The 57671-nt window shown below is 47.3% G+C and carries 54 protein-coding genes (2 of these 54 cut by a window edge); 37 read left to right on the plus strand and 17 right to left on the minus strand.

Features of this window, described 5'->3' with window-relative positions; genetic code table 11:
• Positions 1-148, minus strand: partial view of a metallophosphoesterase family protein gene (locus HQN88_RS26300; protein ID WP_173118125.1) — the 5' end (the start) only. The gene continues 983 nt to the left of window position 1, outside the view; the window shows 148 of its 1131 coding nt (coding positions 1-148); its start codon is at positions 146-148; its stop codon lies beyond the left edge, outside the window.
• A gap of 321 nt (positions 149-469) precedes the next feature.
• Here HQN88_RS26300 and HQN88_RS26305 point away from each other — a divergent pair, with 321 nt between their 5' ends.
• From HQN88_RS26305 to HQN88_RS26315, 3 genes are read left to right on the plus strand one after another with little or no spacing between them, the layout of a single operon-like run.
• Positions 470-829, plus strand: a complete 360-nt coding sequence (locus HQN88_RS26305) for a GntR family transcriptional regulator (protein ID WP_216855838.1) — start codon at positions 470-472, stop codon at positions 827-829.
• The gene (locus HQN88_RS26310) at positions 829-1725 is read left to right on the plus strand and encodes an ABC transporter ATP-binding protein (protein ID WP_173118127.1); all 897 of its coding nucleotides are present in this window, start codon (positions 829-831) and stop codon (positions 1723-1725) included. Before HQN88_RS26305 ends, HQN88_RS26310 begins: the two co-directional genes overlap by 1 nt.
• Positions 1722-2405, plus strand: a complete 684-nt coding sequence (locus HQN88_RS26315; protein ID WP_173118129.1) for a hypothetical protein — start codon at positions 1722-1724, stop codon at positions 2403-2405. Before HQN88_RS26310 ends, HQN88_RS26315 begins: the two co-directional genes overlap by 4 nt.
• 55 nt (positions 2406-2460) lie before the next feature.
• Here HQN88_RS26315 and HQN88_RS26320 read toward each other — a convergent pair whose 3' ends face one another.
• Together HQN88_RS26320 and HQN88_RS26325 are read right to left on the minus strand one after the other, a co-directional pair.
• A complete protein-coding gene (locus HQN88_RS26320; protein WP_246320470.1) occupies positions 2461-2994 on the minus strand; it encodes an SRPBCC family protein in 534 nt (177 codons plus the stop codon).
• A gap of 49 nt (positions 2995-3043) precedes the next feature.
• Positions 3044-3370, minus strand: coding sequence for an ArsR/SmtB family transcription factor (locus tag HQN88_RS26325; RefSeq protein WP_173118131.1), 327 nt, complete (start codon positions 3368-3370; stop codon positions 3044-3046).
• 272 nt (positions 3371-3642) lie between these two features.
• Here HQN88_RS26325 and HQN88_RS26330 point away from each other — a divergent pair, with 272 nt between their 5' ends.
• From HQN88_RS26330 to HQN88_RS26350, 5 genes are all read left to right on the plus strand, one after another.
• A complete protein-coding gene (locus HQN88_RS26330; RefSeq protein WP_173118133.1) occupies positions 3643-4347 on the plus strand; it encodes a 3D domain-containing protein in 705 nt (234 codons plus the stop codon).
• Between the two features lie 224 nt (positions 4348-4571).
• Positions 4572-4868: a LiaF transmembrane domain-containing protein gene (locus tag HQN88_RS26335; RefSeq protein ID WP_057314263.1), complete on the plus strand. Its 297-nt coding sequence runs from the start codon at positions 4572-4574 to the stop codon at positions 4866-4868.
• Between the two features lie 50 nt (positions 4869-4918).
• Positions 4919-5614, plus strand: coding sequence for a PspA/IM30 family protein (locus HQN88_RS26340; protein ID WP_173118135.1), 696 nt, complete (start codon positions 4919-4921; stop codon positions 5612-5614).
• Positions 5583-6065, plus strand: coding sequence for a PspC domain-containing protein (locus HQN88_RS26345; protein ID WP_173118137.1), 483 nt, complete (start codon positions 5583-5585; stop codon positions 6063-6065). The genes HQN88_RS26340 and HQN88_RS26345 overlap by 32 nt, the downstream gene beginning before the upstream one ends.
• A 3-nt stretch (positions 6066-6068) precedes the next feature.
• Positions 6069-6755, plus strand: coding sequence for a PspA/IM30 family protein (locus tag HQN88_RS26350; protein WP_173118139.1), 687 nt, complete (start codon positions 6069-6071; stop codon positions 6753-6755).
• 159 nt (positions 6756-6914) lie between these two features.
• Here the strand turns inward: HQN88_RS26350 and HQN88_RS26355 are convergent, their stop codons facing one another.
• A complete protein-coding gene (locus HQN88_RS26355; protein WP_173118141.1) occupies positions 6915-7124 on the minus strand; it encodes a hypothetical protein in 210 nt (69 codons plus the stop codon).
• Between the two features lie 484 nt (positions 7125-7608).
• On the opposite strand from HQN88_RS26355, the gene HQN88_RS26360 reads away from it, so the two are divergent.
• From HQN88_RS26360 to HQN88_RS26440, 17 genes are all read left to right on the plus strand, one after another.
• Positions 7609-9111, plus strand: a complete 1503-nt coding sequence (locus HQN88_RS26360; protein WP_173118143.1) for a sugar ABC transporter ATP-binding protein — start codon at positions 7609-7611, stop codon at positions 9109-9111.
• 10 nt (positions 9112-9121) lie between these two features.
• On the plus strand, positions 9122-10105 hold the full coding sequence (locus HQN88_RS26365; RefSeq protein WP_173118145.1) for an ABC transporter permease: 984 nt from the start codon (positions 9122-9124) through the stop codon (positions 10103-10105).
• 63 nt (positions 10106-10168) lie between these two features.
• On the plus strand, positions 10169-11176 hold the full coding sequence (locus HQN88_RS26370; RefSeq protein ID WP_173118146.1) for an ABC transporter substrate-binding protein: 1008 nt from the start codon (positions 10169-10171) through the stop codon (positions 11174-11176).
• A 105-nt stretch (positions 11177-11281) separates the two neighbouring features.
• On the plus strand, positions 11282-12904 hold the full coding sequence (locus HQN88_RS26375; RefSeq protein WP_173118148.1) for a response regulator: 1623 nt from the start codon (positions 11282-11284) through the stop codon (positions 12902-12904).
• Positions 12901-14694, plus strand: a complete 1794-nt coding sequence (locus tag HQN88_RS26380) for a cache domain-containing sensor histidine kinase (RefSeq protein WP_173118150.1) — start codon at positions 12901-12903, stop codon at positions 14692-14694. The genes HQN88_RS26375 and HQN88_RS26380 overlap by 4 nt, the downstream gene beginning before the upstream one ends.
• Before the next feature lie 15 nt (positions 14695-14709).
• Positions 14710-15690, plus strand: coding sequence for a substrate-binding domain-containing protein (locus HQN88_RS26385; RefSeq protein ID WP_173118152.1), 981 nt, complete (start codon positions 14710-14712; stop codon positions 15688-15690).
• A gap of 161 nt (positions 15691-15851) precedes the next feature.
• Positions 15852-16841 carry a hypothetical protein gene (locus HQN88_RS26390; RefSeq protein WP_173118026.1) on the plus strand — a complete coding sequence of 330 codons (990 nt, stop codon included), beginning with the start codon at positions 15852-15854 and terminating at the stop codon, positions 16839-16841.
• Positions 16838-17230: a DUF3905 domain-containing protein gene (locus HQN88_RS26395; RefSeq protein ID WP_173118154.1), complete on the plus strand. Its 393-nt coding sequence runs from the start codon at positions 16838-16840 to the stop codon at positions 17228-17230. Before HQN88_RS26390 ends, HQN88_RS26395 begins: the two co-directional genes overlap by 4 nt.
• A gap of 130 nt (positions 17231-17360) precedes the next feature.
• Positions 17361-17798, plus strand: coding sequence for a BrxA/BrxB family bacilliredoxin (locus HQN88_RS26400; RefSeq protein WP_028555397.1), 438 nt, complete (start codon positions 17361-17363; stop codon positions 17796-17798).
• Between the two features lie 419 nt (positions 17799-18217).
• The gene (gene nadE / locus HQN88_RS26405) at positions 18218-19027 is read left to right on the plus strand and encodes an ammonia-dependent NAD(+) synthetase (protein WP_173118165.1); all 810 of its coding nucleotides are present in this window, start codon (positions 18218-18220) and stop codon (positions 19025-19027) included.
• Positions 19028-19212: 185 nt separating this feature from the next.
• Entirely contained in the window at positions 19213-19545 is a 333-nt protein-coding gene (locus HQN88_RS26410) for a BlaI/MecI/CopY family transcriptional regulator (protein ID WP_063795619.1), read from the plus strand.
• 58 nt (positions 19546-19603) lie between these two features.
• A complete protein-coding gene (locus HQN88_RS26415; protein ID WP_246320482.1) occupies positions 19604-21061 on the plus strand; it encodes a M56 family metallopeptidase in 1458 nt (485 codons plus the stop codon).
• A gap of 430 nt (positions 21062-21491) precedes the next feature.
• Entirely contained in the window at positions 21492-22460 is a 969-nt protein-coding gene (locus HQN88_RS26420) for an ABC transporter permease (RefSeq protein WP_173118169.1), read from the plus strand.
• Between the two features lie 36 nt (positions 22461-22496).
• Positions 22497-23384 (plus strand): carbohydrate ABC transporter permease, encoded by an 888-nt coding sequence (locus HQN88_RS26425; RefSeq protein WP_173118172.1) that lies wholly within the window; start codon positions 22497-22499, stop codon positions 23382-23384.
• An 87-nt stretch (positions 23385-23471) separates the two neighbouring features.
• The gene (locus tag HQN88_RS26430; RefSeq protein ID WP_173118174.1) at positions 23472-25175 is read left to right on the plus strand and encodes a type 2 periplasmic-binding domain-containing protein; all 1704 of its coding nucleotides are present in this window, start codon (positions 23472-23474) and stop codon (positions 25173-25175) included.
• Between the two features lie 129 nt (positions 25176-25304).
• Positions 25305-27218 carry a cache domain-containing sensor histidine kinase gene (locus tag HQN88_RS26435; RefSeq protein WP_246320471.1) on the plus strand — a complete coding sequence of 638 codons (1914 nt, stop codon included), beginning with the start codon at positions 25305-25307 and terminating at the stop codon, positions 27216-27218.
• Complete coding sequence (locus tag HQN88_RS26440) at positions 27196-28758, plus strand: response regulator transcription factor (RefSeq protein WP_173118176.1); 1563 nt, start codon at positions 27196-27198, stop codon at positions 28756-28758. Before HQN88_RS26435 ends, HQN88_RS26440 begins: the two co-directional genes overlap by 23 nt.
• 95 nt (positions 28759-28853) lie before the next feature.
• Here the strand turns inward: HQN88_RS26440 and HQN88_RS37380 are convergent, their stop codons facing one another.
• Together HQN88_RS37380 and HQN88_RS26450 are read right to left on the minus strand one after the other, a co-directional pair.
• Positions 28854-29186: a hypothetical protein gene (locus HQN88_RS37380; protein WP_216855834.1), complete on the minus strand. Its 333-nt coding sequence runs from the start codon at positions 29184-29186 to the stop codon at positions 28854-28856.
• A 366-nt stretch (positions 29187-29552) separates the two neighbouring features.
• Positions 29553-30530 carry an aldo/keto reductase gene (locus HQN88_RS26450; protein WP_173118178.1) on the minus strand — a complete coding sequence of 326 codons (978 nt, stop codon included), beginning with the start codon at positions 30528-30530 and terminating at the stop codon, positions 29553-29555.
• Positions 30531-30730: 200 nt separating this feature from the next.
• Here HQN88_RS26450 and acpS point away from each other — a divergent pair, with 200 nt between their 5' ends.
• The 8 genes from acpS (at position 30731) to HQN88_RS26490 (ending at position 45382) form a co-directional block, all read left to right on the plus strand.
• Positions 30731-31117 carry a holo-ACP synthase gene (gene acpS / locus HQN88_RS26455; protein WP_173118180.1) on the plus strand — a complete coding sequence of 129 codons (387 nt, stop codon included), beginning with the start codon at positions 30731-30733 and terminating at the stop codon, positions 31115-31117.
• A 259-nt stretch (positions 31118-31376) separates the two neighbouring features.
• Complete coding sequence (locus HQN88_RS26460) at positions 31377-37079, plus strand: DUF4962 domain-containing protein (protein ID WP_173118182.1); 5703 nt, start codon at positions 31377-31379, stop codon at positions 37077-37079.
• 178 nt (positions 37080-37257) lie between these two features.
• Complete coding sequence (locus tag HQN88_RS26465; RefSeq protein ID WP_173118184.1) at positions 37258-39465, plus strand: helix-turn-helix domain-containing protein; 2208 nt, start codon at positions 37258-37260, stop codon at positions 39463-39465.
• A 274-nt stretch (positions 39466-39739) separates the two neighbouring features.
• Positions 39740-41275, plus strand: coding sequence for an extracellular solute-binding protein (locus tag HQN88_RS26470; RefSeq protein ID WP_173118186.1), 1536 nt, complete (start codon positions 39740-39742; stop codon positions 41273-41275).
• An 87-nt stretch (positions 41276-41362) separates the two neighbouring features.
• Positions 41363-42271: an ABC transporter permease gene (locus HQN88_RS26475; RefSeq protein ID WP_246302860.1), complete on the plus strand. Its 909-nt coding sequence runs from the start codon at positions 41363-41365 to the stop codon at positions 42269-42271.
• 14 nt (positions 42272-42285) lie between these two features.
• A complete protein-coding gene (locus HQN88_RS26480) occupies positions 42286-43152 on the plus strand; it encodes a carbohydrate ABC transporter permease (RefSeq protein WP_173118188.1) in 867 nt (288 codons plus the stop codon).
• A 34-nt stretch (positions 43153-43186) separates the two neighbouring features.
• Positions 43187-44203: a M14 family zinc carboxypeptidase gene (locus tag HQN88_RS26485; protein ID WP_173118190.1), complete on the plus strand. Its 1017-nt coding sequence runs from the start codon at positions 43187-43189 to the stop codon at positions 44201-44203.
• An 87-nt stretch (positions 44204-44290) separates the two neighbouring features.
• Positions 44291-45382, plus strand: coding sequence for a serine hydrolase domain-containing protein (locus tag HQN88_RS26490; RefSeq protein WP_173118192.1), 1092 nt, complete (start codon positions 44291-44293; stop codon positions 45380-45382).
• 8 nt (positions 45383-45390) lie between these two features.
• Here the strand turns inward: HQN88_RS26490 and HQN88_RS26495 are convergent, their stop codons facing one another.
• From HQN88_RS26495 to HQN88_RS26510, 4 genes are read right to left on the minus strand one after another with little or no spacing between them, the layout of a single operon-like run.
• Positions 45391-46167, minus strand: coding sequence for a 3-hydroxybutyrate dehydrogenase (locus HQN88_RS26495; RefSeq protein ID WP_173118268.1), 777 nt, complete (start codon positions 46165-46167; stop codon positions 45391-45393).
• 25 nt (positions 46168-46192) lie between these two features.
• On the minus strand, positions 46193-46864 hold the full coding sequence (locus tag HQN88_RS26500; protein ID WP_173118193.1) for a 3-oxoacid CoA-transferase subunit B: 672 nt from the start codon (positions 46862-46864) through the stop codon (positions 46193-46195).
• An 18-nt stretch (positions 46865-46882) separates the two neighbouring features.
• Positions 46883-47575 carry a CoA transferase subunit A gene (locus HQN88_RS26505; RefSeq protein ID WP_173118195.1) on the minus strand — a complete coding sequence of 231 codons (693 nt, stop codon included), beginning with the start codon at positions 47573-47575 and terminating at the stop codon, positions 46883-46885.
• Between the two features lie 16 nt (positions 47576-47591).
• Complete coding sequence (locus HQN88_RS26510) at positions 47592-48785, minus strand: acetyl-CoA C-acetyltransferase (protein ID WP_173118197.1); 1194 nt, start codon at positions 48783-48785, stop codon at positions 47592-47594.
• Positions 48786-48914: 129 nt separating this feature from the next.
• Here HQN88_RS26510 and HQN88_RS26515 point away from each other — a divergent pair, with 129 nt between their 5' ends.
• Positions 48915-49793: a LysR family transcriptional regulator gene (locus HQN88_RS26515; RefSeq protein ID WP_173118199.1), complete on the plus strand. Its 879-nt coding sequence runs from the start codon at positions 48915-48917 to the stop codon at positions 49791-49793.
• Positions 49794-50227: 434 nt separating this feature from the next.
• Here HQN88_RS26515 and HQN88_RS26520 read toward each other — a convergent pair whose 3' ends face one another.
• Positions 50228-50827, minus strand: a complete 600-nt coding sequence (locus HQN88_RS26520; protein WP_246320472.1) for a hypothetical protein — start codon at positions 50825-50827, stop codon at positions 50228-50230.
• Positions 50828-50926: 99 nt separating this feature from the next.
• On the opposite strand from HQN88_RS26520, the gene mutY reads away from it, so the two are divergent.
• Positions 50927-52051 (plus strand): A/G-specific adenine glycosylase, encoded by a 1125-nt coding sequence (gene mutY, locus HQN88_RS26525; protein ID WP_173118201.1) that lies wholly within the window; start codon positions 50927-50929, stop codon positions 52049-52051.
• An 8-nt stretch (positions 52052-52059) separates the two neighbouring features.
• Here the strand turns inward: mutY and HQN88_RS26530 are convergent, their stop codons facing one another.
• The gene (locus HQN88_RS26530) at positions 52060-52743 is read right to left on the minus strand and encodes a Crp/Fnr family transcriptional regulator (protein WP_173118203.1); all 684 of its coding nucleotides are present in this window, start codon (positions 52741-52743) and stop codon (positions 52060-52062) included.
• A 150-nt stretch (positions 52744-52893) separates the two neighbouring features.
• Here HQN88_RS26530 and HQN88_RS26535 point away from each other — a divergent pair, with 150 nt between their 5' ends.
• Complete coding sequence (locus HQN88_RS26535; RefSeq protein WP_056617522.1) at positions 52894-53238, plus strand: DUF805 domain-containing protein; 345 nt, start codon at positions 52894-52896, stop codon at positions 53236-53238.
• A gap of 137 nt (positions 53239-53375) precedes the next feature.
• Positions 53376-54311, plus strand: a complete 936-nt coding sequence (locus HQN88_RS26540; protein ID WP_173118205.1) for an NPCBM/NEW2 domain-containing protein — start codon at positions 53376-53378, stop codon at positions 54309-54311.
• A gap of 40 nt (positions 54312-54351) precedes the next feature.
• On the opposite strand, the gene HQN88_RS26545 is transcribed toward HQN88_RS26540, so the two are convergent.
• From HQN88_RS26545 to HQN88_RS26565, 5 genes are all read right to left on the minus strand, one after another.
• Positions 54352-54963, minus strand: coding sequence for a superoxide dismutase (locus HQN88_RS26545; RefSeq protein ID WP_028555379.1), 612 nt, complete (start codon positions 54961-54963; stop codon positions 54352-54354).
• 96 nt (positions 54964-55059) lie between these two features.
• Positions 55060-55284: a hypothetical protein gene (locus HQN88_RS26550; protein WP_173118028.1), complete on the minus strand. Its 225-nt coding sequence runs from the start codon at positions 55282-55284 to the stop codon at positions 55060-55062.
• A 70-nt stretch (positions 55285-55354) separates the two neighbouring features.
• On the minus strand, positions 55355-56482 hold the full coding sequence (locus tag HQN88_RS26555) for a Ger(x)C family spore germination protein (protein WP_173118207.1): 1128 nt from the start codon (positions 56480-56482) through the stop codon (positions 55355-55357).
• Positions 56479-57585, minus strand: coding sequence for a GerAB/ArcD/ProY family transporter (locus HQN88_RS26560; RefSeq protein WP_173118209.1), 1107 nt, complete (start codon positions 57583-57585; stop codon positions 56479-56481). The genes HQN88_RS26555 and HQN88_RS26560 overlap by 4 nt, the downstream gene beginning before the upstream one ends.
• On the minus strand, positions 57582-57671 hold the 3' portion of the coding sequence (locus HQN88_RS26565) for a spore germination protein (RefSeq protein WP_246320473.1). 1467 nt of this gene lie beyond the right edge of the window; 90 of the gene's 1557 nt are visible here — the last part of the coding sequence; the start codon falls outside the window, past its right edge — the gene reads right to left on this strand; the stop codon is at positions 57582-57584. The genes HQN88_RS26560 and HQN88_RS26565 overlap by 4 nt, the downstream gene beginning before the upstream one ends.

A 57671-nucleotide genomic window follows, 5' to 3' on the forward strand; every position in this document is an offset into this window, starting at 1 on the left:
GTGGAGCAACTGTTTGCAGCTCATTTTGTGCTAGAACAGGTTGTGAATCCTCATGTGCATTAGTGGTTTGCGGTGACATTTCTACAGGAGCATGCTGTGATGCGCGAGTAGACTTGATGCCTCCCCCAACAGGGTTAATCAACGCCAACCCCAACAAAACCACCAAACTACTCCGTATGATAGATAGAAACATAAGAAACCCTACCTTCCAATAAGTGTGTCGTCATGCGCTTTTTCTTTTCTATGTCTTTAACCAGCTCTTCTTGTATTCAACCATTTCTTGTCCTATTATCTTGGCCTCGCGCGGCTCTCACCTCACGCCCTACTGGTATTCCCCTGCAAAAAAGAATTTATTTAACTACCCAATTTTTGTAATTCGCTTGACTTCAATGTTATTTGGTTGTATGGTTAATTACATGAGTAACTAACCAATGTAGTGACGAAAGCGGTGGTGAGAATTGTGGGATTTATGATGGATGATAGCCGCCCTATTTTTGTACAAATCGCAGAGCAGATTGAGGATGACATAATCGAATCACGCATGCTGGAAGAATCGCAGGTTCCTTCTACGAATCAATTTGCAGCCTTTTATCAGATCAATCCGGCAACGGCAGCGAAGGGTGTTAACCTGCTAGTGGATCAAGGAATTTTATACAAGAAGCGTGGAATTGGCATGTTTGTAGCAGAGGGAGCGAGGGCGAAGCTGATGGAGAAGCGGAAAGAACTCTTTTATGAGCAATATGTCGTGACAATGGTGAGAGAAGCGGAGAAACTCGGCATAACCGTAGAGCAATTGACAGAAATGGTGCGGAGAGGGGAGAAAGCGTAATGACGAACGTTGTTGACGTAAAAGGATTGACGAAGGCGTATGGTAAAGTGACGGCTGTGGACCATGTAAGCTTTACAATTGAACCTAACAAAATTTACGGCCTACTCGGCAGAAATGGCGCAGGCAAAACGACTATCATGCATATGATCTCCGCCCAGCAGTTTGCGACTAGCGGGGAGCTTAAGGTGTTTGGCGAGGAGCCTTTTGAGAATAGCCGGGTGCTCAATCAGATTTGTTTTATTAAAGAGAGCCAGAAATATCCGGATACGTTTCGCATTATAGATGTAATGGCAGTGGCCAAATCGTTATACCCGAACTGGGACGACGCTTATGCCAACTCCTTAATTGAAGATTTCCGGCTTCCGATCAAAAGGAAAATAAAAAAACTGTCCCGAGGCATGCTGTCCTCCGTTGGGATTGTTGTGGGACTCGCAAGCCGCGCGCCATTGACGATTTTCGATGAGCCCTATCTCGGTTTGGATGCAGTTGCGCGAGTACTTTTCTATGATCGATTGCTGGAAGACTACGCAGAGTATCCGCGCACCGTTATCCTTTCCACGCATCTAATTGATGAAGTGAGTCGTATGTTAGAGCATGTGCTCGTGATCGATAACGGGAAATTGATTCTGAATGAAGACGCCGATGCGCTTCGCGGCAGAGCTTGTAAGGTTTCTGGCTTGAAATCAGCGGTTGACGCTTTTACACGTGGGAAAGAAGTGCTGGAACGAACGGCGATTGGTTCTGCTGCAACAGCAACGATTATCGGTGCGCTTTCACTGCAAGATCGCAAATACGCTGAAGAATTAGGACTCGAGTTCGCACCAGTTTCCATTCAGCAGCTCATTGTTCATCTGACACGCACGCAAGTGACGGGAAAGGGGTCTGAGTCCTTATGAATCGAGTCAAGCAAGTTGTAAAGATGCATCTGAGGAACAAGTTCACGTGGTTTTTGGTTCCATGGGCCATCCTGGCCGCTAATTTTCTAATCAATGCAATAATTGCTTCCTCATTAAATGATGGTGAAGTTGTGAATACAGGTGCGATTGCGTCTATCTTTGTCTACACATTTATAGCAGGCACGATTACGCTCAAAGAAACGTTCCCATTCGCCATCGGTCTTAGTATTCGGAGAAAGGATTATTTCTTCGGTACAGCATTGACTGTCCTGTTGGTGAATACGATTTCAGGGATGGCAATAACCATACTTTCGGCCATTGAGCATGCAACGAATGGATGGAATGTGAATTTGCATCTTTTTGAAATTAAGTTTCTAGGCGATCTACCGTTCATCGGTATACTAGGGATTAATATCATCCTGTTAATAAATTTGTACTTCATTGGATTTACCATTTCGAGCTTGCATCGCCGATTTGGCAGCATGTCCATGTACATCTTTTTTACAGCGGCGCTATTGATAGGGACGATTACGTCCTATACGATGACGCATTTCGGGCTATGGGTTGAAGTGGCCCATTGGGTAGCCAATAACTATATGGACTTGTTCTGGTGGATGATCCCGATGGTAGGCGTCTACATGATCATCTCCTATGGATTGCTTCGCAAAGCAGCTGTATAAAGCACAAAAAAAGAGCCTCAGAAGAATCACTTCTGTAGGCTCTTTGCTTATCCTATTAAGCTGTTATATTCGCCAGGTAATCATCCAATTGTTTGAATGTTCCGCCGAATCCTTGCTCCATGGAGCCTTTCATCGAAGCGTAGAATTGAATTTCTTCTTCTGTCGCGTTGATCGGGCCGCCTTTCATGGTGATAATGGTATGACCGTCTTCTTCGGTCATCGTTAATTCAGTTATGATTTCTAATGGGAAAACAGAGCTGAACGGGGCACGAATGATATTCCCATCGCTATCTGCAAACGAAGTGACATAAACCAATTTCGTAGGAGCTTCTACTTCGCGGTAGGAGAATCTTCCGAACATTTCGAAGCCCTCAGGGCTCTTCATTCCATAATGGAATATGCCCCCTGGACGAACGTCCAAAGCTTTCACCGTCAGCTCCATCCCTGTCGGCCCCCACCATGCTGCCAAATGCTCCGGCTGTGTCCATACGCTGTATACAAGCTCAAGCGGTGCTTTCACGATACGCGTAATCTCCAGTTGAACATCAGTACCATTCCCTGTCATTTCAAAAGCATTTTGTTTCATCATTACCACGCCTCCATAGTATAAAATGTGTTATCTTGCGACCGACTATTCATCAGTCGGGCTTCGATTCTTTGGCTTGCAGCACCTGTAAATAGGCTTCCATGCGATCGAATTGTGTTTCCCATAGGCGCCGAAAGGAACCTAGCCAGTTCTCAATGTCCTGAAGGGACTGCGGCCGCAGTTTATAGACCCTTCGATTGGCTATGGGTTGTACATCTACAAGTCCTGCTTCACTAAGTACACGCAGATGCTTGGAAACTTGCGGCTGACTTAAGCCGAGCCGTTGGGCAATCTCCCCTACAGTTAGGGGGCCGTCTCGCAGAAGCTCAACCATGTGCAAGCGATGTGGTTCGGCAAGAGCACTGAATATCGTATTCATGTATTGAATATAACTCCAATGGAATATTCCTGTCAAGGCATATTTGGATGGGGAAATGGTTCAACGGAACTTATCTTTTTGCTTTGGATATCATCCATAGGTTTACTATCGTAAACAGAATAGGGGGGGGAATATACAAGACAACCCTTATGCTTCTCTCTTAATGTGTCTATGGATCTATCATTAATTTCATAGGAAATGTATAGAAAGCTTACTTTTAGCCGAGTCTAGTAGCTATAACTCTATTAACTTTTCTAGGAGGAGCTATAGCTATGAAGTTTCGTAAACTATGTATATCGACCTTATCCTTAATCCTGTTGCTTGGTTTGTGGTTCATGCAATCCAAGGCGTACTCGTATCCGTCGAGCTATGAAGATATGGATATGTCCCCTGTCTATGTGGCCTCTACGAGTGGCAGCCCGGATCCTTCGACTTCAGAAGCTCCGGCCACTGCAGTCGAGCAAGCTGCGACAACATACAAAGTAAGCCGAGGAGACACCCTGTTCAAAATAGCAAAAAGCTTTGAAATCGCTGTCGATGACCTCATTTCTGCGAATTCAATTTCGAATCCGAACCAACTGACGATCGGACAAAGTCTAACCATCCCCCTTGTCGCTGTAGCCTCTGCATCATCTGAGGGACAGCCTAAAATTATCAAAAAAGTCATTAATACAACGTTAACCGCCTATACCGCGGGCTTTGAATCGACAGGCAAAAAAGCCTCTCACCCTACATACGGCATCACGTATAGTGGTATCAAAGCTAAGGAAGGGCGCACGATTGCTGTAGATCCAGCCGTCATCCCCCTAGGATCAACGGTTTTCATCGAAGGCATTGGCATTCGGAAGGCAGAAGATATCGGATCGGCCATTCGCGGCTCTAGAATTGACGTCTTCATGAATGATTTGGGCCAAGCGCAGGAGTTTGGTGTGAAAAAGAACGTGAAGGTGTACGTGTTAGATAGGGAAACCGTGTAAGGTTGAATGCGCTGGATTGAAGGAGTTGCCAATGGGCAGCTCCTTTTTTGTATGGCAGCAGCCTTCAGATAAAGGGGATGCACGTCTATCACAGGTCGTAGACCCACCCCGACTAAGGTCTAGGAGCAAATACCGTCCACGGTCCGTTTTGGAAAGACGCGATTTTACCTAGAATAAAGACATGAAGAAGACGACGACAAACAATGAAAGGCGGTGACGAAACGATGAAAAGAAATACAGGTTTAGCCGCTCTGCTAATCGCATTCGGCGCACTGATTTTATTCAATAAGCTAGGCTTTCACTTAGGAGACTTTATTGGATCGGTGATGGGATATGTGATCCCCCTCATCATGGTTGGACTGGGTTACCTAGGGATTAAGAACGATAAGAAAATAGGATGGGTAATCGCCGGTATCGGTATCATCATTCTAGTAAGTAAGCTGGCGGGTTGGATCATTATCCTTCTGGCAATCGGATTAATCGGATATGGATTTTCCATGTTAAAAGGAAGAACAGCTTAACGTAACCAAATAAAGAATCGAATACAGAGTGTGAAAAAGGTGGAGTGAAGATGAGCCTATTTAGGCGGATGAGAGATATAACCGTGGCAACTTTAAATGAGCATTTGGAGAAGTCGGAAGATCCGGTACGCTTGATTGACCAATACTTAGCAGCCCAGCGTGAGCAGCTTGTACAGTCAGAAAGATTGTATCAGCAATGCGTAAGTCATGCAGCATCACTTCGGCAGCAATATTTAACGGCATTAGAAACGAAAGAAAAGCGCGAGCATCAAGCGCTGCTGGCTTTGAAGGCTGGCGAAGAACATATGGCACGCATCGTGCTGCAAGAGAAATTGCAGGCAGAAGAGAAAAGCGTGCAATACCATGATCTGTATGAGCAGGCGAAGCAGTCCATCCTTGAGCTTGATGAGGAGCTGCAACAACTGAAAGCAGATTACAAAGAAGTCGCAGACAAACGAAGCTACTACTTGGCTCGTATGGAGTCCGCTCGCTTGCAGCAGCGCATGCATGCTCGCAGCAATGTCACACAAGATGGGGCACCGCGGATGTTCGGCCGATTGGAAGAGCGCGTATCCGATATGGAGCTGCACGCCAGAACGCTTCGCGATGTTAGGAAGATGGGTCGCGAAAGCTTCTACAGTGGGGGCAACCCGGCTGTAGATGCGGAAATGGAAGCACTTCGCAATAGACTGAAACAGGAGGGAACACAGGATCATGAACAAACTATACCGCTCACGAAGAGATAAGAAATTAACGGGCCTATGCGGGGGACTTGCAGAAGCCATGAATGTAGATGTCACACTATTACGTTTACTAGTCGTGATCACCACGTTTTTCACCGGAGGCACCGTCATTTTCGTCTACTTTGTAGCGGCGATTGTAATTCCGAAGGAACCAGGGTTTGATCAGCCCCCATTTGATCCCTATGCAAGCTCGTATGGAGGGGGATCATGGAATCATCATAAATCCCATAACCACCATAATCACAATAACCATCATAACCACCATAATCACCGCCAAACACCACAACCGACTAGCAAGTATGCTTCCTATGAAGCGAGCCAGCCAATTAACAACATCGATGAGATGATGAAAGACATTGAGAAGAAAGCTTTGCAAAGAGAAGTAGACGAACTAAGAGCCAAAGTCGCTCGTTTTGAAAAACAAACAATGGATAGTAAAAAAGGAGACGTGTAAACCATGGGTGTATTTACAAGAATGAAAGATATGACGAAAGCTTCAATTCACGAGGTATTAGATAAAATTGAGGATCCAATCGTAATGTTGAACCAATACCTCCGCGATATGGAGCAAGAAATTGCCCAGGCGGAAGTAACGGTTGCTCGCCAAATCGCAAGTGAGCGCAAGCTGAAGCAGCGCCTTGAGGAATCCGTTCGCTTGGTAGCTGACCGCGAAGCGAAAGCATCCGCAGCAATTAAAAACGGCCAAGAAGCGATTGCTCGCCAAGCGGTTGAAGAAAAACTGTACCACGAAGATAAAATTGTTGAGTACACAGATCTACACGCTTCTGCGAAAGCACATGCAGATGAGTTGACACAACAATTGCACGAGATGAAAGATGAATTCTACAAAATGCGCAACAAGCGCAACGAGCTTGTATCCCGTGCACAATTAGCGAAAGCGAAGAAACAAATGGCACAAGTATCCTACAACGGTGTCATCGAGAGCGGCAACGCGTCCCGCGGCTTCCAACGCATGGAAGAGAAGATCATCCAGCTTGAAGTTGAAGCTGAGATCGCTCGTAAGCCGTACGTACCAGCAGGTGGCGTAGGCAGCTATACGCCAATCGACACAACGAAGCAAGCCAAAGTAGACGAGCAGCTGAACCTGCTCAAAGAGAAATTTAACGGTCAAGCTGCTGAGTAGCAACTTGCGTGTGAAGTGCGGAAAGCCCCTCCTGGTGAGGGGCTTTTTTGTATTCGTGAGTGGCAACGCGTAAGCTGCCCAACATGCTGACACTTACATTCATGCTCAACATGGTGCCGATTAGTGGATGAATGGGTCACGAAGAGGAACGTAGATACACTATTTGGCAGAAATCGGCTGTTTCGAACTCGGAAGGGAACGTAGATACACTAATCGTTCGATATTCGGGTATTTAGCCGTTTTTTGAACAAATAAGACACCGACGTTCCCCTTGGATGACCAATTCACTTGTTTAGCAACCGATAGCGCATCCTCGTTCCCTTCAAATTGGAAATGTGTTTCTGGTCGCTGGCACCCCACCCCCAACACACCCCCAACTCCACCTCCACCCCCATCCCCACCCCAACCCGCATCCCATAGTTACGGAACGTGGTTCCCTTATTCGGGTTAAAACTAGCTAAATCAGCCAGATACGGAACGTGAGGGCGCTATTCCTCATTTTTTTCGAAAAATACGGAATTCACGATATTAGAGGAACGACGTTCCGCAAACCTAGCGAATTCGTTGTTTTCGCCGAATTAGCGGAACGACGTTCCGTAACTCCAAGGCATAGCTACTTAAAACCGGTTATCCACACAGAGTACCTCAGCAGCTACATTTTCGTTCCCCGTCCCCCAAGCGCCTATACTTTCTCATCTCCATACCTCACCACCGGCACAAGCACGCCAACCTCAAATCAGAAGATTTTCAACATTTTTGAAGAGATTTATCCACTCTCATTCCAGCTTCTGGCAGGTAGAATGAACTCAATAACGAGGGACATGACGATCTGGGGTACGAGGTGAGATATGCGATGAGTGAAGAAGTTTTGCTTAGGATGGAAGGCATAGAGAAGCATTTTCCTGGGGTGCATGCGCTGCACCAATGCGGACTAACGCTAGCAGCAGGCGAGGTGCATGCGTTAGTCGGTGAGAATGGAGCAGGGAAATCGACGTTGATGAAAATTGCCACGGGTGTGTACCAGAAGGACGAAGGTCGCATCGTGATGAAGGGGAACGAAGTGAGCATCCCCCATACAAGAGCAGCACAGCAGCTAGGCATCTCGATGATTCACCAAGAGCTGAATCTGATGCCAGATTTGACGATAGCGCAAAATATTTTCATTGGGCGCGAGCCGAGACACGGTATCAAGCTATTCGTTGATGAGCGCAAGCTGAACGAGCAAGCGCAGAGGCTCCTCGATCAAATGAATCTACAACTGGATCCACGAACGATGGTGGCCGATTTGACGGTTGCCAAGCAGCAGATGGTGGAGATCGCGAAGGCGTTATCCTTTCAATCCGAGGTGCTGATCATGGATGAGCCAACAGCCGCACTTACGCATGCTGAGATTGAGGAGCTTTTCCGGATCATCAATCAGTTGCGCAGTCGCGGTGTAGGGATTGTCTACATCTCCCACCGAATGGAGGAGCTGAAGCGCATTAGCGACCGCATTACGGTGATGCGTGACGGGCGCTATATTGATACGGTACCAACGGCGACGACGACCATCGATCAAATTATTTCCATGATGGTTGGACGCGAGCTGTACGTCAGCCCGAATCAACTCTCAACTAACACTTCACAGACGAAGGTGCTTGAAGTTTCTAAGTTAAACCGCGGGTCTGCGGTGAAGGACGTGTCCTTCCATCTAGCCAAAGGAGAAATCCTCGGCTTCGCCGGCCTCATGGGAGCGGGGCGCACGGAGGTGGCTAGAGCCATTTTCGGCGCAGATCCCATCGATTCCGGAGACATTCGCATCCACGGCAAACAGGTCAACATCAAAGCGCCGCATGATGCCGTGAAGCACGGTATCGGCTATTTATCCGAAGACCGCAAGCGCTACGGGCTCATGGTGGACATGGATGTGAAAATGAACATCGCACTCGCCTCTTACCGAAAAGCGCGACGACTAGGCTGGATGCAAGATGGCATCATCGGCCAGACCGCGCAGCATTATGTGGAAGCGCTTCAAATCAAAACGCCAACCATTCATCAGCAAGTGAAATTCCTATCTGGCGGTAACCAACAGAAGGTCGTTATCGGCAAATGGCTGCACCGCGACTGCGACATTCTCATTTTCGATGAGCCAACAAGAGGCATTGATGTAGGAGCCAAAACCGAGATCTACAAGCTGCTCGATGAGCTCGCCGCACAGGGGAAATCGATCATCATGATCTCCTCGGAGCTGCCTGAAATATTGCGCATGAGCCATCGCATTATGGTCATGTGCGAAGGACGCATAACCGGAGAACTTACACAGCAGGAAGCCACCCAAGAAGCCATTATGAGATTCGCTACGATGCGGATCAGTTAGGAGGAGTCCCATGTCAACATGGCTTGCACAGAGAAAAATCGTCCCAACCCTGTCCAAACAAAGCGGGGCTGCACAGAAGTTGTTGGCATTCGCCAGCTTGATTATGCTCGTCCTCATCTTTTCGTTATCGTCGAGCAACTTTTTCCAATTCGATAACTTAGTCGCGATCATGCTTTCAACCGCTGTTATTGGGGTTCTAGCCTTGGGCTCTACGTTCGTTATCATTACGTCCGGTATCGACTTGGCTGTAGGAACGGTGATGACCTTCTCAGCCGTGATGGCTGGTGTGATCATTACAACGTGGCAGTTGCCGATGCCGCTCGGCATACTCGGAGGCATTCTCGCCGGCGCAATCTGCGGTCTCATTAGCGGACTCCTCGTAGCCAAAATGAAAATTCCGCCCTTCATCGCGACGCTCGCCATGATGATGGTGACGAAGGGCTTGTCGCTTGTTATTTCTGGTGCGAAACCGATTTATTTTAACGACACACCCGCATTCACCGAAATTTCAATGGGCTCGATCATCACTGGCATTCCGAACGCGATTCTCATTTTCTTCGGAGCCGCGCTTGTAGCCAGCATTATTTTAACCAAAACGATTATTGGTCGTTACAACTTCGCCCTAGGAAGCAACGAAGAGTCCACAAGACTCTCAGGGGTTAATGTCGACTACTGGAAAATCGTGATTTACACACTGACAGGTGTATTTAGTGGGATTGCTGGCATCATGATGGCCTCCCGTCTTAATTCCGCACAGCCCGCACTCGGTTCTGGTTATGAGCTAGAAGCAATTGCAGCCGTTGTTATCGGCGGAACTTCCCTCAGCGGGGGCAAGGGCTCTATCCTTGGAACGGTCATCGGGGCGCTGATCATGAGCGTGTTAACGAATGGACTGCGGATTTTATCCGTGAAGCAAGAGTGGCAGACCGTCATTGTAGGTATCGTGATTGTGTTGGCAGTTTACGCTGATATGATGCGCCGTCGCAAGAAATAACCTTGGTATTTACTCCACAAGGAGTCCTATACAAACCAAATTAGGAATAAGGGGAGATCAACCGTGCAAAAACGGACTAAGAAATGGGCAGTTGCGTCATCGTTAATCTTGCTATCTGCTATCGTTTTGAGTGCATGTGGTTCCACTTCAACGAAAACAGCAACATCCACAGCAGGTACAACGACAGCAGCCGTGAAATCAGATAAGATCTACATTCCTGTCATCTCCAAGGGCTTCCAGCATCAGTTCTGGCAAGCGGTTAAGCAAGGTGCGGAGAAAGCAGCGAAGGAATTCAATGTGGAGATTACATTTGAAGGTCCTGAAACCGAAACACAAGTCGATAAGCAAATTGAAATGCTGCAAGCGGCACTGGGCAAAAAGCCTGCGGCTATCGCATTCGCTGCGCTTGACAGCAAAGCGGCTTCACCGCTGTTAGAGAAAGCGAAAACGAGCAAAATCCCGATTATCGGCTTCGATTCCGGTGTGGATAGCGACATTCCGGTAACGACTGCCGCTACGGATAATAAAGCTGCTGCCTCACTAGCCGCTGATAAAATGGCTGCACTCATCGGTAATGAAGGCGAGATTGCGCTAGTTGTGCATGACCAAACAAGCCGTACGGGTGTTGATCGCCGAGATGGTTTCGTGAACCAAATCAAAGCGAAATACCCGAACATCAAAATCGTAGATACGCAATACAGTGGTGATCCACTGAAAGCAACAGACTTATCCAAAGCGATCATCCAAGCTCACCCGAATATTAAAGGAATCTTCGGTTCTAACGAAGGTGCAGCCATTGGGGTTATTAATGGCATTACAGAAAGTAAAAAAGACGGCAAAATCGTCGTTATCGGCTTCGACTCCGGTAAACAACAAATGGATGCCATTCGCAGCGGTAAAATGGCTGGCGCGATTACGCAGGATCCAATCGGCATCGGTTACTGGTCTGTGAAAGCAGCTGTCCAAGCGATTAAAGGTGAAACGGTTCCGAAAAATATCGATACCGGCTTCCACTGGTATGATAAAACAAACATCGATGCTGCGGATATCAAGCCGCTCCTATATGAGTAAGATCAATGAGGCTAGCCCCTAAGGGCAGCCTCTATTGTCAGTTAATGGGACTGCTGTGTACAATACACATAGTGCCTAATTCGATTTCGCCAGAGGTGAACCCAGATGTACACAATCATCATGATTGATGATGAGGATGAAGTCAGAGAAGGCATCAAGAAGAAAACGAACTGGGAAGCTTGCGGCTTCCAACTTGTTGGCGATTACGATAATGGCCGTGATGCCTATGAAGCGGTTGAGCGGCTGCAGCCAGATGTCGTCATCACCGACATTAATATGCCGTTCATGGACGGACTTCAGCTCACGGAGCGGATTGTCGCCAAGTATCGCACCATCAAAGTCGTTATTGTAACCGGTTACGAGGATTTTGACTATGCAAAGCAAGCGATCAAACTGAAGGTTAAGGACTATTTGTTGAAACCAATCAATAGTGCAGAATTCACAGAATTCCTACAGAAGCTATGTCTCGAGCTGGATGAGGAGCGTAAGCAGCACGAGGACATCACGTTCCTTCGCCGCCAATTCCAAGAGAGTATGCCTTTGCTTCGCGAGCGATTTTTGGAACGATTGGTCACGTCCGGTATGCGGAAAGACGAAATCGAGCGGAAGCTGCCGATGTTTGGTCTGCACTTGAACAGTTGGGGTTCGGGGCATACCGTGCTCGCATTGGATATTGATGATTTCGGACGGGAGCTGTACAGCGACCAAGTGGCGGAAGAGGAGCTGCTGCGATTTGCGGCTTATAATATTTTGCATGAAATTGTAGAGAAGGAGCATGGCGGTACCGTTTTCCGGACGCGTGATGATAAGCTTGTCGGGCTCGTTTCGGGCGATGAGGATCAAGTCGAGGTCATCTGTCAGATGCTTGCCGAGCAAGCTAGATATAGTATTGAGAAATATTTGGGCATGACTGTCACGGTAGGCATTAGCCGCAAGTATAAGGGATTGCAGGAGCTGCCGAAGGCTTACCAAGAAGCGCTTACGGCATTGGATTACCGTTTTATGCTGGGAAATAATCGTATCATAGCCATTGGAGATATGGAGTTCGGGAGCAGTCAAGATAACACGAGCTATTTACGTATTGAGAAGAGATTGATTGCAGCGATCAAAACAGGTGAAAAGACCGCCATTACGAACACCCTGCACGAGTGGATTGACGATTTGAAGAAATCGGCGTGTCCGATGGAATCTTGCTACGGCAAGCTGCACAAGCTGCTCGTCGCCCTGATGAATGCTGGGGTGGAGACGGGGCTGGATGAAGATGACGTGCTGGGCGATCATTCCTTCATGGAACTCTACACACGCAAGACATTGGATGATGTGCGGCTATGGCTAGAGGGCATTTGTTTAGCGTTCGTAGATCGACTTGCAGAGAAACGTACTCATGTGTCAGGGGCGCAATTGGAGTCAGCTGTAGCCTATATCCATGAGCATTATGCCGATGAACAGCTTTCGCTGCAGCAGGTGTGCAATCATATCTATATGAGCATGAGCTACTTCAGTGCATTATTTAAGCCGTATACGGGAGAGACTTTCATTGAGTATGTGACCCGATATCGGTTGGATAAAGCCAAAGAAATGCTAGCAACCACGCAACTCAAAACTTATGAGCTTGCAGCGAAGGTAGGTTATTGGGATCCGCAATATTTTAGTGTTATTTTCAAAAGACATACAGGCATGACCCCAAAGGAGTTCAGAGCGGCGAACAAAGCTGGGCTGAGCATATGAGTAATTTACTTCGATCTTTTCAATTTAAAAGCATTCATACGAAGTTCGCATTGGCCTTTTCTTGTTTAATTTTATGTACAACCGTCATTCTCAGCTATAGCGCCTATCGGCTCTCTACAGTCGCCGTTACGGATGCTTCGCTGACCTATACGAATCAGCTGATTGAGCAAGTGAATAAGAATATCCAAACCTACATTGGCAATATGGAGAGCATTTCTACCCTTTCTTTGAGCAACACGGATCTGAAGCAATATCTTTCTTTGAAAAATACGCAGGAAGCCGAAGCTCAACAGTTGAAGCGACAGATCAGCAGCTATTTCAGCACAATCGTTGCCTCGCGAAATGATATCGCTTCCATTGTGTTCATAGGTTCCAATGGCGCCGTTGTATCGGATCGGGTGTCACCCGAATTTAAGCCCTATGCCGAGCTGATTTCACAGGAATGGTACAGCAAAGCGAACAGGAGCAAAGGAGATATCGTCATTTCCTCCTCTCATGTGCAGCATGTGTATCAAAATGAATACAAATGGGTCGTTTCCATCTCGAAACAGATGCCAAGTCCGGGGCCAGGCGGCGCAAGCGGGGTGCTGCTCGTTGATCTGAATTTTAACCTGATTAATGATTTATGCAATCAAATTCAATTGGGTCAGCGGGGATACGTATTCATTCTTGATCAGAGCGGCGATCTTATTTATCATCCGCAGCAGCAGCTGCTGTATTCGGGCTTGAAGTCTGAGGATATCCGGGCATTGATGCAGTCCCAGGATAGCACGTTCGAGACGGTGGCGACGGGTGAAAATAAGATCTATACCGTGCGGACAACGAGCTTTGGTTGGAAAATGATTGGCGTAACCTATGCGGGTGACCTCAGCGGGAACAAAAAAGAGATGCAGTTGACCTCCGCCATGTGGGGAGGGATTGCGCTGATTATTGCGCTGGCGATTTCGATTTGGCTGTCGATCACGTTGACTAAACCGATTAAGCAGCTCGAAGTACACATGAAGCAGGTGGAGAAGGGGAACTTTGATATCCGTGTTGATGTGGAAGGCGCGAATGAGATTAGCAAGCTGTCACGGACGTTCAATCTGATGATTAGCAAAATCAAAGAGCTGATGAGCCAGACAGTACTGGATCAAGAGGTCAAACGAATTAGCGAGCTGAAGGCATTGCAGGCGCAAATTCAGCCTCACTTTCTATACAATACACTGGATTTGATTATTTGGATGGCCGAGATGGGGAAAGTCGATGATGTCGTGACGATGACCTCTGCCTTGTCCAAGTTGCTGCGTTCGAGCATTAGCAAAGGAGAGGAACTCGTTCCAATCCGTGTGGAGTTGGCCCATATTGAGAACTATTTAACGATACAAAATATCCGTTACCGCAATAAATTTACGTACGATATTGAGGTGGAAGCGGATCTCTTGGAGGATCTCAGTTTGAAAATCGTGCTGCAGCCGCTGGTGGAAAATGCGATCTATCATGGCATGAAGCATTTGGCCGAGAGCGGGCATATCCGTATTACCGGGCAGAAGCGGGATGGTGTCATCGAACTGAAGGTCATGGATAACGGCGTTGGCATGAGCGACGAGCAATTGAAGGCTTTAAGGCTGAAGACGACACAGCAATCGCAGTCAGGCAAAGGCTTCGGTGTGCCGAATGTGAATCACCGCATTCAGTTGTATTTTGGCGAGCTGTACGGATTGCAATTCGAAAGCGAACTGGAGGAGGGGACGACAGTCACGATTACTTTCCCAGTAATGCCGCCCGTTCCGGGGCAAAGTGAAGGCTAGAAGTGAGGTGTTCTTTTGAAAATTAGAGTGAGTGCTGTTGTGATTGTGCTTGCCGCTGCTGTTATTGGGATCGGGGGATATCTGATCTTCGCTAGCCAATTCGCGCCTAAGAATAATTCAATTATTGTCATCCCCAAGACGATTGATCCACATGTGGAATTCTGGCAGGTGTTGAATCAAGGCGTGTTTGCGGCCGCGAAAGAGTATAATGCAGAAATTAAGATCGTGGGAACAGCTTCGGAATCACAAATCGAGGAACAGATTAAGCTTGTGGAACAGGCGATAGCGGAAAAGCCGAAGGCAATTATCCTAGCGGCGACGGATTACAATCGATTAGTTCCTGTTGCTCAGCGTGCGATAGATGCCGGAATTACGTTGATTACAGTAGATTCGGGTTTAGAAGGCGGCGTTTCAGCTAGCTTGATTGCGACGGATAACTACGCGGCTGGGCGCAAGGCTGTGGAGACGATGAAGGGCTATGTGCAGGGAGCGGCTACGTATGCTATCGTTATCTTTGTGAAGACATCCAATACCCAGATGGACCGTGAGAACGGAGTACGGGATAGTTTGAAGGGGGAGACCTCCGTTAAGCTGCTAGATACGTTGTACAGTAACGGGTCAGAGGATAAGGCCTATGAGCTGACAAAGGAGCTGCTAAGGGAGCATTCGGAGATTAGAGGGATATTTGGTTTGAATGAGCCCTCCACCATGGGAGCGGCGCGTGCGCTGAAGGAGTTGGATCCGGATCGAGCGATTAAGCTAGTCGGCTTCGACAGTTCCATGAACGAAATATCGTTCCTTGAAGCAGGGATTTTGCAAGGGACGGTTGTACAGAAGCCTTTTAACATGGGATATCTCGCAGTCAAAACTGCGCTCCAGGCTCATCGTGGGGAAACGGTTAAACGTAAGATGGATACGGGCTCTGAGGTTATCACCAAGGAGAACATGTATACGAATGAGAACCAGAAGCTGTTGTTCCCTTTTGTCGGGAAATAGAAGGAAAGTGACGATCTCGGTCGGCGTGACCAGCGGGCATTTCGAGGGATTTAGACAAAGGTTCGCGCACTTCTGCACAATTTCCCAGGAAATAGTAAGCATCTTGTCGAAAGTTAAGTGCATGAATGTTATGTTAAGGGAAAAAGAGTCGGAGGTCATTTATGCCTGAAGTGGTACAAATCGGACCGTTGCAATTGCAGGGGCAGTTAGTCGCACTGTTATTGGCGTGTGTGCTCGGGTTTTGGCTGATGCGGCGCGTAGTGCGGCAATGGAATCGGGTAGAGCTGGAAGGGTCTGAAGTGCCTGAAGTGCCTGAAGTGCCTGAAGTGCCTGAAGTGCCTGAAGTGCCTGAAGTGCCTGAAGTGCCTGAAGTGCCTGAAGTGCCTGCTGCTGCTCGGGTAGCTATAAAAGGAATGGATGATTTGATTTTAAACGCTGTCTTAATCGTGTTCTTTACATGGCGATTGGGTAGTCTACTGACGCAGCCATCCTTGCTGTGGGAGAGCCCGATGAAGCTGCTTCTGACAGCCGGTTCCAAAATGGAGATCATAGTAGGCATCGTACTAGCGTACATCTACTTAACATATCAGGTGCGTAAACATGGCATTGCTTGGCGGGTTTTGCTGGACATGCTTGCTATCGGTGCTGCCTCAGCTATGTTTCTTTATGCGGCATTAACGCCTTCTTATGGACTGCCAACCCAGTTGCCCTGGGGGATAGGCGTGGAAGGCACCGTGTCGAGGTTTCATCCCCATCATGCGTACCTAGCCATCTTATTGGTGCCCTTACTGGTGTGGCAGCAGCTGTGGACAGTTCGTTCGACAACGGTCTTAGGAACAGGCAGGCTTCTGAAAAACACCTTGTTCTACGGCGGTGCAGTGGGGATGGTTGCGAGCTATTTCGCGTTGGCGGAGCCAACCGCGGTGTATCTCACCCCTGTGCAGTTACTGAATTTACTCATGCTGATTATTGGAATGAATCTCCCTATTTTGTCACATACTACGGGCAGAAGGGAGCTGATGGATATGAGTCAGAATGATTCCAAAACGCAAATCCAGCAAGAACAGCAAAACCAAGAACGCGATAAAAAACCTGCAAGTAAAGAGGGCTATGATAAAAAACTGGACGGCCCCAACCGCCCTTCCACATGAGCCAAGATCAGAAGAAATCAGCCACCTCTTCGAAGGATCAGAGTGAGCTAGACCCTTTTGAGATCGATTTTTTGCCGCAGTTTGAGCAAGGGCGAGGCCCGCGTGCGCCATTCGTGAATGAGTATGGGGTTACGATCGGCGATCATGATTATGAATCCGACAATTCTCCTCTAGAGCAATGGACATCGGATACGAACCCCGAGGTCATGGCGGGAGATCAGTGGGTTCATCCCTTCAAGGATGTCGGCTTCCAAAGTGCCGAGAATCGGGAGCTATTTGAGGAAGGCATCAAACCGCAAAGCGGGATTTTTACCCACGCGGATAAGAATGTGGCATCTGTGACGGCAGAAGCTACCACCAGTAAAAAGAATGATAAAGCGGAAGCCTAACAGCTTTCGCTTTATTTCTATGCCATGCAGCTGAGACATTGGACTTTGCTTTCATCGCTAACGGATGTATAATATAAATTGTAGTCATTACGTTTTAAGAGTAACTATTAAATCCTAAGGGGTGGCACATATGGCAATGTCTTTTGATTCATACATGAAAGATATGGTTAAACCGATGAGAGAAGATTTGACTCGTCTGGGTATTACGGAGCTTCTGACTCCTGAGCAAGTAGAGGAAGCAATTGAAAAATCCAAGGATGGCACGATGCTGCTTGTCGTGAACTCCGTTTGTGGCTGTGCAGCTGGTCAATGTCGTCCAGGTGTTGCGAAAGCCCTACAGAACGATACAACACCTACTTACACATACACTGTGTTCGCAGGTCAAGAGAAGGATGCTACGGCCAAAGCGCGTGAATATTTGGCGCCATACCCGCCATCATCCCCATCCATTGCGTTGTTCAAGAATGGTGAGCTAGCTCACTTCATTCAACGCCACCAAATCGAAGATCGTTCCGCGGATATGATCGCTGGCGATTTGATTGGTGCTTTTGAACAATATTGCAAATAATAATTGTTAGGCATATAGAGGCCCTACCTGCCAATGAGCAGGTGGGCTTTTTTTATTTGTCCTTCCGGATCCCTACGTGTATCGGCTTTTAAACTAGTTCTCTGAACTGCCTTACTGTTTCTGGAGGAATAACTGTATAAAGTACAGCTAGTTTTTGCGTTTTCATCTGCATATGGAGTTTAACTGGAAAATATACAGCTAATTTCGATTGAATCATCGGTTTTAGCTGAAATGGCTGGAATTAGCTGTAGAGAATCCATTTATTCGCTGAAAATGCGCGATTGGCGTGAAATTAGATGTAGGAAATCCAGTTAATCTCTTGTTCTTTCGATTACACTTTGAAATTTGAGGGCCGAAAGTCTATACTAGATCTCAAAGAAGGCATCATTCCAAAATTTAGATAAAAGGTGGAGAGTTGCATGAGCTTGCAAGCAGAAATCATCGCAAAACTTGGCGTTAAACCTGAAATTGATATTGATGAAGAGATCCGCAAACGTGTGGATTTCCTGAAAAATTACGTGCTAAGCGCACACGCCAACGGCTTGCTGATTGCGATCAGCGGCGGTATTGACAGTGCGGTGGCGGCAGGACTGTGTAAGCAAGCAACGGATGAGCTCACAGAAGAAAAGGGAAAAGAATACAAAACGGTCGGCGTGTTCCAGCCTTATGGCCAGCAAGTCGATATCGAAGATAGCTACGCGGTGGCGAAAGCCTTCGATTTGAAATACCAAATCGAGAACAACATCGAAGAGTCCGTCGACGAGATTGCCATCGAAGTCGAATACGGACTCAAGCATATCGGCGTTCACCAGCATGTGAGCCGCGGCGGCAAAGGCAACATCAAGGCGCGGACGCGCATGGTGATGCAGTATGCCTTGGCTTTTGAGCTGGGCTTGATCGTCGTGGGAACGGATCATGCGTCCGAAGCGGTCACCGGCTTCTATACGAAGTACGGCGACGGTGCGGTAGACATTACACCGCTGAGCACGCTGAACAAGCGCCAAGTGCGTTCGCTTGCGGCGAAGATCGGCGTGCCGCAAAGCGTGTTGGATAAAGCCCCGACAGCAGGGCTTTGGGACGGGCAAACCGACGAGGACGAGCTAGGTATCACCTATGGTGATAACAGTGACTACCTCGAAGGCAAGCAAATTGATCCAGCGATTCAAGAAAAGCTGGAGAAGCAATATGTGAAAACCGAGCACAAGCGTGTTCCGATTCCAGGCATTTAGTTATTAGGGTTCAGAGACTATCCATGTTTAATATGGATAGTCTTTTTCTTTTTCTTAAAATTACGCAGCTTGACAAAGTTGGATTACAACTGTAATATTCAACTTGTATTACAGTTGTAATCCAAGCGAAAGGAGGAAACGATGTGAAGACGGTCCCTCATATTACGGATGCCGAATGGGAAGTTATGAAAGTACTCTGGAACGAATCACCACGCACAGCCAATGAAGTTATTGATGCCATGCAGGAGCGGACAGAGTGGAAGCCCAAAACGATTCGAACGTTGTTGAACAGGCTAGCGCAGAAACAGGCGATCTCGTTTACGCAGGAGAACAGGGTGTATGCTTATTTCCCTTTGGTGTCTGAGGGCGAGTGTGTGAAGTCGGAGACGCAATCTTTTCTGAAACGAATTTATGGCGGGGCTTTTAAGCCAATGCTTGTTAATTTTTTGAAAGAGGAGCAGTTGTCGGAGGAAGACATCAAAGAGTTGAGAGAGATGCTGGACGGTAAAAACAAATGACAAGTACTCCAGCAAGGTTCCACTTCTAGGAAAGAAGGGAGGGGTGAAGGTGAACCCAATGCGTGAACTGCTTACAGGCTTTTTTGATTGGATCCTATCGGTATCGGTCATGGCAACCATTACAGTTGTGTTCATCATGCTGATTCAGCGCATCCTGCATAAACGGATTAAACCTAGATGGCACTATCTCATGTGGTTGTTGGTGCTCGTAAGGCTGCTCCTGCCTTGGCACTTGGAGAGCAATGTAAGCATTTATAATTGGTTATCCTACCCTGATACGATTCACGAAATCAATCCAGCCAATGAGATAGGAACACATGAGGAATTGGCAATGGGTGACTCGTTGGCGAATATTTTGTATCAATATGCGATGTACGTATGGGTGCTTGGAATCGTCCTATTTGCGATATATACCTTCGTGATCAACCGTAAATTTGTGCTGAAAATAACGAAAGAAACGAGACCGATCACAGATATCGGCATATTACAGTTATTTACTCAGAGCCGACAGCTAATGTCGATACATAAACCGGTCACATTAGTGGTATCGGACAAATTGTCGATGCCTACGTTATTTGGCTTCAGGAATCCCTGTCTAGTCATACCGCAGTCGGTCATTAACAGTTTAAACCATGAGCAGTTACAGCATGTTTTTCTACATGAACTGGCACATTGCAAACGAAATGATATTGGCGTCAATTGGCTGATGCAATTTCTATTGATTATTCATTGGTTCAACCCTGTACTTTGGTACGCGCATCAACGGATGCGTGAAGACCAGGAGATTGCAAGCGATGCTTTAGCCCTTTCTTATATAGAACCAGCTCGAAGAGAAGAATATGGCTATACACTCATTCAATTATTGGAAAGCTATGTGCGACCCGTAAGTGTCCCAGGTAATGTTCATTTATCCGGAAACAAGTCACAGTTAAAGAGGAGAATTATGATGATTAAACAGTTTCAATTTAATTCATACCGGTGGTCGTTCCTTGGTTTGGCTGCCGTTATTATCATTAGTGGTTGCTCGTTGACGAATGCTAGTGTGGATAAGAAGTCAGCAACTGAAACGAATACGGCGGTTGTTGATCAAAAGACAACAGATACGAGTTCGCTAACAACGGGGACAAATACCAGTGCCAATACGAATACCTCTGTGGATAAAAGCAGTGAAACCAAGGTTGCCGACACAGTAACACCAAACGTTCCGACTACTCCGACTGTGGAGTCTAGTCCAGCACCTACATCAGCACCTGTTCAAGTGACAGAGGGATCTAGATCAGTTCTTGTCCCTGCACCAGCAGCAGCAGAAGCAGAAGTAACTAGATCAGCCCCAGCGCCCGCCCAAGTAAGAGAGGGGAGCAGATCAGTACCAGCGCCAGCAGCAGAAGTATCCAGATTAACTCCAGCTCCAGTCAGAGCAACGGAAGGGACGGGATCACGAACTGCTCCAGCCCCAACAGCGGAAGTATCTAGATCAACTCCAGCGGCTGTACCAGCCCAAGCAGTAAGAAATTAATTTCATAAGAGGACCCGAGGCAAATTGCCTTGGGTCTTTTTTTATATCAAATAACTGTAAAATATACAGCTAATATTGCCGTATTATCTAAGATTTAGCGAATAGATGGAAAAACTACAACTAATAGCAGGGAGATTGGCGGTTGGGTGAACTTTGGTGGAAATTAACTGTAGGAAATCCATCTAATGCTCCAAAATGGGGAGAAGCAGCAAAATTAGCTTCATAAAATCCATTAATTTGTTTCGTGCGGCGTAGATTAGGTTGGATGGTTAAGCGGTTTTAGGAGTAGACGGAGGAGTAGGAGTAGAAGTCATCCAAAAAATAGTAACCATAGCTGAAATTTGAAGCCTTACATCGTCAGAATAGAAGACCTATAATAAGTGAAGTGAAAGTGCTTACATAGAAGATGACACAGGAGGTGCAGCTAGCAATGAAGACGGAGACGGAAATCGCCACTCCGAATCACAAGTCAGTCCCCTTCCGCAAATCAGCGTCAAGGCTGCTCCGCATCGTATATGCACAGCGATATCTGCAGGTCATGGCCTTGCTGGGCGTCGCGTGGATGATTGTTTTTCACTATGTCCCGATGTATGGGATCCTCATTGCCTTTAAGGATTTCAATATTGTAAAACCCATATCGGCAGCACCCTGGGCGGGGCTTGAGCATTTCAAGGCTTTTCTGGAAGATGATAATTTGGCCAGTGTCATTAAAAATACCGTCGGAATGAGTGTTCTCAAGCTCGTCATTGGCTTTCCGCTTCCCATCGTGTTCGCATTATTTCTGAATGAACTCCGTTCTATCCGTTTCAAGAAGCTCGTTCAAACCATATCCTATTTACCCCACTTCTTATCTTGGGTTATTCTCGGTGGCATACTGGCCACATGGCTAGCTGACGTGGGCTTGGTCAATAAAGTCCTCTTAGCGCTCAATATCATCCAAGAGCCTATCAGCTACTTGGCAGAGCCCTCGTATTTCTGGAGTATTATCATCACCTCGGATATCTGGAAGGAGCTTGGCTGGTCGGCGATTATCTATCTCGCAGCGATGTCCGGCGTATCCCCGGATATGTATGAGGCGGCAACGATCGATGGAGCAGGGCGTTTTCAGAAAATGTTCTATGTGACCCTTCCATCCATCAAAGGAACCATCACGATCCTGTTCATACTCTCAGTAAGCGGCATTTTAAACTCTAATTTTGACCAAATTCTCGTGCTCAAAAACCAACTAAATGCCAGCGCCAGCAACGTGATTGATGTGTATGTGTATGAGGTAGGTCTTCGTCAAAGTCGCTTTTCCTATGCAACGGCGGTGGGCTTAATTAAGTCGCTCATTTCACTCATCCTGCTGCTTTCGGCGAACTTTATCACCAAGCGGCTCAACAACACATCGTTATTTTAAAATCAGAATGCTTCTATGCTAGGAGGTGAGCCAACGATGCTTTCCCTGAATCGCAGAACCTACAAAGAGGCTGCATTCGATCATTTCAATTTTATATTCATGCTAGTCATCTGCTTCGTAACCATCTACCCGATCTGGTATGTACTCGTCAATTCCTTCAATGAAGGGAATGATGCCATGCGAGGAGGAATTTACTGGTGGCCACGGGTGTTTAGCATCGACAGTTATAGGGCTGTTTTTGCGAATAATGGCATCATGCTGGCGATGGGGGTAACCGTAGCGAAAACACTGATAGGCACCGTGGTCCACGTGCTATTTACTGCGATGGTCGCCTATGCATTTTCCCGCAAAGAGCTAATCGGCCGCAACGTCTACATGCTGATCGGTACGGTAACCTTATTTTTCAGCGGAGGCTTAATTCCGTATTACTTGTTAATTCGAGATTTGGGGATGCTCGACAGCTTCCTGGTATATATCATTCCGGCGATGTTCAGCTTTTTTGATCTGATTATTTTCTTATCCTTCTTCCGAGAAATCCCGGATGCCTTGGAGGAAGCGGCCAAGATTGATGGCGCGAATGATTTCAAAATCTTTTATCAAATCATCTTGCCAGTGTCCATGCCTGTTGTCGCTACGATTGCCCTCTTTCATGGCGTTTATCAATGGAATGATTACTTTACCGGAATGATTTATATTAACAAAAGCGAACTTCAACCGATCCAGACGTATCTCTATCGGGTCGTTGCGCAGTCCAGCTCCAATCAAATGATGGCTGCAACGACGGGAAGTGTAGCGAAGACGGTATCGTCTCAGTCGATTAAACTCGCAACGATGGTTGTAACCACATTGCCGATTGTGTTGGTATATCCGTTTTTACAGAAGTATTTTGTAAAAGGTTTTATGATTGGCTCAATAAAAGGCTAATTAGGTTCATCTTCACGTGACACAGGTGGCCAGCTCTGTTAATCGAACAGAGATTACACATAATGAATCCGAAAAGGGGAAACGCCAATGAGGAAACCACGCAAAACGCTAACGACCTTGCTTGCTTTATTTACAGCTTTTTCAATAACTGCTTGTACCACCGATAAAGAGACCAACACCAGCACTGCAAGTCCTGATGCGGCCAAACCTGCTGAAACTGCTGCAGCACAATCCGCTGCACCTGTGGCGAATGCGAATGATCCCGGTTGGAAATCCGATACAAAGCCGATTACGTTCGATTGGTACCTTAATTTTTCATGGTTTCCTAATAAATGGGGCGTTGATGCCACTTCGCAATACATAACCAAGAAAACCGGTGTGAATATCAACTTTATCGTCCCTGCGGGCAATGAGAATGAGAAGTTGAATACGATGATTGCTTCCGGGAAGCTGCCTGATTTTATCACGTTGGGCTGGTATGAAGATGCCGTGAAGAAAATGATCGAAGGCAATATGGTACTTCCGCTGAATGAGCTTGCCAAACAGTATGATCCTTATTTCATTAAGGTAGCTGACCCGGCTAAGACATCGTGGTACACGCAGAAAGACGGCAATTTCTACGGCTATCCGAACGCTTCTTCATCCTCTGAGGACTATAAGAAATACGGCCAAAACTTCGTATCTAACCAAACGTTCCTTGTGCGCAAAGATATGTATGAGGCAATCGGCAAGCCGGACATGAGAACACAAGAAGGGTTTCTGAACGCGCTTAAGGCTGCGAAAGAGAAGTTCCCTGATGTGAACGGTCAGCCGCTAATTCCGCTAGGTTTGCATGAGTTCGGAGACTTAGGGAATAGTTCATTGCTTGATGCTGGTCAAAATGGTTCCATGCTGCAGAATTTCTTAGCGATTCCGTATGAAAAAGATAATAAGCTCTACGATCGTTCCACAGATCCAGAGTTCGTGAGCTGGCTGAAAACGTTCCGTAAAGCCAATGAAATGGGCTTGCTAGCTAAAGATATTTTTATCGACAAGCGTCCTCAAATGGAAGAAAAGATCGCGCAAGGCCGCTATTTTGCCATGTTGTATCAACGTTCTGACTTAGCGAACCAAAATATTTCCCTGTACCAAAAAGATCCGAACAAAGTCTACATCGCCGTAGATGGTCCAGCGAATGCTGCGAAAAGCGCACCGACGCTAGCAGGTCCTGGTATCTCAGGTTGGACAGTAACCTTGATTTCCAAAGATGTGAAGGATAAAGCAAGAGCGATTAAATTCTTGAGCTACCTCATTAGTGAGGAAGGCAACAAGGATCTGTACCTAGGTGAAAAAGGCGTAAGCTATGACACCATCAATGGCAAGGATCAATTTAAGCCGGAAGTACTGGATCTAATGAATAAAGACCGAGCTGCTTTTGATAAAAAATACGGCTCGTCCTACACCTTCTGGATGCTCATGGATACGAACATGAATTTGCAGTGGGCACCGCCTAGCGTAGAACCAATTAAACAACCGGAAGAGTGGACGAAAGGTAAGTCGAAGAGCTTCTCGCAGTACGACAACATTGTACCAACAGGGACATCGGAAGAGGGAATTGCCAATACGAAAATCGCCCAGGCGTGGGGCAAAACGCTTCCGAAGCTGCTTTTAGCCAAGACGGATACCGAATTCGATCAACTGTTTGATAAATACCAAAAGGATCGCCAGGCAGCTGGATTGGATAAAGTGAAAGCTTACCAACAAAAAGAATTTGAATCCAACACGAAGAAGATTGCCGCATCCGCCAAGTAATCTTATAAGATGACCTGAGAACCCGAATCTATCGGGTTTTCGGGTTTTTCGCTGCAAATAGTTCCCTCATGCGGTGTATTTTAGTTTAGAATAAGAGAACTACCGAATAGAAAGACGGGATATGAGACCATGGGATTCATGCTGGGCAAAGGGAGAATGCGGATTACGCAGATAACGAACCGGGTTTCGATTCAAACGAAACTAATCGGTGCTTATATCATCATCATTTTGATTCCCATTATATTGATTTCTTGGTATTTATTTAATGAGTTTTACCAAAATACGATTCAAGACACCGTGAATAATAATCAATACGCGTTAGAGAGCGAGAAGGCGAGTATTCTCAACAATATTGAGGCGATGGGGCGTGCCGCTCAGTTTTCGATCACAGACAGAGAGGTTATTCAATATCTGCATAGCGCTCATGAGCTTGAAGTGTCTGAACTCGTTGATTTTAATATGAATACGTTTTCAAATTTGCAGCGCCTCCTGTTTAACAACCCGAATATCGCCAATGTGCGCTTGTTTACAGATAATCCGAATACGGAAGAGATTTGGCCCATTTTTTTAAAAGAGAGTCGAATTGCCGATCGATCCTGGTACAAGGACGTGCTTGCGCGTAAGGGCGAGGCTCGTTGGGAAATTTTGCAGAATGAGAAAGATATTATGAATCGGTACAACACGGATAATGAAGCTAGCTGGACGTATGTATCCTTGTTGAAAGAAATTTATTATCCCAAGGACACACGCGTTGCCATTCTTGAGGTTGATATGCTGATGGAAAAGTTTTTTCAGAAGCTGTTTAGTTCGATTCAGGATGGTCAGTCACATATGCTCGTGATGGATCGACATGGTGGGATGTTCACGGGGAATGGCGATGCGTTTTTTAAAAGCATGAACATGGAGCAGCTGCGCCAAGCGTGGAACGCCAACTCCCATCCGGAGGGTTCTAATTTCACAGTAAACATCGGGGATACGCCGTACCTGATCTTAGCGACGGCCATCGAGAATCTGGATGCTTATTTGTTAAATGTGGTGTCTTTAAAAGAACCCGTGACGCAAATCCATCATACCCGCAATCTATTTATCGCTGCAGCGGTTGTGTTAATTGCGCTCCTGTCAGCGATTACGTATTTCTTACAAGGGTTAATTCTGAAAAAATTGCATATCTTACGAGACTCCATGAAAAAGGTGCGTAGAGGCGATCTCAACGTGCAAATTGATATGGATGCTGGCGGAGAAGTAGGCGAGCTTGCCCACCATTTCCGGCAAATGATGAAGAAGATGAATGAGCTCATCGTGGAGGCTGTGAACAAGCAAGCGGCGACGAAAGAGGCGGAACTGAGTTCGCTGAAGAATCAGATCGATGCCCATTTCCTCTACAACACGTTGGAAAATTTGAAAATGATGGCCGAAGTCGAAGCGCAATATACGATTTCGAATGCGTTGACGTCGCTTGGCGCGATGATGCGGTACAGCCTCAAGTGGTCCAGTGATCAGGTTCAACTGCGCCATGAAATCCAGCATATCCAGAACTATATTGCCATTATGAACATCCGCTATGATGATAAATTAGAGCTGAAACTGGATATCCCTAGCAGTTATCTCGATCAGGAAGTGTTGAAAATGTCGTTGCAACCCCTTGTAGAGAATGCAGTAAAGCACGGCATGAATATCGACAGGGCTAGACGCGAAGGTGTCACGATCTGGATACGTGCGAGCCAGAATGTGGATGGGATGCTCATCGAGGTTGGCGATAACGGCGCAGGCATGTCAGCGCATCAGCTAGAGGAGCTTCATGAGAAGATGCATATGGAGGACGCTTATTTTCATAACAAATATGGAAATAGGCCTGAGCGTGAGCAGGAAGGCAATGGCATCGGAATGCGCAATGTGACGCAACGAATCAAAATGTACTACGGGAACGAGTATGGGATTTGGGTCGAGAGTACGGAGGGGACGTATACCAAAGTATTCATGAAGCTGCCCTATTTGATATTATCTGGAGGAATGTCTACGAATGAGAAACATACTTATCGTTGACGATGAGAAAAATATCCGACTCGGCTTGAAAGCCATGATTGCCCGTGAATTTCCGGAAGCCTATACGTTCGAGTTTGCTGGGGATGGCGAAGAAGCTCTGCAACGCTTGCAGAGTGCCACGGTAGACATTGTCATTACGGATATACGTATGCCTGTAATGGATGGAATTACGCTGATTAATCGTATACAGGAAATGGTTCTGAAGCCTGCGGTTATTATTTTAAGCGGACACGATGACTTCCCTTATGCGAAGGAAGCGATTCGCTGTGAGGTGAAGGAATATCTCTTGAAGCCGATTATTCGGGATGAGCTGTTTAGCGCTCTAGTTCGTTTGGACAATGATCTGAAGCTGAAAGAGCAAATCTCCGAGCAATTGAGCAGTTCCTTGCAGCAGAAGGAAGCTTTCAAGGAGAGCCAGTTGAGCTATCTGCTGAGGCATTCCCATTTGGATGGGGAGACCATGCGGAGCAAGCTGGGGCAGATTGATATGGCTTGGGTGGAGGCAGGGTTTCAACTCGGCGTACTTCACTATCGGGGAACGATACCGGGGATGAAGCATTCCGAATTTCTCGTTCGTATCCAGGATGAGCTTGCCCAAGTGCCAGACCACTGCCGTGAGCGTCATGCAATCGTGCTGGATAAAGAAAACCAGCTAGTGCTCATCACTGAGCAGAGTGAATTGTTTGCGTATTTGACGGAGCGGATTACTGGGGCGGGATATTTCATGTACAGCATGGGGGTAAGCGACTACACCCGTGGAGCGGAGCGATTGCAGCCTGCGTATACGGAAGCTCTAGAGGCGTTGAAGTATACGTTCTTGCAGTCGGGCCCAGGCAGTGTTAGTTATGATACTATTTGTCACAAAAATAAGGACTTCACTGTGCCTATTGCTACGATCCAAAGAATTGCGAATATGCTCGGTACGGACCGGAATAAGGAAATGTCCGCGCTGCTATTGGAAATACTGGACATGAAAACCGTTGCTCAGTTCGATATCGCATATGTAGAGGCAGTGAGCAAAGCTTTGAATGAGCTTGTTTTTGATAAAGTATTTCATGTGTATGGCGGAGAGTCTGTGGAGATCCTGCGGCTGTTCAAAAAGGTTGGGGATATCTCGAATTTTTATTATTTCTCCGATTATTTTCATAGTGTCGAGGGTCTGTTGGATCGACTCAATGCGTATGTGCGTACAATGAAGACGTTCCATATCGACCACAAAGAGATGAAGAAAGCCACACAATACATACAGGAGAACTTTGATAAAGATTTGAATATGGCCATGGTTTCGAATCATGTGTCCTTCAATTACTCCTATTTCAGTCAGGCCTTCAAGGAGTATACGGGCGAAAGCTTCGTTCATTATCTGAAAAGACTGCGTATTGAGCGTGCACGCGAGCTGCTTGCAACGACAGACTTCAAGGTTTACGAAATCAGCGAGCGGGCTGGCTTCGAGAATGTGAAACATTTTAGCCGCGTGTTCAAAGAGATGGAGGGCGTTAGCCCACAGGAATATCGGGAATTGCGAGAAGTGATCAGCTGAACGTAAGAGAGGCCGTCTTGAAGTAGATTAAACTACTTCAGGACGGCCTTATTTGTTAGGAAACTAGCCAAGCAACTGAGCAAGGGGACACGAACTTAAGTCAGTCCGATTAATCCCAACTCCACACTAACCCGAATCAAAGCCCAATGCGAACCCAGCCAAGCCCAAGCAAGCCCAAGCAAGCCCAAGCAAGCCCAAGCAAGCCCAAGCAAGCCCAAGCAAGCCCAAGCAAGCCCAAGCAAGCCCAAGCAAGCCCAAGCAAGCCCAAGCAAGCCAACTAAGCCAACTAAGCCCAACCAAGCCAACCCAACCCAACCCAAGCCAAGCCAACCCAACCCAACCCAACCCAACCCAACCCAACCCAACCCAACCCAACCCAACCCAACCCAACCCAACCAATTCAACCAAGCCCAATCAAGCCCAACCAAGCCAACAAGCCAACCAATTCAACCAACCAAACCAAGCCCAACCAAGCCAAGCCAACTAAGCCCAACCAATTCAACTAAGCCAACTAAGCCAACCAAGCCCAACCAAGCCAGCCAAGCCCAACCCCCCTCCCCCAAAAAATTGGGGCCAGGGGAAGTGCTGGAGGGATCGTAGATGCGCTATTTGGCCGAAATTGACCGAAATTTACTCCGAGGGGAACGTAGATGCTCTATTTGTTCGATTTTCATCATATTTGCCGATTTTCGGTCAAATAAGACACTCACGTTCCCTTCGACGTCCATTAGGCTCATTTCCTCGATAATAGTGTCCTCTCGTTCCCTCTCTCTCCTGGTGAGTAGCCATCTGGACTACGGCATGCGCAAGCCGCGGGAGCTTTCGAGCAGCGCGTACCACTCTTCGCGCGTCATGGTGTCCGCGATGCGAACTGCATCTTCACAAGCGACGATACGCTTAGCGGAGGAAGTGCCGATGACCGGCTGAATACGTGCCGGATGCTTCATGAGCCAGCCAAGTACGATGGCTTCTGGCGTTGTTTCTTTCTCAGTCGCTAGCTTCTGAACAAGCGCGGCCGTTTTCTTGACCGTGTCAGGCGCATCTTCAATATCGCTGCCGGAGAACTTACCTTTGGCAAGTGGGCCCCATGCCTGAATTTGCACATCGTTCATTTGGCAATATTCAAGGATGCCATCGGCGAAATTAACGCTGGATCCTACCTTCTGGTTTACCAGAATGCCTTGCTCGATCCAGTCTAAACGTGCCAAACTCAGCTCTAATTGGTTCACGACTAGTGGCTCTGGCAGTGAGTTTTGAATAAAGCGCATTTGCGCGGAGGTCATGTTGGACACGCCGAAGTGGCGAACTTTCCCCGATGAGCGCAGCGTATTAAAAGCTTCTGCGATTTCTTCAGGCTCCATGAGCGGATCTGGACGGTGAAGCAGCAGGATATCAATGTGCTCAACGCCAAGACGACCGAGAATCCCATCGACGGAGCTTAGGATATGATTTTTGCTAAAATCAAAACGCTGTGGATACTGATCATCTTGGAAGCGTATCCCGCATTTCGATTGCAAAATGATTTGGTCGCGCAAATCAGGTCTATTTTTGAGAACCTGACCGAAAACGGTCTCAGAGTTCCCTCTTTTATAAATGTCAGCATGATCGAACATCGTAATTCCAATTGATAATGCAGCTTCTACAGCTTTTTCGGCGGTGATGTAATCTTCCTTCGTTAATGGATTGCCGGCCCAATCTCCGCCTAATCCCATACATCCGAACACGATTCGGCTATTCGAAATACCGCGTCTTTCCAGTGGCATGATTTTCACTATGATGGCCTCCTAGCTATAATTTCTAAGCCTAGTATAACGCCTGAGAAAGATTGGCATAAGAGCTGAAAATACTGTTACTTACTTACCTCAACGTAAGCAATGACCCTTGTGCTTGTCTTCACACTTGACCTTATACGAGTAATCAGTTAAATTGTACGCAAACGGCTAGTTCTGGAAGAAGAGAGGATCGGCTAACAATGATCATTGGGGTCGGAACGGATTTAATTGAAATCGAGCGGATAGGCAAAATGCTGGAGAGCTCTTCAGGCGATCGATTTATGGAGCGGATTTTAACACCTGCGGAGCGGGATTTGGCGCAGAAGCGCCGTGGAAGACTCGCGGAATTTGTATCGGGCCGATTTGCAGCGAAGGAAGCGATTGTGAAAGCGATCGGCTGCGGAATTGGCAAGCAGATTGGTTTTCAAGATCTAGAAGTGCTGCCGGATACGCTGGGTAAACCAGTTTGCACCGTGAAAGATGCGGCTTTGCTGCGAGCGGGCCTTCCCAGCAGTTATCGTATCCATATCAGCATCACGCATACAGGATCGATGGCATCTGCCTATGCCATTGTGGAGCAATTATAAGACGCGAAGAAACCTGAGAATCGACTCAGGTTTCTTTGTTGTACCAAGGTTTTCTTTGCCTCTTTTATGAAAGTTGGTATTTTTTTTTGAAGATAGCAAAAAAAGTTGAACGCGTGGAGCTTTGTTCATATACGCCCAGCTTGGTGCTGGCTAGTATTGTAGTAGTGAGAAAGGGGGGGATTATTGAAAGCGATTTCAATATTATTGAGAATCGGCCTGAGATTTTCTATGCCAAAATGATGGAAGGGATGATCGAAAGTTGAGCGGATGGATGAAAGCTAGAAGTTTGGCAATAGGCATGATATTCGTAATGGTTGCAAGCCTGATTAATGTTGGGCTTTTGGGTTCTCGTGTGGCTGAAGCGGCAACGACATGGCCCTCGTCGGTGTTAACCGGCCTCAACATGCCGTTCGGGCCGGCAGATTCGCTTGTGACGACGCAGAATCCACCTGATTTCAAATGGCCGGCGATTCCGGGAGCGGACGGTTATGATTTGCAGGTTAGCCGCAGCGCGACGGTATCGGATGTTGTCTATGAGAATTCGACGTTATCGGATAATTTTTACAACTTTCCTCACGTTTTCGATGCCGGGACCTGGTACTGGCGGGTAAGGTTCCATAAACCAGCCGATGGCTGGTCGGTATGGAGCGACGTTCGAAAGTTCCGCATTGAGGAGCAAAACGTTCCGTTCGCCGTGCCATCAATCGATCAGATTATGGCTAATTTACCCGCTCAGCATCCGCGTATATGGACAACCTCGGAGACACTTGCAGATTTTCGCAGCCTTTCACAGACGGTAGGGAAGTCGGTCTACGAGACGAAGTTGGCTTCGGTGACGGCCAATCTGAATAACCCGCTCCCTGCTGAACCGACGTTCCCTTATCCGGCCTCACATCCTCGCGATAGTGATTTCGTTGCTGCGCAGAGTGTGCTGAAGACCTACACCGATGGCCCTCTAACGCAAATGATGGATACCGCTTTTATCTATTTAATTACGGGTTCCCCGCAATTTGGACAGAAGGCCAAGGATCGGCTTCTCAATATCGCTTCTTGGAACCCAAGCGGAGCAACGAGTTATGTCATTCAAGATCAGGTGCATCGCTCTATTGCACTGAACGCTGCCATCGCTTACGACTGGTTATACCCACTGCTTTCTCCAACGGAGAAACAGCAGGTTCAAGCTATGGTAACCACCCGTACGACGACGATGGTGAACGATGTTGTTATTGCACATCCTATACAAAAGAATCCTTATGACTCGCACGGGTGGTCTGCCTTTGGCTACATTGGAATTATCGCGACTGCGATGCTTCACGATGTCGCAGATGCCGAACAATGGTACCGTCAGATCGTCCCAGCTTATATCAATATTATGCCGCCTTGGGGAGGCGAAGATGGCGGATGGGCGCAAGGGACAGGATATTGGCAGTGGTCAGCCTTTATCGGTCAAGAGTTCATGGATGTTCTTCTTGCTTCTACCGGTATCAACTTATACGACAAAGGATATACCCGGAATGAAGGCATGTATCCTCTCTATGCTTTTCCAAATGGCAGCCCTAAGGGGATATTCGGGGACGATAGCGAGTTTTCACCAGGTAAACCAAGCGTTACCATGTACAACCGCCTTTCTCAGATGAATGGCGATCCACGGCTCAAATGGGCAGCTGAAGCGATTGGTACAGGACCGGATAGTCAGTTGAACAATTACTTCTATGGCGACAGCAGTCTGGCTGCCATGCCGCCTGTGAACTTGCCGGATGCCAGATGGTTTCAGGATGTCGGATTAGTTGCGATGCATTCCAAGCTGTATGATCCGGATCGCGTCTCCTTCTACTTCAAATCGAGCCCATATGGCAGCTTCAATCATAGTCATGCCGATCAGAACAGCTTTGTTCTTAACGCCTTCGGCGAGTCGCTTGCCATTGAGAGCGGTTATTACGATTACTACGGCAGCAATCATGATTTAAATTATGCGAAGCAAACCTTATCTTCAAACGCCATTACGTACGATGGGAAACAAGGGCAGCCTATCGGTAATATTGAGGCAGATGGACGCATATACGGTTTTGTTACGCATCCCGATTTTGATGCCGCCAGCGGCGATGCATCGGCGGCCTATCCGGGAGTCTTGACCAAGGCGGGGCGGCAGGTGATTTATGTCAGGCCGAACATGTTCGTCGTCATTGATAAGCTGCAGTCCGCGAATCCGGCGGGCAACGAATTCGAATGGAGACTGCATGCTGAGGATAATCTTGAGCTAGATGCCGATCATGCCGGTGCGACGATCTTGAAGGGAGAAGCAGGACTCAAAGTTCGTTTCCAGTCTCCTTCAAATCTGCGCACGGAAAACGAGGATCGGTTTATTGGCATCAACGGAACCGATCTGCAACCTGGTGGGAAGTACGCTTCCGAGCAGCAAATGCATGCGGCATTCATTACGCCAAAGATGAATGCTACGACATTTGTTGCTACCATGGAAGCTTATAAGAGGAATTCGACGCCTCAGAACGTCGTATCGGAAGACCACGGCAGTTACATGAAGCTGACTTTCGCAGACGGTTCGATTGTTTATATCCGTATGGTAGCAAGCGGAGAAATTGATACGGGAAGCATGCAATTCGAGGGAACGGCTGTCGCTCTGAAAGGCAGTACTGTGATGCTTGTCGACGGGACAAAAGTCGTCAAGAACGGCGTTACGTTAATCGAAAGCGATCTCCCCACCACGATCGTGTACGGCGGTGACCGCTTGTCGGTATCGAGTCCGTCGGATTCGCAATTCTCTATCAACGCGCCTGGCATCGCCCGTTTGCGTGAGGGGGGAAGTGGAACGGACATTCCACGAGGCGGCTCTATCGCTGAAGGCATGGGTATGCACGGGGTGCAATGGGATACGGATGGAACCAGGCTAACCGTTCATGTAGAGAAGGGGCAACGCGCCTTCAAGTTGAACAATGCACCTGTGCCGCAAGCGCTTGCCAACGTAACGCTGCAGACGGTCATCGACGGTGCTGCGAACACGGTGACGCTGCAAGCGCACAGTGATATGGAAGGACAGTCCGTTGCTTGGGGGAAATTGATCAATGAAGCAGGGCTCTATGAGGTCATAGAAGCGCCTTCCGGTTTGTTGTTCGAGAAGCATGGGCGGCTGCACAGCTTGTATCTCGAAGAGAACGCAAACGTCATTATGCGTGGCTCAACAGGGACGCTGAAGCTGAAGCGGGTAGGAAACGACAATCTGACGAATACGGTGCTATGGAACAATCCGGATGAGGTGCGTTCGAACCTGAGCCTCATATGGCAGGAGGCCGAAGCCTTTACCTCTTCGGGCGGCAAAGGTTTTACGAAATATTCGACCCGGCCGTTCTTATCCGGTGGGGTAGGCTTAGGAAACTGGGATCAGAAAGGGCAGTGGGCGAAGTGGACGTTCACAGTCCCGAAAGCAGGCAAATACGATCTCGTTCTGAAGTACGTAGCAGGTTGGGATTTGCCAACGGGCACACTTACAGGTCGACAGATTATGATCGGTAACCAACCTTATTATGTCGAGGCGCCGACAACCGTCGATTGGGGGACGGTCCCCGAAGCCTGGAAAGGACTGCGGATCCAAACGGGGCAGCAACTGCCGGCAGGCCCGATCGACATTACGATGTGGAGTGCTGGCGGCGCAATGAACTTGGACTGGATTGGCCTGATCGAGGAGAAGGATGACGAGGAGCTGCCAACAGTGCCTGGCAATCCGCAGTTAGTTTCTCACACGGAGACTTCCGCAACGGTCAGTTGGTCCGCTTCGACCGACAATGTCGCGGTGAAGGAATACGCGTTGTATGTGAACGGCGTGCAGAAAATGGCCGTTCCGAGCGGTACACTCTCAGCGACGATTACAGGACTTAGTGCTGGGAAGACATACGTGATTACCGCCAGAGCCGTGGATACGAGCGATAATCGTTCTCCAGAAGCCGTAGCTGTGACCGTTACGACTCAGGATTCTACGGCTCCTTCATGGGGGGGATCGAGCGCCGTCCGGGACGTGCATTTGTTCCCAGGCGCAGCAAGACTGGAATGGGACTCCGCAACGGATAACTCGGGAATGGTTGCTTCTTATTCGATCTATCGTAAGGACGCTACCCAATCTTCTTTCGTAATAGCAGGGACGGTGACAGGTAGCACATATGGTTACGATGTGACCAACCTGCAGGCGGGAGGCACCTATACGTTCCAAGTGCAGGCCACGGATGCCAACGGCAACGCATCGGCTGGTGGCCCGAGCTTGACCGTAACGCTGCCTGCGGCTAGCAGCGAGTACTATGAGTCGTTCGACGAGCGGACGACAGGCAGTATGGTGACAGCCGGCAACTGGACGGTGACGACAGTCGGCGGAACAACGGCAGCGATCGTGCCGACGCCGAATGCAAGCGGGAATGCGCTGCAGGTGACGGATAGTTACGCTCCGACGGACGACGACTATACGGAGGGCCCGGTTATCACCAGAACGAATACGGCGCTAAGAGGAAAGGTGACATTCGAAACGAAATTCATGTTTAACCGCTTGAATCACGACATCGGCAACTTCGAGATCAAACTGCGCGGCTCTGGAACAGATGTTGTGCGATTCAATAGTTTCTCGGACGGTACATTTGGTTATTGGAAGGTGGTCAACGGCACACTCACGGCCTTCAAAATTCCGAAGTCCTCCGCTTTCACTGTGCCTCGCGATCAGTGGCTCACGCTCCGCATCGATCTCGATACCATCACCAAAACGTATGACATCACGATGCAAGCCGATGCTTTCAAATACTACGTTGGCGTGGTGGACGCTCCCGGCACGATGGATCGAATGCTTGGCGTCTATCAGATCAGCGGAATTCCGTTCTACAATAACGCAACTGCGACGGAAATCGACACCTTCCGGTTCAGCACGAATCGGTATACGAGCAAATTCTTGTTAGACTATGTGTCGTTGTACGAAACCACGGTCGATAGGACGCCTCCTTCCTGGACGGGATCGAGTGATATCCAGGCGGTGCATTTGTTCCCAAGCGCAGCCAAACTGGCATGGGAGCCCGCAACAGATGAGTCCGGTGTTGCCTTGTACTCGATCTACCGTAAGGATGCAACTCAATCGTCTTTCGTGAATACGGGGACGGTGAGCAGCAGTACTTATGGCGATGCCACAGGGCTGCAGCCGGGAGGGACCTATACGTTCCAGGTTAGAGCGAAGGATGCCAAGGGCAACGAATCGGCCGATGGCCCGACTTTGACGGTGACGTTGCCTGCCGCAAGTAGTAACGGTGAGTACTATGAGTCTTTCGACGACCGAACGGCAGGCAACATGACGACAGGAGGCAACTGGACCGTGTCGACAACTGGCGGAACAGCGGTAGCGATCGTGCCTGCGCCGAATGCAAGCGGCAATGTGCTGCAGGTGACGGATAGTTACGCCCCGACGAACGACGACTATACGGAGAGTCCGGTTATCACGAGAACGAATTCAATGTTGAGCGGAAAGGTATCATTCGAAACCAAGTTCATGTTCAGCCGGTTGAATCACGACGTCGGCAACTTCGAGATCAAACTGCGAGGCGCTGGGACAGATGTTGTGCGGTTCAACAGTTTCTCAGACGGTACATTCGGCTATTGGAAGGTTGTCAACGGCACCCTTACGGCATTTAAAATTCCAAAGTCCCTCGGATTCGTCGTACCACGCGACCAGTGGCTCACACTCCGCATAGATCTCGATACGGTTGCGAAAACGTATGATATTATGTTCCAAGCTGACGCTTTCAAAAGCTATGCTGGAACAGTCGACGCTCCCGGCACGATGGATCGAACGCTCGGTGTCTATCAGATCAGCGGAATTCCGTTCTACAATAACGCTACCACAACGGGAATCGATACCTTCCGATTCAGTACGAACCGATATACGAGCACATTCTTGATAGATTACTTGTCCTTGTACAATTAGCATGAATGGATAATTCAGGATGTCAGGGCTGTCCCCGAAGTCTTTCTTATTCGGGGACAGCTCAATTATTGGAAGAATTTAGGAAGGCAATTTACACGAATCATCCGATTTGTTAAGATAAATTAATACCATGAACTATTAAAACAACGACATTTATGAGAAAAGGGAGGGGGAGGTTATGAACAATATTCACCCGATCCTTTTCATCAGAAACATATCTCATTCTCTTTTTATACGGCTAATTGCCGGATTTCTATGCATCGTTATCATCCTCGTTTCACTCACGTTCTATGCCATCTCCATTTCCAAAGAGAACGTCAGACAGGAAGTCGTCAAATACAATACGCTTATGCTGAGCAATGCCAGGGACAGCTACGAAAAGCATTTGGATCTGATCCGCAAGCAGATGGTGCTGTTTTTTTTCAGTGAAGAAGTACAGCTCATGGCCAAAAAAACGAACTACGTCAATTTATCCCTCATTCAGAAAAGCATTACAACCTGGACAACCAATCCCTATCTCTTTATCGATAATATACTGTTTTATTCGAAGCGTGATGAGCTTGTTCTGGAGAAAAGCACGAGCACGAACGCCGATCTGATGTTCAACGTGTTTTACCGAAGCAACGAGTATCCGATTGAATTTTGGAGGCAGCAATTTACGGAGTCAGATTCGAGTCGGGTTTTACCAGCCGTCAATATAAGCAATTATATGTTCCGGGATCGTCCGCAACTGTTGGGCAAATTCATACCTATCGTAATTAAGAATCAGGAAAACTTGGATTTCTACATGGTTGTCTTTCTCGATGCCGCCAAAATGTACAAGGCTTTCCATCAAGGGATTAACGATTTTATGATATACGACAGCGCCGGTATCACGATATTTAAGAGCGTCAATGAGGAGTCATTCAACGATTTCAAGGATTGGCAGAAAAAAGGGAACGCTTTCATTCAAGATGAGAAATATCACTTCCAGACAGTGGGAGATGGCACCGGATTTACGTATGTTGACCGCGTTCCCGTCGACCAGATTGCCAATCAAACGCGGTTGAATGTGACGCTTGTCGTCATGATTGTGACTGCGATCACGCTGAGTGTCCTTTTCTCGTTCTTGTTCGCGGCACGCATCAACAACCCGTTGAAGAAAGTGATCGATTCGATTCGCCAAATGAATGACAATGTGCCGTTCCGTTCGAGTATCAAGGAGTTTAATATTATTAGCGATAATATTCAGGATAATCAACTGATCTTGAAGCAATTTTCGTTCATCAACCGAGTAAAGGCGATTCGAAATCAGAATCCCGACACGTTGAAGCAGGAATTCGTCAACAAGCCGTTTGTGCTCATCCTTTTTCAAATTCACGAAATGAGCGATGTGGACAACGTGCAAGCCGCTTTACTCCAGAACTGGCTGTACTATTGCAAAATATATATAGAAAGCCAGATCAAGCCTGCATTCGCTGATTCGCTTACCTTTCAAATTGAGCGCAATCAAATTTTGAGCCTCGTATACAGCGAACAATCAGCTGAAGTGCTTGAACTGCTCGTCCAAATCAAAGACGTGTTCAATCACGACAAGGAGCATGCGCTTGTGACCATGGCGCTTACGCCGGTTTACTCGGATTTGGCTCAATTGACAAAAGCGTACGCAGAAGCACAGGAGCTGGTAGGAGAACGCCTGCTTAGCAACGAGTCGCAAATCATTCAAAAACGTATCACACAAGTAGCAATCGGGTTCTCGGCGGATCAAGACAAAGCTTTCGCGATCCATTTGAAGGAAGGTAACACTTCACAGCTGCTTGAACTTATGGAACGAGTGTTTGGCAAATGGAAAGGCAAGGAACTGCCTGCCGCAGCTATGATGCGGTTTGCCGATTCGATGATCGGCAAAATCCGGAACACGATGCTTCCGAATCATCTCGATCCAGACAGGTTGGAGTCGATTCTCAGCAAAGCGGTTGAACGCATTCAGCGCTGTTCCACAGTACCGGAATTGGAACGCCTAATGCTCGAATGGGTGACACAGACGGCTGATGCGGTTCATGAGAAGAAGCAAGAGAAGTATCCTATTACGTCAATGGCTATTGATTACATCAATGAGCATTTGGCAGAGGAGATTTACCTCGACGTACTCGCAGATAAATTAAAGATGAGCAGTAGCTATTTATCGACGTATTTCAAGGCGAAGACGGGTAAGAACATCGTTGATTATATTAATGAAACCCGCATCGATAAAGCGACGGTGCTCTTAGCCGATAACCAGATGAAGATTCATGCTGTGTCGAAAGCTGTTGGATACCAGAACGTTGCATCGTTCAACCGCATGTTCAAGAAATATACGGGCGTCACGCCAAGCGAGTATCGGAAGAGGAACGAGATGTCTTCCTAAGAAAACGGATCTGCCATACGAGGATGGCGAGATCCGTTTTCTTTTTGATCAAGCGTGGCTTCGCGCGGAATATAAACGTTTTTATTAAACTGATATTATTTTTGGAAAACCGAAAAGTAATTGCAGACGAATGAGAACCGTTCATTTACCAGTTATCTTGGATGTCCTATGATAGCGTTGTCGGATAAGTTCAGGTAAATGAGAGCGCATTCATTATCTTGTATTGTTGGGGCATATCCATATTAAGAATTGAAAAAGGGACGGTGTATTTGAATTGAGACGAAACAGTAACGGTAAGTACTATGCAATAACAGTCATCCTTACATCCGCTTTAATCACAGGTTGTTCTAGCAATGGCAACGAAACGAATGGTTCATCTTCTTCGCCCAAGCCGAGCGCATCAGCAAGTACAGCTACGACCAAACCACTTGAAGCGGGAAGTTTCCGTATGTTGACGGAGCTCTCTCCTGGCTGGCCTGCCAAGCCGGATTGGCCTATATGGAAATGGGTAAAAGAAAAAACGAATATTACGGTCAAGCAGGAGACGCAGACGGGACCGGAATCGCTGGCACTTGCGATTGCATCAGGTGATATGCCCGACGTGTTCGCGCTTTATGTGGGCGATGCGCAGAAGTATGGACCACAGGGGGCATTCCTTGATTTGTCCAAGCATCTGGACAAGATGCCGAACGTCAAGACGTTCTTGGCCGCTCATCCCGATGTCGCCCAAAGGATGACGTCGCCTGGGGGAGAAATGTATCAGTTAATTAACGACGGCGCAGGTGCGGGCAACCAGATGGTTTGGTTTTATCGGAATGATATTCTACAGAAGAATTCACTCCAGGAACCTAAAACGTGGGATGAACTGTACGATACGGCGAAGAAGCTGAAACAGGTTTATCCGGACAGCTATCCATTTGTCTTCCGTCACGGTTTGGGTACGCTCAATACGTTTGGGCCGGCATTCGGCGTGTATCCAGGAATTTATGAAGACCAGGCTAGCGGTAAGATCAAGTATGGGGCGACTGATCCGAACTTCAAGAAAATGATCGAATACTTAAATAAATTCCATAAGGAAGGTCTCATACCACCGGATTGGCTTACGATGGACTACAAGGCTTGGACGCAGTTCATCACGACGAATAAGTCATTTATGACGGTTCAATTTATCGGACAGATCGAAACAATGAATACACAGTTTAAGAACGGGGAGCATTTGAAATTCATGGCACCGCCAATCGGAGCCGGGGGCAAACCGTACCTCCCAAGAGGGAACTATGAAACGCTCGGATTTTCTGTTTCGTCCAAAACCAAAAACCTAGACGCGGTTCTCCGCTATCTTGATTTTACGTACTCCAAGGAAGGGACGGACGTTCTCAGCTGGGGGAAAGAAGGGGAGTCTTATACGGTCGATAATGGTAAAAGAAAAATAACCCCAACCATCAAAGAGGCTAACGAACTCCGCAAAGAAACGGGTATTATGACGGCGGGCACTTACGGTCAATTCGATTACAGTGCTGTCACGTCGATGAGCAATGAAAATGAAAAATACTCCTACGCAGAGGCGGCGAAGTATCAATTCCCGGTCACCAACGTCCTGCCAGCCTTGACCTCAGATGAAAAAAGCGCAATTATGACAACCGAAGAGCAAATAAACAAATATTATGAAACGTCTATCGCCAAATTCATTTTGGGCGAAACGCCGTTGACGCAATGGGATACCTTCACTAGCGAGATGAATAAGCTTGGTTTGCAGAAGATGTTGGATGCTTACCAAAAGGCATTTGATCGGGTCAAAGTGAAAAAATAGATAGAGCAGAAGAATCGAAATCGAAAGGGCCACGCATCCGATGAGTAGAGGCTGGGCCCTTTGATTTTCTCGGGAGGAGGAAAGGGATTGAAACTATCCATCTTTAGGCAGTTGAAGCGCGATCGAACCTTTATATTGCTTTTTACGCCGGTATTGGTTTATTACATCATGTTCCGATACGTTCCGATGTTCGGGATCGTCGTCTCTTTCATGGATTATAACGTGTTCAAAGGCATTACAGGAAGCCCGTGGGTCGGATTGAAGTATTATAAGTTGTTCCTCGATAACAGGGATGCATTAGTCATTATCAAGAATACGATTCTCCTTGGAGCGTTCAAGCTCTTGTTCGGTTTCCCCGCACCTATTATTCTCGCGCTGCTGATGAACGAGCTTCGAAGCTCGATATATAAACGGTTTGTACAGACGGTCAGCTACCTGCCGCATTTCCTATCCGGGGTGGTCGTTTCGAGTATGATCGTGTTGATGCTGTCACCGAGCACGGGATGGATCAACCATGCGTTGCAAGCAATGGGACTGCCGGCCATCAATTTTTTGCAAAAGGCGGAATGGTTCCGCACGATCTACGTCAGTTCGGAGATTTGGCAACAGGTCGGCTGGGGCTCTATTCTTTTTCTCGCTGCCTTAACAACCATTGATCCACAGCTGTATGAGGCGGCCAAAATGGATGGGGCAAGCAGATGGAAACAAACGTGGAACGTCACATTGCCCGGTATTGCGCCGACAATTGTGATTATGTTCATATTGCAAATTGGCCATGTGTTAGAAATCGGTTTTGAGAAAGTATTCCTGCTGTCCAATCCCGCTACATATGACACATCGGACGTCATATCGACTTATGTATACCGCGTGGGGGTGCTTCAAGGGAGCTTCAGTTATGCCACGGCCATCGACTTATTCATGGGGGTCATCGGCTTCCTGCTCGTTTATACGAGCAATCAGATTAGCCGTAGACTGGGAGAAACCAGCTTATGGTAGGGGGGAATGAACATATGCATAAGCGAATTCGTTACTTTGACTGGGTTAACGTTCTTCTGATGGGAATACTCGTGTGCTCGATGCTGTTTCCCTTCATTCATATGGCAGCCGTTTCCATGAGTGCATCGGATTACGTCATTCGCAATGAAATTACACTGTGGCCAAAAGGCATTAATTTCGATGCCTATAGATCCGTACTGCAAGATAAACGCATCCTGATCGGATATAAAAACACGCTTATTTACGTAGTGCTCGGAACGACGTTATCGTTGGTATTTACGATGATAGGTGCATATGCCTTGTCAAGAAAGGGTCTCGTATTCGGAAAAACACTCATGTTGCTCGTCGTATTCACCATGTTGTTCACCGGCGGTTTGATTCCGACGTATCTCACGATGCGCAGCTATGGCTTGCTCGATACCATTTGGGCGATGGTGCTGCCTGGGCTCGTATCCTCTTGGTATTTGATCGTCATGCGTACGTTTTTCCAAGGTATTCCACGCGAACTCGAGGAATCCGGCAAAATCGATGGATTATCAGACCTTGGTATCCTGCTAAGGATTGTTCTTCCCTTGTCGAAGCCAGTCCTTTTGACCATCGCACTCTTCTACGCTGTGGGCATATGGGGGAATTTCTTCTCTGCACTTATCTACTTGCGGAATCCCGATCTGTTCCCGCTCCAGGTCATTGTTCGAAACATCGTGCTGATAGGTCAAGTTGGCGATGTGACGGTAAGCTCTGCGGTCGGAGAGGCGACAATCGTGCTGGAGTCTTTAAAATATACAGTCATTCTTGTAAGTACACTGCCAATATTACTGGTCTATCCGTTTATTCAAAAGCATTTTACCCAGGGTGTGCTGGTTGGGTCGGTAAAAGGATAAATTTTTAAGCGCAATGAAGGAAGGGGGGCAACGGATGGTTGCAACATTTTGGAAGAGTAGTTTGGCAGAAATCGAAGACGCCATAGGGCAGGTGAGGCTGGGGAAGCCGAGGGTGCTTGCCACCTCTGCAGGTGGAAGGGAGATTTATGTTGTCGAATACGGGGAGAAGGATGACTTCGGTCGGAAGGCGAACTACAGTTCGGCTTGCGGCGCGGGAAATCCAGAGCATTATGCACGTAAGGGGAAGGAATCCAAACCTGTTCTGCTTTTCGTCGGAGGCGTCCATGGCGGTGAGCTGGAAGGCATCGTCGCCGTCATGAACCTTATTCGGCTGCTCGAAACAGGGGAGGACTATCGAGGGAAGCGAAATGATTATATTCGTGAGCGTGCCAGTCAATTTAGACTTCTTCTCATCCCCTGTATGAACCCGGACGGGCGAGCCAGGCTGCCGATCGATACGTTGATCGATGTGCCTTATGAGAAGTTCGTCTATTATATGCAAGGAACTTGGAAAGACGGAACGCTCTGTTCATGGCCAGACTGCAAAGCCGTTCATCCGATTAAGGACGCTTCGGATTACCTCGGCTCCTATTTTAATGATGACGGCGTCAATCTGATGCACGACAATTTCTTTGCCCCGATGGCGCGCGAGACGAGCGCATTGCTGGGTGTTGCGGACGTGGAGGCTCCAGATTTCACGGTTCAGTTTCATGGAGGTGCGAATAGCGAGATTCATCTGTATCCGATCTATTTTCTCCCGCAATACGTCTTGCAAAAGCAGCAAGCCTTCAATCTGCAGCTTGCCGATGCCTATGCAAAGAAGGGACTTCCCTTTGCCCTTACCAATCAGCTTGCGCCAGATGCAGGAACCATTTCTTCCCCACCGTTTAACCTGACATCGGCCATCCATCACGTATGTGGAGGGATGAGCCTGACATTCGAATCCAACATGGGGCTTGCTGCACCTGGAACGAAGTTGACGGCTGATGAGATATTGGATAGCCACTTCGTGCTATTTGAACAAGCGTTCCGGTTTATGCATGCCAATTAGGCATATATCATATTCTTAATTGGCATTGTACATGTTTTGTCAGAGGATGTAGGATCGAAGAAGGTAACTGAAAGGGGATCCCATTCGATGAAAGACATTCAGAGAAATATGGAGCAGCTTTTAGTCCGTATGGCCTGTGAGGGAAGAGAACGCGGAATTCAGCTTGCGGCATATTATCGCGGCGAGCTCATTGTAGATGCTTGGGCAGGCGTCGCGGACAGCCATAAGCAGGAACCTGTGAAAGCAACAACACTGTTTCCTGTGTTCTCTACAACCAAAGGAGTTGTGGCAACGGTAATCCATCTTCTTGCAGATCGCAATAAGCTAGATTATGACATGAAAATCAGTGAAATTTGGCCCGAATTTGGAGTTAACGGGAAAGAAAATGCCACGATCAGGCACGCGCTCAACCATACAACGGGAATTCCTCAGATGCCGGAAGGGATAGGGTTAGCGGATGTTGCCGATTGGGATACGATGCGTGACGGGGTAGCCAAGCTGGTTCCCCAATGGGCACCAGGGGAACACATGGAATACCATGCTATTACTTTTGGTTGGATTCTCGGGGAAATTGCCCAGCGTCTAGACGGTCGGTCGTTTGCCCGAATCATGAAGGAAGAAATTTGCGATCCACTGGGTATTGAGGATATGTACGTAGGAATCCCAGAGGATGTCGAGGCTCGTGTAGCAACCCTTGAGGAACCGGCCTATACTCAACCGAGTACAACTGCTAGTGGGTCTCAAGCGATTCCATCTTGGATCTATCCACTTCATGAATGGATGAACAGATCCGACGCCAGGAAGGCGTGCATTCCTGCAAGCAACGGAATCATGACTGCGAAAGCAATTGCGAAGCATTACGCAGCTTTATTGCCTGGCGGGGTAGATGGCATACAACTGCTTCCCCCTGCACGAATGAAAATTGCCACGGAACCTTTAAAGCTGAAGGATGAAATGCCATTGTCCATGAGCATGGGATACCACGTAGGGGCTAAGGACTCCATAATGGGCTCTCGTTCATCCATTTTTGGGCATGGGGGATACGGTGGTTCCATTGCGTTTGCGGATCCGGACAACCATCTTGCGGTTGGGCTAGTTAATAATCTCTACTCCAAAAATGGAGCTGGATTTACGATTATTCAAGAATTAAAGAAGATGCTGGGGATTTCCATCGATTAAAATTGAAACTACTGTGCCGTATAGCCGCCATCAATCACGATCGACTGGCCGGTAATTCCCCTAGCATGTTCACTCGATAAGAAAACAGCATATTCGGCAATTTCTTTCATATCGATGAGTCTGCGCTGCGGAACCAAAGGTAAAATAACTTTCTCCAAGGCATCTTCAGGAGAAATGCGATGCAAATTCGCTAGATCCGCCAATTGGTCTCTTACCAAAACCGTATCCACGTATCCGGGACATAGCGCGTTTACCGTAATTCCGTCCGCTGCCGTCTCTAATGCAACAGCTTTAGTTAAGCCGATGACGCCATGTTTCGCGCTATTGTAAGCGGCTTTTCCGGCGAACCCGACTAGTCCGTTAATGGAAGAGATATTGATAATTCTTCCGAATTGGCGCTTCTTCATGCCTGGAACGACTAACTTGGTCAAAACAAAAGGGGCTGTTAGCATGATTCGGATCATGCGTTCAAAGGTTTCGGTCGGAAAATGCTCAACCGGAGAAACAAATTGCATCCCTGCATTGTTAATAAGGATGTCGACACCTTCCCAACTAGCTTCGACGGCTTTGATCACGGAAGCGATCTCATTATCCGAAGTTACATCCATTTGAATCCCGTGGGCATCGAATCCTAACTCTCTAAGCGACTCCGACGATTGCTCCACAGAGGCTCCGTCGATATCGGTCAGTATGACCGTGGCTCCTGTTTCAGCGAAGCGTTTTCCAATTTCGAATCCGATACCTCTCGCAGCTCCTGTTAGTAGAACGACAGGTTTGTTTGGCATAGGCATGGCATGACCCCCCCTTAAGTTAATAGGCATCTAAAAGCACATTATCTGCGATCCGAAGTGGAGGCTCTGTCGCCATTACAATATCGCCGATGGTGTAATCTTTTGCGACTTCCACAAGGAGGAGTCCTTGCGGGGTAACATCAATGACTGCCCGATCCGTAATAATACGATCCACGACGGATATGCCTGTGAGAGGGAGCGTGCATTGATTCAGAATTTTCGGTTTGCCGTCTTTATTCACATGATCCATGATGACTACGACGCGTTTGGCACCATGAACCAGATCCATGGCTCCGCCCATTCCCTTGATCATCTTGCCGGGGATCATCCAATTGGCCAAATCCCCAGATTCCGATACTTCCATGCCACCGAGAATGGCGAGATCGACATGTCCGCCTCGGATCATTGCGAAGGATTCGGAACTATCGAAATACGAGGCTCCCGCAATCGCGGTTATCGTTTCTTTGCCGGCGTTGATCAGATCGGGGTCTACTTGATCTTCGCTTGGATAAGGGCCAATGCCGAGCAGACCGTTCTCTGATTGAAGTAAGACCTGTTTTTCCTTAGGTATGAAATTGGCTACCAAGGTAGGAATGCCGATGCCAAGATTGACGTAGTCTCCATGTTTAATTTCTTTCTCCGCGCGAATCGCGATTTTCTCGCGAGTAGACAACTCTGCCACTGGGCTCATCCTCCAATACTCCTGCATTTATCTTCGTGTGACTGTTAACTTCTCGATGCGTTTTTGCTGCCTGCCTACGATCAGTTGCTGAACGTATATGCCCGGCGTGTGAATTTGATCGGTATCGAGAAAGCCTCTTTCAATAAGACATTCCGTTTCCACAATCGTCGTGCGTCCTGCAGTAGCCATGATCGGGTTGAAGTTTCGAGCCGTCTTGTTGTAACTCAGATTGCCCATTTTATCCGCAACGGCAGCGCGAATCAGAGAGAAATCGGCAGTCAATGCTTCCTCTAGCAGATAGGTTTTACCGTCAAAAACACGCGTTTCTTTACGTTCTTCAATCGGTGTCCCCACACCTGCAGGGGTATAGAAAGCGGGAATACCTGCCCCACCGGCTCTGATTTTCTCCGCAAGTGTGCCTTGAGGCAGCAGTTCTACCTCGATTTCTCCAGAGAGTACTTGTCGTTCAAACTCCTTATTCTCGCCAACGTAAGAAGCCACGATCTTCTTAATCTGCTTATTACGAAGTAATAAGCCCAGTCCCCAATCATCGACTCCGCAATTATTGGAGATGACCGTTAGATTTTTTGTGCCCGTTTCGGACAGCGCTACAATCAGATTCTCTGGAATGCCCACGAGGCCGAAACCGCCGACCATCAGTGTGGCGCCATCTGGAATAGTGGTAACCGCTTCCATGAATGATGTCAGTATTTTTTTCATTTCGTATACTCCCTCCCTAATATTTGCAGCGTTCTACGATGACAGCAACGCCTTGCCCGCCGCCAACGCAAAGGGTAGCCAGACCATACTGTGAATTCCGGCGTGCCATTTCATAGAGAAGTGAGACCATCACTCTGGCTCCACTGGCTCCGATGGGATGTCCAAGTGCGATAGCGCCTCCGTTGACGTTCAGCTTACGGTCGTCTAGGTCAAAATGTTGGGCGAACAATAGCGCCTGAGAAGCGAAAGCTTCATTGACCTCGATCAAATCGATGTCGGACATGCTTAAGCCGGCTTTCATCAACGCTTTCTCCGTAGCTGGAATCGGTCCGATCCCCATGTAGGCCGGGTCAACGCCAACGACAGCGCAGGAGCGCACGACGGCCAAAGGACGCATGTCAGACAACGCTGCACGCGACCTGCTCATCATGAGCAACGCTGCCGCTCCGTCATTGATGCCAGACGAATTGCCAGCCGTCACTTTGCCTTCCGGTGTGAAGGCTGCTTTTAGGTTGGAGAGCCCCTCTAAGGTCGTGTCTGGACGCAGATATTCGTCGCGGTCGGCGTGAATGACGGTTCCTTTTCGTCCGGGTACGTCTAGTGCGACAATTTCATCATCGAAATTTCCTAGTGTCAATGCAGTCGCAGCTTTTCTCTGGCTGTTACAAGCAAACTGATCCAATTGTTCTCGCGTCAGATTGTACTTTTCGCATAAATTTTCCGCGGTGATTCCCATATGGTAATTGTGCTGTGCGCACCATAAGCCATCCTTGAGCAGGCTGTCTTGAAGCTTTTGATCTCCCATGACATAGCCGGAGCGTGTTCCTTGCAGCAGATGGGGGGCTTGACTCATATTTTCCATTCCACCAGCGACAATAACCTCGCACTCCCCGCTTTGGATGGAACGGTAGGCAATTTGGAGCGCCATGAGTCCGGATCCGCACACTTGATTTACGGTTGTCGCGGGAACATCGACGGGTATGCCCGCCTGCAGCGAAGCCTGCCGTGCCGGATTCTGTCCAAGCCCCGCTTGCAGAGCGTTGCCCATGAGGACTTCCTGCACGAGGGAAGAGTGGATCCCCGCACGGTGAATAACAGCCTGTATGGCAGACGCTCCGAGCTGCACGGCAGAGACATCTTTGAATATGCCGTTGAATTTCCCGATTGCTGTTCGGGCTGCGCTGACGATAACAACTTCATTTGCGCTCATGCTCTGTTCACTCCTTAAGTCTGGAAAATCGTTCCTTTATACCGATTGTAATGGAGTCGGATTTATGAGTAAAATACAGATATCGAATACAATTTATTCTAATTAGGAATATATAAATGAGGTGTGTCCATGGATTTTCAACAGATACGCTACTTCGCCGAAGTCGCCAAACAACAAAGTTTCTCGAAAGCGGCGCAGTTGCTCCATAGCTCGCAGCCATCGTTAAGCAAAGCGATTAAGAGCTTAGAAGACGAGCTTGGAGTCGTATTGTTCAATCGTACAACGCGGCATCTGCAACTGACGGATGATGGAGAAGTTGTTCTGAAATACGCCACTGCGACACTAGCAATGTCTCGGGATCTGCAGTTGTTATTAAACGAAGGGAAGGAATTGAAGAGAGGGAAATTATCCTTAGGGTTGCCGCCTGTTATTGGAGTCAGCTTTTTTCCCAAGATGATCGCGGACTTTCGAGGGGAGTATCCAGGTGTTCAGATCAGGCTAGTTGAAGAAGGAGGCAAAATCGTAGAGCAATTGGTGAAGGAAGCCAAACTTGATCTAGGTGTTGTCGTCTTGCCTGTAGATGAGCAAGAGTTCGAGGTGTTTCCTTTAGCTAAGCGACAGCTCTCGTTAGTCGTAAATTTGAATCACCCTCTCGCGGGGGAAAAGGTCATCCAGTTGTCGCAACTCAGGAATGAATCGTTCATCCTGTTCAAAGAAGGTTTTTCCCTATATGACCGAGTGAGAGAAGCATGCATACAAGAGGGGTTCGAGCCAACGATAGCCTACGAAAGCTCGCAATGGGATTTTATCGGGGAGATGGTTGGAGCGGGGTTGGGAATCGCCTTTCTTCCCGATACCGTATCAAGTAAGCTCGATTCGAAGTCAGTTACTACAATTCCATTGACGATCCCTGCAATTCGGTGGGATTTAGCTGCAATTTGGAGTAAACATCATTACCTTTCCCACGCAGCCAGAGGTTGGATTCAATTTATGAAAGAATGGGACTGAATAAACGATAACAATAAAGAGGCTTGTTCAAAAAGTCCATTCAGACTCTTCGAAACAGCCTCTTTTTGTTAATAACGGATGAGTTAATAAACCTGCCTCCCGCAATCTAAATGGATTTTCTCCATCTATTTGAAGCGGATTTCTTGAATTTGAAAGATTAACTGTATTTCCTGTAGTTATATTCCTTCGATTTGCCCGAATCTTCAAATGACATACAAATTCCATGTATTTTTTCCATCTAATCGCGAAAATACGTCAGATTCGAGCAAATTAGCTGTAGTTTATACATCTAAACACGAATCAGCAGTCACCTTACGCTCGCAAGCCTCAGACCACCCTCAAACCAGCTACAATTCTACGCCATATCCTTGTTTGCTTGTCTCAGGTTTGTCTTTTGGGACAGCCACTTAATCGATTTAACACGATAGGGTACCCTACCGCGCCCAAACCCGCAGCATATACCCACTAACCAACAGGGAGATACCACCCATTCCCTCGAGAATCACATCGGAATACCCCAAATACCACACACTCATTATCGCGGTTAACGCGAATAGCCATAACCCCAAATAAATAAGCGATCTGCCGAGCAGCAGCCCGACCTGAACGAACCCGATAGCGAGTAGGAATGCGCGTAAAATAGGAGCAAATAGCGGATTCACCGCACCGATCGCTTCCAATAAAGCCACGGCCGCGATCAGCATAGCCCCGGGCAGCACCAGGAATATCGGGCGCCCCCATCCAGTGCGTTCGGCATCCACATTGACCTGTGTTCCACCAGCCCCTAGGGACTTCCGCATCCCCCAAATCTGGATGAGGCTAGCCACTACGGCCGTGACAAATGCTGCTTGCTTGAGCCAATCCAAATCACGCCAGTACAGGGCGAAATCGACCGCAGCACTAAACACCCATTCAGCTCCCCAGATGAACAGGAGGGGAATTAGACCCTGGGCTTCGCGCAGCCAATCTTTTCTTTTATTTTCTAATTGTTGTTGCCCCGTTGTAGTCATATCAGCTTGCTTCGACGTTTGCATACATTCACCTCTAGTTTTATGTTCCGCACTTCTCGTATAATGGTACCATATCTATTCATCTATTATAACTTGAACGTGCCCCATAGAGAAGGAGAGCTCATGTACAGCGAAGAACAGAAGATGTATTTTTCCAAGAACCTCTTGGATTGGTACCACACACATAAACGAGATTTACCTTGGCGTAGAAGTAAGAACCCTTATTATATATGGATATCCGAAGTGATGCTGCAGCAAACACGTGTGGATACAGTGATTCCGTATTTCCATCGGTTTGTAGATCAATTTCCGACTGTCGAGGCATTAGCAACGGCGCCGGAAGAAAATGTACTGAAGGCTTGGGAAGGACTCGGCTACTACTCACGAGCGAGAAATTTACAATCAGCCGTCAGAGAAGTACATGAACGTTACGACGGTGTAGTCCCTGCGAATAAAGAGGATATCTCTGCACTCAAAGGTGTCGGACCGTACACATCGGGGGCGATCCTGAGCATCGCCTATAACAAGCTTGAGCCTGCGGTCGATGGCAATGTCATGCGCGTACTTTCGCGCTATTTTCTCATCGAAGAAGATATTATGAAGCCGTCGACGCGGACGATTATGGAGAAGCTCGCGCGCGAGCTCATTCTGGAAGGCACCGCGAGCGACTTCAACCAAGCTCTGATGGAGCTGGGAGCCATGGTGTGTACGCCGAGATCACCACACTGCTTGACGTGCCCTGTCATGGCACACTGTTCGGCGCGTGAAGCTGGCATGGAAGAAGCGCTGCCCATCAAAAAGAAAGCCAAACCGCCCCGTCCAGAACTTCGGGCAGTGGCTTTCATCGAAGGTACAGGTGAGCATGCAGGCAAATGGTTGATCAGACAGCGCCCGCAAGAGGGCCTGCTTGCCCGCATGTGGGAGCTACCGCATGTCGAGTGGGCGACTGCTGGATGGCAGTCCGATGAGGACAATATGTCCGAGCTTCGTAAGGCTCTTGCCGAGCAAGAGCAAATCAGTATACAACCGGATGAGTGGTTCATGGATACCGAGCATATTTTCAGTCATATTGTGTGGAAAATGAAGGTGTACCGCGCAAAGCTTGGTGACGCGAATCGTCCAAGTACGGGGGAAGAATGGATTCCGTTTCATTATCGTTGGGTAGGGCCGGAGGATCTGCAGAACTATGCGTTCCCCAATGTTTTTGTCCGAATCATCAAAGAATGGCAGGACCGCAACGAAGACTAGCTGCAAGCTTAACGAATCTCGGCTTTAATGCCTTCGATATTGATTAATGTGATGAGTTTTTTATCTATGAGAATAAGCTTATCATCAAGCAACTCCTGCAGTACCTTTGTGACGGATTCCCTCACCGTACCCACTAAGTTGGCAAGCTGCTGATGCGTTAGCTTTACATCAATAAGTAATCCGCTTGGCGTAGAGATACCGTGTTGCTCAGACAATCGAAGAATTGTTTTGATAATGCGTGAACGCACGCCAAGAAACGTCAAATCATAGATTTGATCATTGGCATGTCGTAATCGTTGCATCGTCGTTTCCAGGAGCTTTAGGCATAGCCTAGGGCTCTTTTCCATGAACGTAGTGAATGCGGTTCGACTAAGGACATACATCGTGCTGGCTGCCATGGTTTCTGCTGTTGCGGATCGGGTCATGCCATTACTGAGCAGTGACATCTCTCCGAAGAAATCTCCGTCCCGGAATAAAGCTAGTGTGACTTCTTTCGCCTCGTCCAGACGATATATTTTCACAACACCTGAATGGATTAAGTACAATTCCTCGCCAACTTCTCCTTCATTAAAAAGGATAGTCCCTTTCTTTACTTTCTTATCTGTAAAAAGTGGGGCAATCCCGACAAGATCTTCTTCCGAAAGCTCTTGAAAGAGGGGGATGTTATGAAGCAATGGAACAATGGATTTCAAGGGATTGTCACCTCGTTTCCTCATTATGGTATTTACTTCATGGTACAACGAGGCTCCATGCACGTAAAGGAAAATTGATAATCGGCACTTAATGGCATGAGAGTCCTCTTCCTGGAATATCAATGGGGAGAAGAAAGGAGTCGATGCTCAATGGAATGGTATGTCAAGGTGTTATCGAATTATGTGGGATTTTCAGGCAGAGCAAGACGGAAGGAATATTGGATGTTCGTTTTGTTCAATATTATTATTTCGATCGGGTTAGGTATTGTAGAGGCTATTATCGGGTTGGATCAAGTTCTGTCGGGCCTATATTCGCTATTTATCCTTTTACCTTCTCTAGCTGTAGCCTTTCGTAGATTGCATGATACGGGTAAAAGTGGGTGGTGGATACTGCTTGGCATCATTCCCTTGATTGGTTTCATCATTCTACTCGTGTTTTTCTGCCAAGATAGTGACGTGAATGATAATCAATATGGACCAAATCCGAAGGGATAGCTAATTGCGCATCGCTGTTTCCAAGAGCTTTAGGCATAGCCTAGGGCTCTTTTCCATTTTTACCAATACATTTAGGAGTCTTTTCAAGTACAATAGAAAAGCATTGTCAAAACTAAGCAATCTATTTGGAGGATTCAATGAAAAAAATAGCTTTATCCCTTCTCGCGACAGCAACACTAGGTATGGGGATCGGTATCGGTGCGTACGCACAATCGAATATCGAAACGATTCAAGCATTTATAAACCATGAAATCAAGTTCACTTTGAATGGACAAACTTGGGCACCGAAAGACCCAGATGGCAAGCAATTAAGCCCAATTATCTATGAAGGCTCATCCTATGTACCACTTAGAGCGGTCGGAGAGGTCTCGGGACTCAAAGTAAATTGGAATGATGCCACCAAAACAATCGAGTTGCAAGGTGCTGGCTCTGTTCCATCTGACGGAATACCATATAAGGATTCACAAAATTACGGTAACCAAACAGGGACGCCTTCGAGCAATGAGTCTGAACTGCAATTGCCGTCAGCTTCCAATGATTCAGAGACGACATATTCTACGTTTAATGTTCACACCGATACTTCAACGGCTGCCTACAAAGCCGATCAAGAGGAATCGGCAAGACGTAGTGGGATCGCTTTAACAGATTTGAAATATGAAAGAATTATCGGTACCAATGTTTTGAAAAGAGTGAACATCGATGCCAGTTTTAGAGACGAGAAATTGCATCCGCTTCTCAGAGATGGTGTCGAATATGCAAGAGGAATCAGTGCAATGCTGGATTCTAATGCCACGAGTGAGAAGATTGTTTACAACTTGGATGGGAAATACGCAGCCTTTAATACGCACTATGATGTTGATGATTACACGAAAAACTCCCCAGAAAAACCTCAAATTAAATTTTATGTGGATGGTCGATTAATCGCAACGGGCGGCGTGTACGTTGGGTCTGAGCAATTTGTTTTCTTTGACGTTACAGGCGTGAAGAAGCTAGAAATCAGCTTTGAGGTTGCTTCACCGAAATATGCAGCTGTTGCTGCCTTATACGCACCAAGATTATATAAAAATAGGTAATGAATAAAAAAAAGCGACCCTAAGGGTCGCTTTTCACGTATTACTTCGCTGCGTCGTAACGTTTGCCAACTTCGTTCCAGTTAACAACGTTCCAGAAAGCTGCGATGTAGTCAGGGCGTTTGTTTTGGTAGTTCAGGTAGTAAGCATGCTCCCAAACATCAAGACCAAGAACCGGCGTTTCGCCTTCCATGATCGGGCTGTCTTGGTTCGGCAAGCTGTATACTTTCAATTTACCAGCTTTGTCAACAGCTAGGAAAGCCCAGCCAGAGCCAAAACGTGTAGTTGCTGCTGCAGCGAAATCTGCTTTGAATTTATCAAATCCGCCAAGCTCGCTGTCAATCGCAGCTGCTAGAGCGCCAGTAGGTGCGCCGCCAGCTTCTGGTCCGATTGTTTCCCAGAATAGGGAGTGGTTAGCGTGTCCGCCACCATTGTTACGAACTGCTGTACGGATATCTTCAGGAAGGCTGTTAAGGTCAGCGATCAGGTCGTTAAGGGATTTGTCATGAAGAGCTGGATGCTTGTCCAAAGCTGCGTTCAAGTTAGTTACATAAGCGTTATGGTGACGATCGTGATGAATCTCCATAGTTTTTGCATCGATGTGCGGCTCAAGAGCCTCGTTTGCGTACGGAAGAGCTGGTAGTTGATGTGCCATTGAATAAATACCTCCTAAAAATTATGTAGTTTCAATTTCATTATGAAGGAACACAGCTAATAAAGCAACATTTGTGTTTACTAAGTCGGTAGTCCCTTAAATGCCGCGACGTTCCATTTCTCGTGTAATTTGATTGTGCATGGCTGTATCTTGCTCATGAAGGTAGGGAGATAAGTCGCTCATGGTCCGGTGGAGCTGAAGCAGCTCGATTTCCGTCCATTCCTCAGGTTTCTTGGTGCTAAGGAACTGGAAATCTGGAATAATACGGGGGTACTCGTGCGCCGTAAGTTCATGATCGAGTTCATTGTTGTTATCTGACATTGGTGTCACCTCTTTCTCATCGGAATATCCTCCTATAAGATGGTGTTTTTTCACGCATCTCATACATGCTTTACATGGTTTCACCCATATTCTTTATTTTCGTCTTCACAGTAACTTGTATTTCAGCCTCCGAGAAGGCATGACCCCAATCATCCTGCACGATCTCCCAAGCTTTGAATTGATAGCCACGCGCATAATCACCTAGACCAATGGGATCAATTTCATGCTTTTGCATGTTGGCAACGAGTGCGTTAGCTTTCATTTCTAACTGTTTATTTAACTCGCCTTCAAGCTTGGCGGCGTCATTCCTTACATCCACGCTGAAATATTTCTCGGTCAATTGAACGGGCATCGTTAGCTGGATATCAAAGTGAAATTTATTCTGAATATAGCTGACTTTAAGATCCCGTTGAACTTGTAAAGCATAGAAGCTGATCCCTCCTGTGTCGAAAAGGGAGTCACCTTTTTCCTCGGGAAGCACGAGAGTAAAAGAGAGAGAGCCCTGTTTATCGTTTTGTAGCATGAGTAATAGTTCACTTTCCGTGTGATCGATGGCGTAGGCGTACTTCCCTTTCTTATTTAACAACAGGGTACCCGTCGCTACGACATCCTCCGTATCCTTTCGCATGTTGGTTAAGTAAGGGGTTATGCCTTTATTAAACATTAATCGGTGGAGGTCAAATAGTGTGGTGACTTGCACTAAATTATGCATATGTGCCGTGTCGACGAGTTTGGCAATGTGCATGGATAATCTCCGTTTATTGCGAGGTGCGAATTTAATAATCTCCTCGACGGAGCCCTCGACGGCGATGACCCTTGCTGTTTCGGATGTTCGGGGGTCACGGTAAAAGGCATCCATCAGCTTAAACCAATCTGGATGAGCAAGAATTTGTTTGCCGATCAGCACATTTTGGACTTTTCCTGAACTAATAAGAGCAGAGACACGACCTTCAAATTCGTTTCGCCCATCTTTTAAGGTAATTCCCGTCACTTGCGTGACTTCATTTTTCTCCTTAGCTTCCTTGTTAAAAACAGGACTCGATGAATAAATAACAAGGTTATTTTCTTTATCTAAATCAAGCCCCACCATGAGTGAAAGTGTCACATTTTCCAAAGGCAGCTGATCATTGCAGCTCGACATGGCAATGATCAAGGCGAATATAGAGAAGAGAATAAGGCTTGTTCGCATGGGTTTCATGGGACAGCCCCCCGTGACATTCGTCGCGTGCCTGCTAGAATAACCCACAGAAGTAGAGGAATGACGAAAGCAATACCAATACCGATAGTTTGAATAAGATTACTTAATTGTAAACTTTGGTTCCAACCAGGCTTCCAAACCCATGTCACACCGATCATTGTGGTGAGGATGAGCAGGATATGAAGCCGAGGTTGCCCCTTGATGCCAAGCTGCTGCGTGCATATGACTGTCGCATAGAGCATGGGCATCCAGGTTCTCATGATAATGAGTAAGTAAAAAGAGAGGATGAGAATATCGAACCGTTCTAGAAAGCGAAATTCAATGATTTTGAACATAGACATGAGTGTATTATGATATTGCGTAATTTCATCCGGACTAAAATTTATAAAAGCAAGCAAAGTAAACAACATGTAAACACTAAAGGTAATCAAATTTGCAAGAATGATACCGAGGGAGGCAGATTTCTTTTTTTCCAAGTAGGGATAAAGAAAGAAAGCAATCTCAAATCCTGTAAACGATAAAATCGTGGACTTAACAGTTTGGAAGATGGGGATCCAGCCATGTTTCAGGACAGGAAGCAGATAAATCCAATGGGCGTGTTTGAATAAATGGATGGCGGCCATTAGGAATCCGACAAACAAGAATAGTAACATTTCCGAATAGCGGCCAATGATGCGAAATCCACCTCTAGTGATCATATAAGCAGGAAGTAGGAATAGCAGCATGAGGACAGATGTGCTGGTTTGCTGCATAATCCAATTCTGAATGAGCAGGCTCATGCGATTATAGATGAGAAAGATAAACAGGAGGAAGTACACGGCAAATACAATCATGCCTACTTTACCAACCCATTTACCGAAGTAGTGATGGAGTAAATCGATGATCGTACCGGTGCCGGTGGGGTGCCGTTTCATCACTTGAATGATAATGAGACTACTGGCTGTAGAAGCGAGCCATCCAATGATTAAGACAATCCATCCGTCAGTACCGCAGCCTTTGGCGAGGTCGCCAGGTAAAGGGATCAAGCCAACACCCAGTTGAACACTATGAATAATCAAAATGTACTGAAACAGTGTAATCTGATTGCCTTTAGCTATATTCAAGAAGAATCATCTCCTTTCTGTTTGGCCTCACCATATCGACGCTTCTGGAGAGAACGAATGCTTTGGGGGCGATGGATCATATTTTT

This window comes from Paenibacillus qinlingensis (genome assembly GCF_013204845.1).
In the GTDB taxonomy this organism is placed as follows: domain Bacteria; phylum Bacillota; class Bacilli; order Paenibacillales; family NBRC-103111; genus Paenibacillus_E; species Paenibacillus_E qinlingensis.

Bases quoted from the DNA above. Each gene is read 5' to 3' on its own strand.
- HQN88_RS26505 (WP_173118195.1), bottom strand. From the start codon at position 47,575: ATGAAAAAAATACTGACATCATTCATGGAAGCGGTTACCACTATTCCA.
- HQN88_RS26440 (WP_173118176.1), top strand. From the start codon at position 27,196: ATGAGAAACATACTTATCGTTGACGATGAGAAAAATATCCGACTCGGC.
- HQN88_RS26495 (WP_173118268.1), bottom strand. From the start codon at position 46,167: ATGCCAAACAAACCTGTCGTTCTACTAACAGGAGCTGCGAGAGGTATC.
- HQN88_RS26540 (WP_173118205.1), top strand. From the start codon at position 53,376: ATGAAAAAAATAGCTTTATCCCTTCTCGCGACAGCAACACTAGGTATG.
- HQN88_RS26395 (WP_173118154.1), top strand. From the start codon at position 16,838: ATGAGCCAAGATCAGAAGAAATCAGCCACCTCTTCGAAGGATCAGAGT.
- HQN88_RS26320 (WP_246320470.1), bottom strand. From the start codon at position 2,994: ATGATGAAACAAAATGCTTTTGAAATGACAGGGAATGGTACTGATGTT.
- HQN88_RS26510 (WP_173118197.1), bottom strand. From the start codon at position 48,785: ATGAGCGCAAATGAAGTTGTTATCGTCAGCGCAGCCCGAACAGCAATC.
- HQN88_RS26480 (WP_173118188.1), top strand. From the start codon at position 42,286: ATGCATAAGCGAATTCGTTACTTTGACTGGGTTAACGTTCTTCTGATG.
- HQN88_RS26430 (WP_173118174.1), top strand. From the start codon at position 23,472: ATGAGGAAACCACGCAAAACGCTAACGACCTTGCTTGCTTTATTTACA.
- HQN88_RS26515 (WP_173118199.1), top strand. From the start codon at position 48,915: ATGGATTTTCAACAGATACGCTACTTCGCCGAAGTCGCCAAACAACAA.
- HQN88_RS26490 (WP_173118192.1), top strand. From the start codon at position 44,291: ATGAAAGACATTCAGAGAAATATGGAGCAGCTTTTAGTCCGTATGGCC.
- acpS (WP_173118180.1), top strand. From the start codon at position 30,731: ATGATCATTGGGGTCGGAACGGATTTAATTGAAATCGAGCGGATAGGC.
- HQN88_RS26535 (WP_056617522.1), top strand. From the start codon at position 52,894: ATGGAATGGTATGTCAAGGTGTTATCGAATTATGTGGGATTTTCAGGC.
- HQN88_RS26345 (WP_173118137.1), top strand. From the start codon at position 5,583: ATGAACAAACTATACCGCTCACGAAGAGATAAGAAATTAACGGGCCTA.
- HQN88_RS26390 (WP_173118026.1), top strand. From the start codon at position 15,852: ATGCCTGAAGTGGTACAAATCGGACCGTTGCAATTGCAGGGGCAGTTA.
- HQN88_RS26380 (WP_173118150.1), top strand. From the start codon at position 12,901: ATGAGTAATTTACTTCGATCTTTTCAATTTAAAAGCATTCATACGAAG.
- HQN88_RS26350 (WP_173118139.1), top strand. From the start codon at position 6,069: ATGGGTGTATTTACAAGAATGAAAGATATGACGAAAGCTTCAATTCAC.
- HQN88_RS26550 (WP_173118028.1), bottom strand. From the start codon at position 55,284: ATGTCAGATAACAACAATGAACTCGATCATGAACTTACGGCGCACGAG.
- HQN88_RS26435 (WP_246320471.1), top strand. From the start codon at position 25,305: ATGGGATTCATGCTGGGCAAAGGGAGAATGCGGATTACGCAGATAACG.
- HQN88_RS26325 (WP_173118131.1), bottom strand. From the start codon at position 3,370: ATGAATACGATATTCAGTGCTCTTGCCGAACCACATCGCTTGCACATG.
- HQN88_RS26360 (WP_173118143.1), top strand. From the start codon at position 7,609: ATGAGTGAAGAAGTTTTGCTTAGGATGGAAGGCATAGAGAAGCATTTT.
- HQN88_RS26415 (WP_246320482.1), top strand. From the start codon at position 19,604: ATGCGTGAACTGCTTACAGGCTTTTTTGATTGGATCCTATCGGTATCG.
- HQN88_RS26545 (WP_028555379.1), bottom strand. From the start codon at position 54,963: ATGGCACATCAACTACCAGCTCTTCCGTACGCAAACGAGGCTCTTGAG.
- HQN88_RS26420 (WP_173118169.1), top strand. From the start codon at position 21,492: ATGAAGACGGAGACGGAAATCGCCACTCCGAATCACAAGTCAGTCCCC.
- nadE (WP_173118165.1), top strand. From the start codon at position 18,218: ATGAGCTTGCAAGCAGAAATCATCGCAAAACTTGGCGTTAAACCTGAA.
- HQN88_RS26330 (WP_173118133.1), top strand. From the start codon at position 3,643: ATGAAGTTTCGTAAACTATGTATATCGACCTTATCCTTAATCCTGTTG.
- HQN88_RS26485 (WP_173118190.1), top strand. From the start codon at position 43,187: ATGGTTGCAACATTTTGGAAGAGTAGTTTGGCAGAAATCGAAGACGCC.
- HQN88_RS26375 (WP_173118148.1), top strand. From the start codon at position 11,282: ATGTACACAATCATCATGATTGATGATGAGGATGAAGTCAGAGAAGGC.
- HQN88_RS26465 (WP_173118184.1), top strand. From the start codon at position 37,258: ATGAACAATATTCACCCGATCCTTTTCATCAGAAACATATCTCATTCT.
- HQN88_RS26315 (WP_173118129.1), top strand. From the start codon at position 1,722: ATGAATCGAGTCAAGCAAGTTGTAAAGATGCATCTGAGGAACAAGTTC.
- HQN88_RS26500 (WP_173118193.1), bottom strand. From the start codon at position 46,864: ATGAGCCCAGTGGCAGAGTTGTCTACTCGCGAGAAAATCGCGATTCGC.
- HQN88_RS26340 (WP_173118135.1), top strand. From the start codon at position 4,919: ATGAGCCTATTTAGGCGGATGAGAGATATAACCGTGGCAACTTTAAAT.
- HQN88_RS26555 (WP_173118207.1), bottom strand. From the start codon at position 56,482: ATGAAACCCATGCGAACAAGCCTTATTCTCTTCTCTATATTCGCCTTG.
- HQN88_RS26310 (WP_173118127.1), top strand. From the start codon at position 829: ATGACGAACGTTGTTGACGTAAAAGGATTGACGAAGGCGTATGGTAAA.
- HQN88_RS26425 (WP_173118172.1), top strand. From the start codon at position 22,497: ATGCTTTCCCTGAATCGCAGAACCTACAAAGAGGCTGCATTCGATCAT.
- mutY (WP_173118201.1), top strand. From the start codon at position 50,927: ATGTACAGCGAAGAACAGAAGATGTATTTTTCCAAGAACCTCTTGGAT.
- HQN88_RS26305 (WP_216855838.1), top strand. From the start codon at position 470: ATGATGGATGATAGCCGCCCTATTTTTGTACAAATCGCAGAGCAGATT.
- HQN88_RS26365 (WP_173118145.1), top strand. From the start codon at position 9,122: ATGTCAACATGGCTTGCACAGAGAAAAATCGTCCCAACCCTGTCCAAA.
- HQN88_RS26410 (WP_063795619.1), top strand. From the start codon at position 19,213: ATGAAAGTACTCTGGAACGAATCACCACGCACAGCCAATGAAGTTATT.
- HQN88_RS26520 (WP_246320472.1), bottom strand. From the start codon at position 50,827: ATGCAAACGTCGAAGCAAGCTGATATGACTACAACGGGGCAACAACAA.
- HQN88_RS26400 (WP_028555397.1), top strand. From the start codon at position 17,361: ATGGCAATGTCTTTTGATTCATACATGAAAGATATGGTTAAACCGATG.
- HQN88_RS26335 (WP_057314263.1), top strand. From the start codon at position 4,572: ATGAAAAGAAATACAGGTTTAGCCGCTCTGCTAATCGCATTCGGCGCA.